The following is a 45,046-nucleotide window of genomic DNA, read 5'->3' on the forward strand; positions in this document are numbered from 1 at the left end:
GTGCGGTACTGGTGCAGGAAGTAGTCGAGGTGGCCCTCCACGGCCAGCCCGGTCGTCAGCGGCCGCGCATAGCGGGCGCCAAGGTACTGGCTGCTGCCGTCCAGTCCCTGCTCCCGGTCCTTGCTGCTGCCCGGCGACACGCGGGCAAAACCGTAGCGCACCGCCAGTTGCGCCGTGCCGGGTGCAAAGCGCTGCTGCAGCGCGACCATGTCGTAGGCTGACGCACCCAGCCGGCTGCCGCGTTCGCCACGCCCGAGCAGCCTGAAGCCGAAGCCGGTGGCATCCTCGGCCACGCTGTCGGCCATCCGGTCGAAACGGTGTTCCAGCGTGGGCACGGCCCGCAGTGACCGGTCAAAGCCGGCGCCGGACAGCTGGCGCAGCGCGCGGGCAAAATCTTCACGCCCCGGCAGTTCCAGGCTGGAGAACAGTCTGCCGCGCCCGTAGCTGCGCTCCAGGGCGCTGGCGACCGGTGCCAGCGACGCGTCGGCAATCAGGTCGCGGTAGTCGTTCTTGACCAGGGTGACGCCGATATCGCCGTCGTTGTCATGGTAGCCCCGCGCCTCCCAGACCACGGTGGTCGAACGGATATTGCCGGCGCCGCTCAGCCCCTTGCCGGTGACGAGCTTGGGATAGACCTGCTGTCTGGCCGATGTGCCGGCAGTAAAACCGGTATCGATGCGGACGTCGTGACCAAGCGCCAGATAATCGCCGGACAGCGTGCCGGCGCTGCTGGCGCTGGTACCGATCTGGTAGTGGTCCAGCGGGTTTGTCCCGGCCTGCGGCGAGGCGCCAGAATCCCTGGCAGAATCCATGATGGCCTTGGCAATGCGCGGCTGGAAAACCAGCCCGGCAGCCTCTGGTGTGTCGCTCTTGTCGCTCTGCCTGGTATGCGGATCCTTGAACGTGTCGCAGCCCCCGTCATCGCCGCACTCCAGAATGACACGGCCGCGGTTGATCAGCTTGCCCCTTCCCTGCAGGTGGAAGGCATGCGACTGCCGGGCACGTATCCTGATGGTGCCTTCATTGATGATGGCGGCCCGGCTGCTGGCCCTGGGGCCCAGCATCATCGCCACCATGCCGCTGCCCTGACCTGCCAGGGTGATGGTGCCACGGTTCACCAGCTGTGAATCGGCATCGCTGTACATGCCCACGGCCTTGTCGCCGAACAGCACGATGTAGCCGTCGTTAAACAGGTCATGGCCGTCGTGCTGCGTTTTCACGTGCAGGGCATTGACCGTGCCATTGCTCGCGGTGAACAGGATTTCACCGCTGTTGACGAACAGGTTCCGTGCCGGCCCGCCGGACGTGTTCATGGCGCTCGATGTCGCCAGCACGCCGTAGCCGCTGTCCGCCACCAGTTTGCCGGTATTCAGGGTCACGCCCTTGCCGAACGACCAGCCGTCCTTGTAGATCGCCGGCGCCTTGTCGCCGCCGGCTGCGGGCCTCGTGGCCATGACAAAACCATGGTTGACGAACGAGCCATTCCGGTACACCCCGATGCTGGCACTGCCTGTCAGGTTGAGGGTTGCGTGCTTCTCGTTGGTCAGCGTGCCATCCACGGGAGAGTAAGCGCTCAGACTGAGCTGGCGGTGGTTATTGAAAAAGCCGGCCGGCACCGGGTTTCCGTCACTGTCGATCGTCAGCGATGTCAGCTGCATGCGGCCGGTGTTGTTCAACGTCCCGGCCACGATCTCCACGCGGCCGGATTCGACGGCGCCGTCGTGAGTCTGCACACTCCCCCGGCTGTCGATCTTCCACAGGCCGCCCGGCAGTTCGGTACGCGGCAGATTGCTGTAGTCCCGGGTTGGCGCTGGCACCTGGCCTGCACCATTTGTGTCCGGCGACAGGTCGCCATCTTCAATTCCGCCCCGTATGCCGTCCACCTCCGCGGCCAGATCGGCATGATAGGCCCGCTGCGAATAAAACTCGGACCGGTCGTGGGCACGCGTCGTGTCGTCCGTGTATGTTCTGCAGCGCGTGCTTGGGCAGAGCAGATTGACTGCCCCCATGTTCATCAGGAAGGCAAATCGCCCGGCCGCGACCAGGAATGCATGCGAGTCGTCGCTGTGGACGTTGATCACCCCCTTCGGCGCATTGACGATGAGGGCATTCTGTGTTGCCTGATTTCCCAGCACCATCGCGTACTGTCCGCGGGCCTTGCTGCCTTTTTCCCCCAGGTTGATGGTGCCGGCATTGATCATCTGGGAATCGCTGTCGCTGTACATCGCCACGGCCCCGTCTCCATGCACGGTAATCACGCCGGCGTTGAACAGGTCATGTCCCTGATGGCCAGTCATGACATTCAGCGCGCGCCGGGCATTGCCGGCAGCCGTGAACTCGATGTTGCGGCGATTGACGAACACATGGCGCCGCTCGGGCTTGCCGGTCGGGGTCGTCATGCTGCCGTGGCTTTCCATCACGCCATAGCCGCCTTGCGCCGTCAGTGTCCCCAGATTGACGCCACGCCCGGTCGAGTCCGACGCGGCGTGGCGGCGATAGATCACCGGCGCGCGTCCCTCGGCATCGACCGCCGCAGCACTGGCCGTGACAAGGCCGTAGTTGAAGAACGAGCCGTTGTACCGGTAGCCGATGCTGCCCGTCCCGCTCAGGTGCAGCGTGCCCCGCTCGCGGTTGAGGAGCAGACCGGACACCGAGGATGACCGGTCCACGCCCAGCGCGCCGGCATTGCGCAGCTCGCCCCCGATCGTCACCCCCATCCTGCTGGCCGAGCCGGCGTTGAGGAACTTGAGCGGCGTCGCCACATTCAGCACGCCGTTGGACAACTGGCCGGACTGCGTTCGCGCCTGGCCGCCCTGAATGTCCAGCACGTGCCCTTGCAGATCCAGCGTGCCGGTGGGGGCCGGGCTTGCCTGCAGGGGAGGCAGGTCGGTACCTGCCGGCAACGTGTCCCGGGATGGCTCCGTTTTTTTCAGCTCGGCACGCAGCCGCTCCGGCAGCACGAGGGACGGGTATCTGTCGCTCTTGTCCTGTTTTTCCGTTCCCGGGCGGAAGGTGCCGCAGCTCTTGTCATTGCAGAGCAGGTTGACCTTGCCGCGGTTTATCAGCACCCGGTTATGATAAAAATCATCACCCAGAATGGCGAATGCGTAAGAGTTGCTGCTGTAGACGTTGATCTCGCCCTTTTCGTCGTTGAGGATGACGGCAGACGACATGGCATCCTTGCCCATCATCATGGCCACCTGCCCGCTGTCGGTGCTGCCTTCCTCTCCCAGGTTGATGATGCCGCGATTGACCAGCCTGGACTCGCTGTCGGTACGCATTGCCACCGCACCATTCCCCAGCACGGTGAGGATGCCGTCGTTGAGCACGTCATGGCCGGCATGGCCCGCCTTCACGAAGAGCGCATGCCGTGTGCCCTTGTCGGCGGTGAAGCGGATATTGCCGCGATTGATGAACAGGTTGCGCCGGTTTTCGTGATAGCTCGACGAGGTACGCATCAGCATGGTGGTGGTCATCACGCCATAGCCGCCACTGGCCACCAGGCGCCCGGTATTGATCTGCTGGCCGTCGCCGTCGCCGCGCCCGTCCATGAAGATGGCCTGCAAGTCATCCGGCCTGCTGGTCTGGTCCGCCACGATCATCCCGTGGTTGATGAAGGAACCGTTCTCCTCATACGCGACATGGCCCAGCCCGGACAGACGGATCAGGCCAGGCGTGTCATTGAGCAACGTGCCGGTCAGGCGGGCGCCCTGCTCCAGCCGCATCTCCCCCCTGTTGGTCGTGCTGCCCCCCCTGGCTGTGGCCAGCGTGATCCCGTCGACGATCCCGGTGTTGACGAATGCGTTACCGTCCCCGATCTCAAGCTTGCCATTGTGCAGATAACCCGGGTTCTCCAGTTCCCCGCCGGCGACAAGGCGCAATTGATGCCCCATCAGGTCCATGACCGGAGCCTGTGTACCGGACCGCAGCGAAGTCACAGGCGGAGGCAACGCGTCGCTGGGGGGCGGCTGCACGTCGTTGGGAGGAGGCTGCACGTCATTGGGGGGCGGCTGCACGTCGTTGGGGGGCGGCTGCACGTCGTTGGGGGGAGACGATATATCCGGAGATGGGGACGACATGTCCCCGGAAGGAACCACCCGGGCAACCGGCTCGGGAGGCTTGCCTGCAGCGGGGCCGGTGGTGGCTGCCCGCCCCCGGTCGGGAGAACCCGATGCGCCACTGCTGGCCAGCGCCAGCGCGGTCAGGGCAATGGAGCCGCCCACTCCGGCCAGCACCAGCCCCTTCCCGGCGAACCAGCCCGACTTCTCCCCGGCCACGCCCCCTTCCTGTCCCCATGCGCTGTGCGCCGGCCACGCGGCCAGCGACATGTACCGGCACGGGATAGCGGCCGGGCTTGCCGCAAGGCATCGCGCCTCCTCATCGACGTCCTCCGACCGTGCCATCCCCCTCCAGGTCGTGGAGGTAGTGGCCGGTTCCCGCCCTTCGGCCGCCGGAACCACACCGGCCATCATCACGGCAGCCATCACGCTACCGGCTCCCAGGAAAGTGTTCAGTCCTCGCAGAAACGAGAGCGGTCTGGTGGCCCCCTGCCAGCGGGAGAGAAGGCCGGTATCGTTCGGATAAGCATAGGTTGAATTCATGCGGGAGCCCCATCAGTCCGGAATAAACACAAGCCCCCATTTCAATCCAGTCCCCCAGCCGGTTCCATAAGAAAGCGCCGAAACTAACAGGCAGTTATTCCATGAATGACCCTATAAATATCCCCGCCAAAAGCAGGAATAATCCATTGGGCGCCATGGAAATGGCCGGCTGTTTCTCCCTTTTCCGAATCTGCCTCGCCGGTCAGAACGCATACTGGTAATCGATACTCACCCCCCTGTCGCGAGCGGCCCCCTCACGGCCGATGTAGGCATTGAGGCTGAAGCGCCCCGCCTGCCCCTGGTAACGAAGGCCCAGCTGCCCGTCATGGGCTGCGCTGCCGTCATCGTTCGTGGACGGCAAGGCAAAGCGGGCATCGGGGGCGCCGTTCAGCCGTGCCATCCGCTCCCCGCGCTGCCGATACAGGAGCGGGCGGACATTCAGGGCGGCATCGACGCGCCACCCGCGGCCGGTGCCGGGATGAACGCCGTCGTAGCCAATCCGCAGTCCCAGTACGCCATCCAGCGCCGTCTGGCGTTGCGACGACAGGCTCAAGCCGTAGTCGCCCGCACCGCGTTCTTCCAGTGCCGCGTCGCGCTGGTGACGCCAGCGCATGCCGAACGAGGGCTCCAGCGTCAGCCCGTCCGCCACCGGCAGCGACTGCACCAGAATTGCCTGCCCGCTGAACTGGTCGCGCCGATGGCTGGCACTGGCCTGCTCGTCGACGCTGCCGTAGCGCAGCGTTCGCTGGGTATTCAGTTGGTGCTGAAGGTAGCGGACACGGCTTTCCATTCTGACTCCGCGTCCCAGCACGCGGGCATGGTCCAGCGCAAATACCTGGCTGATGCCGTCGGGGCCGTTGCGGCCGGCTCCCGCCTGCGGTTTGAGACTGGCGATGCCATAGCGCACATCGATCCGGTCATCCGGTCCCAGCCCGATGCGCTGGCCGACCACGGCCATGTCATGTGATACCTCTCCCAGGCGCGAGCCGGGCTCGCCGTGCCCGAGCAGGGAGAAGCTGAAGCCGGCGGCATCCGGCCGGGCGGCATCGGCCATCCGGTCGAAGCGCGGTTCCAGCCTCTGCAGCGGACGCAGCGCCCGGTCGAGACCGGCGCCGGACAGCTGGCGCACGGCATCCGTGATTTCCGCCGCGCTGCCCAGTTCCAGGCTGCGATACAGGGCGCGTCCGTCGTAGCCGCGTTCCAGCGCGGCGGCCACCGGCCGCAATGCGCTGTCGCTGACCAGCTCGCGGTAGTCGTTCTTGCTCAGGGTGACGCCGACATCACCGTCGCCATCGCGATGCGCCTGTGCCTGCCATACGGCAGTCCGCGAAGCAATGCCGTCAATGCCGTCGATCCGCTCCCCCCGCAGCACCTTGTCGAACGTGGCTTCGCGCGCCGCCGTGCCGGCGGTGAAGCCGGTATCGATCATCACGCCCCGCGCATCGAGGTGTGAGCCGGACAGGGTACCGGCGCTGCCGTCCGGCAAGGTGCCGACCACATAGCCGTTCAGCGGGGCCGCCGCGCGACGCGGCCGGTCCTCGTCCAGCGCCTGCTGGAGGCGGGCCGGATTGACCCGCTCACGATCGACCGCCGTGCCGCCGGCATCCCGGGCGGCGGTGCCGGCGTCGCGAAACACGCCGCAACTGCCATCGCCACAGTCCAGGCGCACGGTACCGCGATTGACCAGGTGACCGTCATCCCCTTCGATACGGAAGGCATACGATTCCCTGGCCCGGATGTCGATCACGCCACCGACATCGTTGACGATCGTGCCGGTCGCATTCCGGCCCAGTGCCATGGCAACCATGCCGGTATCGCGCGTCCCCCGCTCCCCGAGGCGCAATGTGCCGCGGTTCACCATGAACGAGTCGCTGTCGCTGTACATTGCCACGGCATTGTCGCCGCTCACGGCAATCACGCCATCACGGTCGTTGAGCAGATCGTGACCGGTATGCGACGTGCCGACCTGCAGCGCCCGGGCCGCACCGTTCCCGGCCGCGAAACCGATGCCGCCGCGGTTGACGAATACATTGCGCCCGGCCGCCATGGCCGACCGGGTCTTCATCACGCCATACCCACCATCCGCACTCAGGGTGCCGGTATTGATCCGCAGTCCGTCAGGCGTGCCGCCCTCGTCGAGGATTGCCCGCCCGGACGGGTCCGGCGCGGCCTGCGTCGCCACGATCGTGCCGTGATTGGCAAACGAGCCGCCCTGCCGGTAGTGGAATGTACCCTCCCTGTGCAGTCGCACGTCGCCACCGCTCTGGTTGCTGAACTGGCCGCGGATCCGGGCGGGGGCGTCAAGCACGATGTGACCGCCGGACTGGTTGTCCGCCGTGCCGGTCACATCCAGTGCAACGCGCTCAAGCGCACCGCGGTTGCTGAATGTCGCCTTGCTGGCGACCAGCAAGCTACCGTTCTGCAGGGTATCGGCATGAGTGAGCTGGCGCTGGTAATCGACCAGCAGTTGCTGGCCGCGCAGGTCGCACGGGGGAGAGGACAGCGGCATCCGGCCGCCTGCGGGCTGTCGACCGGCGGCCTCTGCCGCGATCTGCTCACGCCATTGCGCATCGCCGGGCGGCGACGTCAGGGCAGCCAGCGTCGCCGACATCGCTTCGCCGATCCGGTGCTGGAACGCGAAACCGGCATCGGCGGCGCTACCGCTGGCGTCACGCGCACGGCTGTAATTGTCAGCAAAAATGCCACAACTGCCGTCGCCACAGTCCAGCCTGACCTCGCCCCGGTTGATCAGCATGCCGGCACTGCCATCGACCCGGAATGCGTACGATGCCTTCGCCCGGATCGAGATCACCCCGCCCGTATCGTTGACAATGGCACCGCTGGCGGCATTGCCCAGCACCATGGCCACCATGCCGCGTCCGCTGTCGCCCTTGTCGCCCAGATTGATGGTGCCGCGATTCACTATCTGCGAATCACTGTCGCTCTGCATGGCAACGGCATTATCACCCCGTACGGTGATGACGCCTCCCGTATCGTTAAGCAGGTCGTGACCGCGATGATGCGCTTTCACGTGCAGGGCCCGGGTCGCGCCTGCTTCTGCGCTGAAATCGATGTCGCCGCGATTGACGAACACATTGCGCCCTTCCTGCTGCATGCGGCTGCCGGTCGCCATCACGCCATACCCGCCACTCGCCCGCATCGATCCGGTGTTGAGCGTCAATCCGGCGCCGTGGGACCAGCCGTCAACGAAAATCGCCCGGCTCCGGCCATCCGCGGTCGCCCCGCTCGCCTGAATGTCGCCCTGGTTGATGAACGAACCGGCGCGGCTGGAATGCACTTCGCCGGCGCCGCTCAGACGCATGAGGGCGTCTGGCCGGTTCAGCAGCACGCCACTGCCGGAAAGCGCACGGGACAGGGTCAGCGTGCCTTCGTTGACAATGCGGGAGCCGCCACGAAACTGGCTGCTGCCCGACGACGCCAGTGTCATGTCCGCTCCGGCGGCGTTGTACAGCTTGCCGCCATCGACCGCCAGCACCACATCGTCGATGATGCCGGTGTTGGTGAAAACGGTGTTCTCCGCCAGCGACAGCGCCCCCGCTCTCAAGACGGAGGTGTTGTTCTGAATGCCACTGCCGAGCAGAAGCCGCTGGCCGTGCAGGTCCAGTCCGGACTGGGGGCCGGTGCGCGCAGCGACGTCTGCCGGTGGAATGGAAGACCGAAGCGGCGACGCGACCGGCTGCGGCAGCAAGTCACGGGACGGCGGGGACGATGCATCGGACTGCGGCACCGCGCGCAGTGATGATGCAACCAGCGGCCGTGGCGAATCCACGGTCGGCTGTGACGACGCAGGAAGGGACACGTTTGCCCCTCCAGCCGGAGACGGGGATGACACTGGCGATGGCGAGGCCGGCGGCGGCGTGGAAGATGGGGGCACGGCAGTCGCGGCAGGCGCCGCCGGAGAGCTGCCGCCCTCACCGTTTCGCGTCATCACCAGCGCGGACAGTGCCGCCACGCCGGCAATGGCAGGCGGCGCCAGGTCCGTCAGCGGCAACGGTCCGGCCCCGGTCTCATCCACGGTTTCCGGTCCGCGGCCACAGCGGCCCGACAGATCATCCTCGTCCGGACACGGGTCTTCCGGCAAGGTCCAGACTTCATCCAGCAGCCCTTCGCTCTGATGGCTGCGGCCGCGCCGGCCGGAAGAGGAGACTTCCTCGGCGTTCTCCCTGGCTTCCGCCATCGAAGGGCCGAAGGAGAAGGCTGCCACGACCACCAGTCCGCTCGCGCGGTAAAAAGTCGTCAGCAGTTGCCGCAGCCAGCGGCTCAGACTCAGCCGGCAAGCGCGCATGCGCATGAAAGATTGCTGCCGCCCGAGAGCTTGCAGGCGATAGTACACAGGACGCATCGTGTCGTTTCCAGAATGAAGAACCTCTCAACTGGATCGGCCCTCCCCCCGCAAACTTTACGCACTCAACCCATTGAAATTACTGCAAATAACCAAGAAAAAACTTAAACAACAATAAGAAATTACTTACACCAGAAATAGCCGTGTGCGGGGCAGGCTGTGCCGACTTGTTGCCGGGCCCGGGAATCGCCGGACCGGATGGGGCCGGCATGAAAAACCCCGGAGCGGCGATGCCGGTCCGGGGTTTCCTGCTTTCGTGCAGCCCGATCAGCTGATGCGCTCGATCTTCGCGCCAACGGCACCCAGCTTCTTTTCGATATTCTCGTAGCCGCGGTCGAGGTGGTAGATGCGGTCGACCAGGGTTTCACCATCGGCTACCAGGCCGGCGATCACCAGGCTGGCCGAAGCACGCAGGTCGGTCGCCATCACCGTGGTGCCGGACAGCCGTTCGACGCCGGTCACGGTGGCGGTATTGCCGTCCACTTCGATGCGTGCGCCCATGCGCGCCAGTTCGGACACGTGCATGAAACGGTTCTCGAAGATGGTCTCGGTAATGGTCGACACGCCGTCGGCGATGCTGTTCAGCGCCATGAACTGCGCCTGCATGTCGGTCGGGAAGGCCGGATGCGGCAATGTGCACAGGCTGACTGCCTTCGGCCGCTGCTTCATGTCCAGCGAGATCCAGTCGTCGCCGGCCTCGATCACGGCGCCGCACTCGACCAGCTTGTCCAGTACGGCTTCCAGATCCACGGCGCGGGCGTTGCGCAGCAGGATCTTGCCCCGGGTCATGGCGCCGGCGACGAGGAAGGTGCCGGCTTCGATCCGGTCCGGCATCACGGCGTGATGCGCACCGTGCAGGCGTTCGACGCCGTCGATGGTCAGGGTGTCGGTGCCGAGACCGCGGATGCGCGCGCCCATCTTGTTCAGGCAGACCGCGAGGTCGGTGATTTCCGGTTCGCGGGCGGCGTTTTCGAGGATGGTGGTGCCTTCGGCCAGCGTCGCCGCCATCAGCAGGTTCTCGGTGCCGGTCACGGTGACCATGTCCATGGTGATGCGGGCCCCCTTGAGCCGGCCGCGTGCCTTCACGTAGCCGTGCTCGATCACGATCTCGGCGCCCATCGCTTCCAGGCCCTTGATGTGCTGGTCGACCGGGCGCGAGCCGATCGCGCAGCCGCCGGGCAGGCTGACGCTGGCTTCGCCAAAGCGGGCCAGGGTCGGGCCGAGCACCAGGATCGAGGCGCGCATGGTCTTGACCAGTTCGTACGGCGCGACCAGGTTGTCGATGTGGCTGGCCGTGATCTCGAGCTCGCAGACGTTGTCGGTCATGACCCGCGCGCCCATGCCCTGCAGCAGTTTCTGCGTGGTCAGCACGTCGCGCAGTTGCGGCACGTTGCTCAGGTACAGGGTGTCAGCGGTCAGCAGCGATGCGCACAGGATCGGCAGCGCCGCATTCTTGGCGCCGGAAACAGTGATTTCGCCGTTCAGCGGACCGTTGCCGGTCAGTTTCAGTTTGTCCATCAGCGGGCGGCCCACTCTTCAGGGGAAAAGGTTTTCATCGACAGGGCGTGGATTTCTTCGCGCATGCGGTCGCCAAGCACCTTGTAGACCAGCTGGTGCTGGGCCACGCGGGATTTGCCGGAGAAACCCGGGCTGACGATCACGGCGTCGAAGTGGTGGCCATCGCCCTGCACTTCCAGCACGGTACAGTCGAGGCCGGCCTCAATGTATTGCTTGATCTGATCAGGTGTCACCATGGTTGTTAGCGCCTCAATTTGTAACCGGATTGCAATAGTCTGAGCGTAATGGCCGACACCAGCACGAAGGCGGTCGCCACCACGGCGAAACTCAACGACGGATCGACGTCGCCATGGCCGAAGAAGCCGAAGCGGAAGCCGTCGATCATGTAAAAAACCGGATTCAGGTGCGACACCGCGTACCAGAACGGCGGCAGGCTGTGCACGGAGTAGAACACGCCGGACAGGAAGGTCAGCGGCATGATGATGAAGTTCTGGAACGAGGCCAGCTGGTCGAATTTGTCGGCCCAGACCCCGGCGATGATGCCCAGTGCACCGAGGATGCCGCAGCCGAGCACGGCAAAGGCCAGCAGCCACAGCGGATGCGCAATCGGCGGGAAGCCGGCCCACAGTGTCACCAGCCACACGCCGGCGCCGACCAGCAGGCCGCGCACGACCGAGGCCAGCAGGTAGGCGGAGAAGATTTCCATATGCGACAGCGGCGGCAGCAGGATGAAGACCAGATTGCCGGTGATTTTGCTCTGGATCAGGCTGGACGAGCTATTGGAAAAAGCGTTTTGCAGCATCGACATCATCATCAGCCCGGGAATAAGGAACATCACGTAGCTGACGCCCGGATAGACGTCGACCCGCCCGGACAGCGCGTGCGAGAACACCAGCAGATACAGCAGCGCGGTCAGTACCGGCGCGGCGACGGTCTGGAAGGCCACCTTCCAGAAACGAAGGATTTCCTTCTTGAACAGGGTGACGAAGCCGTACATGTGTCACACCCCCTGAGCGTGCATCATCTTGACGAAAATATCCTCGAGATCGGTTTCCCGCGAGAACAGCCCCTGTACCTTTATGCCTTCGATGCGCAGCGCGGCCAGCACCTGCTCCAGCGACGCGTAGTCGGGCAGCCGCAGCGTGACGTCTTCGTTTTCGCGCGTCACCACCAGCGGGCGCAGCATGTCGGGCAGGCGTTCCGGCGCCGGCAGCAGCCGCAGTGTGACCCGCCGTTCGTCCTCGCGCGCCAGCAGCCGGTCCTTGTCCTCAAGTGCGATGATCCGGCCGGCTTTCAGCATGGCGATGCGACCGCACAGCTCCTGGGCTTCTTCCAGGTAATGGGTGGTCAGCACGATGGTGTGGCCGGCACTGTTCAGCGACTGGACGAAGGCCCACAGGCTCTGGCGCAATTCAACGTCGACACCTGCAGTCGGCTCGTCCAGCACGATGACCGGCGGCCGGTGCACCAGCGCCTGCGCGACCATGACCCGCCGCTTCATCCCGCCGGACAGTGCGCGCATGTTGGCGTCGGCCTTGTCGGTCAGGCCAAGCTTGTCGAGAATTTCGTCGATCCATGCGTCGTTGTGCTTCAGACCGAAATAACCGGACTGGAACACCAGGGTTTCACGCACGTTGAAGAACGGGTCGAACACCAGTTCCTGCGGCACCACGCCCAGCGCGCGCCGCGCCTTGCGGTAGTCGCGGACCACATCGTGGCCCATGACGCTGATCGTGCCGCGCGTCGGGCGGGCAATGCCCGACAGACAGGAGATCAGCGTGGTCTTGCCGGCCCCGTTGGGACCGAGCAGGGCGAAGAATTCCCCTTCGCCGATCGTCAGGCTGACGTCGTCGAGTGCGGTGAATTTGCCGTAGGTCTTGCTGACGGACTGGATTTCGATGGCCGGCATGGCGGATTGCAAGGGCGGAAAAAGGCGTGAGTATATCGCAAGTTATCCCCGGCGCCCGTGCATCCACCACCGGCCGCCCCTGCCGTCGGTCAGCCGCGCTTGCCGCGCGTTTTCCCGCCGACCCGCGCCAGGTAGACCGTGACTTCCTCGCGATCGTGGTACAGCTGCTTGACCGCGACGGTATGGCGGATTTCCGCCGCGTCGAGCGCGTCGCCAATCCGGTCGAGCGCGTCGCGCAGCGCCAGTGCCCGCTTCTTCATCGGCAGCTTCAGGTTGAAGATTGCCTGCCGGGTCAGGCCGCCGACGAACCAGGCAGCAATCAGGTCCGACACCCGGGCCGGCTGTTCGACCATGTCGCAGACCAGCCAGTCGACCGGATGCTGCGGCCGGTAGCGGAAGCCGTCCGCACGCAGGTGCTTGACCAGCGGGTGTCCATCGCAGGCGCCCTTCATCGGCCCATTGTCGATCGCATAGGTCTTGATCCCGCGCCGGATCAATTGCCAGGTCCAGCCGCCGGGCGCCGCGCCGAGATCGACGGCGGTCATGCCCTCCTTCAGCCGGTCGCGCTGACCATCGCGGCCAAGGAATACCTCGAACGCTTCCGCCAGCTTCAGTGTCGAGCGGCTCGGCGCCTCGGCCGGCATCCGCAGCCGCAGGATGCCCATCGGCCACGGCGCCGCCTCGTCCCCCTGGCTGACGCCGAGAATCGCCCGCCCCTTGTGCGGGAAGTACACATGCAGGCGCCGGCGCGAACCGGTATCGAGCAGGCCGGCGGCGGTCAGGCCTTCTTCCAGCAGCGGCTGGAATTTGCGGGTAAAGCCGGACAGCGACTTGCCGTCATTGGTATCCGGTACCTCGAGCCATACCGAGCCGAACGGCGTGCCGCGGCTGCGCAGCGCAGCCAGCAGCGGCGTCAGCCGGTCACGCTCGCCCAGTTCGACATCGGCCACCACCCGGCACAGCTGACGGGTAAAGGCCAGCGTGCTCCAGTTCAGCGCCGGCTGGCTGTCGGCCGCGTCGACCAGCAGGAAACCGCCCTGTTCGACCAGTTCGGCCAGCCGGGTCTCGACGCCGCGCTCGAGCAGCCACGGCTCGACTTCCTGCCAGGCGTCGCGCTCGAAGCCGGCGCGGGTTTGCAACAGATAACGGACTGCGGGTGCGGACATGACGGCGACCTCGGAAAGAAGGCCGGTGTTTTAACGGTCCGGCGCGCGGATGTCAAAGCCCTTTGCTGTCGCCGGCACGATCACGGCATGACGCGGGCGGTCACCGTGCCCTGTCTGGCCAGTGCCCAGCAGTCATCTGCCACCCTCCAGCCGGTGGCGCCGTCACCCCGATGCTGCACCAGCCCGGTCGTCGACCCGCCATCATCCATCAGCCGGTCCAGCTGGCAGGCGAAGCGCCGGTCGACCGCCAGATCCAGCCACAGCTCGCCATCGGCCGGGCGCAGCACCCACTGCCCGCCCGGTGCCGCATTGCGCTCGGACAGGTTGAGGATGCCGCTGCTGGCCAGGGCAGTCCACGCCCGTCTGGCCTCATCCGCATCGAGCAGCCCGTTGCCGCCCTGGCACTTCATGCTCTCATCGCAGCCATCGCCGGGCAGGCGGTCGTACTTCTCCCGATAGACCTGCAGCGCCGTGCCGATGCGCAGCACCTGCGCCTGCATGCTGCGCACGCGGGTGCTGTCGATCAGGTCGCGGCCCTTGAAGCCCATGCCGATAATCAGCCCGACCACGGCCAGCGCAATGGCCAGTTCGATCAGGGTGAACCCCTGCTGCTTCATCGCCGTTCTCCCTCCCATTGACCACCGGGTCACGCTACACGCCAACGGGACGAAAACAAAAAACGCCACGCGGAAGCGTGGCGTTTTTACCAACGGGAATCAGGAGCTGCTTACAGCATGCCCTTTTCCTTCAGCAGCGCGACCATGGTCGAGCCAAGTTCTGCCGGGCTGCGGGTGTAGCGGATGCCGGCCTTCTCGAACGCGGCGAACTTTTCTTCCGCCGTGCCCTTGCCACCGGAGATGATCGCACCGGCGTGGCCCATGCGCTTGCCCTTCGGCGCCGTCACGCCGGCGATGTAACCGACGATCGGCTTGGTCACGTTGGACTTCGCGTATTCGGCAGCTTCTTCTTCGGCGGTGCCGCCGATTTCGCCGATCATGATGATCGCTTCGGTCTGCGGGTCGTTCTGGAACAGTTCCAGCGCGTCGATGTGGCTGGTACCCGGGATCGGGTCGCCACCGATGCCGATGCAGGTCGACTGGCCGAGGCCGGTGACGGTGGTCTGCGCCACGGCTTCATAGGTCAGCGTGCCCGAACGCGACACGATGCCGATCTTGCCCGGCAGGTGAATGTGTCCCGGCATGATGCCGATCTTGCATTCGCCCGGGGTGATGATGCCGGGGCAGTTCGGGCCGATCAGTCGTGCGCCGCTGGCTTCGACGTAGCGCTTGACCTTCAGCATGTCCAGTGTCGGCACGCCTTCGGTGATGGTGACGATCAGCTTCACGCCGGCATCGACGGCTTCGATGATCGAATCCAGTACGAACGGCGCCGGCACGTAGATGACCGAGGCGTCAGCCTGGGTCTCGCGCACGGCGTCCTTCATGGTATTGAACACCGGCAGGCCGAGGTGCTGGCTGCCGCCCTTGCCCGGGGTCACGCCGCCGACGACCTTGGTGCCGTAGGCCAGCGCCTGCTCGGAGTGGAAAGTGCCGTTCTTGCCGGTAAAGCCCTGCACCAGCACTTTGGTGTCTTTGTTGACCAATACACTCATGGTTGACTCCTGATTTTCTGTGCTGGGTTACGCGGCCTGGACGGCGGCGACGATCTTCTGCGCGGCGTCGGCGAGGCCCTGGGCCGAGGTCAGCTTCAGGCCGGACTCGTTCAGCAGCCTGGCACCCAGTTCGGCGTTGTTGCCTTCGAGGCGAACCACGACCGGCACCGTCACGTTGACTTCCTTGACCGCGGCGATGATGGCTTCGGCGATCATGTCGCAACGCACGATGCCGCCGAAGATGTTGATCAGCACGCCCTGCACCGACGGGTCGGCCAGGATCAGCTTGAACGCTTCGATCACGCGGTCCTTGGTGGCGCCGCCGCCGACGTCGAGGAAGTTGGCCGGCTGGCCGCCGTACAGCTTGATGATGTCCATGGTGGCCATCGCCAGGCCGGCGCCGTTCACCATGCAGCCGATGTTGCCTTCCAGCGCGACGTAGTTCAGGTCGAACTCGGACGCCTTCAGTTCACGCTCGTTTTCCTGCGACTTGTCGCGCAGTGCGGCGACTTCCGGCAGGCGGTACAGCGCGTTGGAGTCGATGCCGACCTTGGCGTCGACGCAGCACAGGCTGCCGTCGCCGCGGATCGCCAGCGGGTTGATCTCGAACAGCGCGAAGTCGTTTTCGACGAAGGCGTTGTACGCGCCGGTCATCAGTCTGGCGAATTCGTTGATCTGCTTGCCTTCGAGGCCAAGGGCGAACGCCACTTCACGTGCCTGGAACGGCAGCAGGCCAACCAGCGGGTCGACCGTGACCTTGAGGATTTTTTCCGGGGTGTTGTGGGCGACTTCTTCGATTTCGACGCCACCTTCGGTCGAGGCCATGAAGGTCACGCGACGGCTCGAACGGTCGACCACGGCGCCCAGGTACAGCTCGCGCTGGACCGGGTACATGTCTTCGCACACCAGCACCGAGTTGACCGGCTGGCCATTGGCGTCGGTCTGGTAGGTGACCAGGTTGGTGCCGATCAGGCCGCGGGCGATATCGGCCGCTTCCTCGCGGCTCTTCACCACCTTGACGCCACCGGCCTTGCCGCGACCGCCGGCATGCACTTGCGCCTTGATGACGGCGAATTTGCCTCCGAGCTGATCAAAGGCGACAGCGGCTTCTTCCGGCGTTGCGGCGAGCACGCCCTGTTGCACCGGCAGGCCGTACTTGGCCAGCAGCGCTTTTGCTTGGTATTCGTGCAGGTTCATTCGTGTTTCCCTTGCAGGTAGGAAATTCGTCTATCGGTCGCCCGGGCATCCGGGCGACCGTGTCAATCAGCCATGCAGCGCGCGCTTGTCGGCGGCGAGGCATGCCTCGTGCAGCACTTCACTCAGGCTCGGATGCGCGTGGACGATGCGGGCGATATCCTCGCTCGACGCCGCGAACTCCATGGCCACGACGGCTTCGGCAATCAGCTCGCTGGCGAACGGGCCGATGATGTGCACGCCGAGAATACGGTCGGTCTTCGCATCGGCCAGCACCTTGACGGTGCCGGCAGCCATGCCCAGACCCAGTGCACGGCCATTGGCGGCGAAGCCGGACGTGCCCTTCTTGTATTCGATGCCGTCTTTTTTCAACTGCTCTTCGGTCTTGCCGACCCAGGCGATTTCCGGCGAAGTGTAGATCACCCACGGAATCGCGTTGAAATCAATATGCGGTTTCTGGCCGGCGATGCGCTCGGCGACCGCCACACCTTCTTCGCTGGCCTTGTGCGCCAGCATCGGACCGCGCACCACGTCACCGACCGCCCACATGTTCGGCAGGTTGGTATGGCAGTTGTCGTCGACCACGACAAAGCCGCGCTCGTCGATCTGCAGGCCGACCGCTTCGGCACCGAGGCCGGCGGTGTTCGGCAGGCGGCCGATCGACACGATCAGCTTGTCGAACTCGGCACTCTTCTTCTCGCCGTTGATCTCGTAGGCGACCGTGACCGACTTCTTGCCGGTCTTGATCTCGCCGATCTTCACGCCGAGCTGGATGTCGAGGCCGGTGTCGCGGGTCAGCGTCTTGAACGCTTCCTTGGCGATCTGCTGGTCGGCTGCGGCGAGGAAGGTCGGCATCGCTTCGAGGATGGTCACTTCGGCGCCGAGGCGCTTCCACACGCTGCCCATTTCCAGACCGATCACACCGGAGCCGATCACGCCCAGACGCTTCGGCGTCGCGGTCAGCGCCAGCGCGCCGGCATTGTCGAGCACCAGGTTGTTGTCGATGGCGACGCCCGGCAGCGGACGCGGGGTGGAACCGGTCGCCAGGATCACGTGGGTGGCTTCCAGCGTGTCGACCACGGCGCCGTTGTCGGTCACCTCGATCACCCAGCGCTCGCCCGTGCGGCCCTTCAGCGCGCCCAGGCCGTGCACGTTGGCGACCTTGTTCTTCTTGAACAGGAAGGCAATGCCGCCGGCGTTCTTGCCGATGATGCCTTCCTTGCGCTTCAGCATGGTGCCGACGTCCATCTTCGCGCCGGAGACGCTGATGCCGTGGGCGGCAAAGTCATGCTGGACCGCGTGGTAGTTTTCCGACGACTGCAGCAGCGCCTTGGACGGGATGCAGCCGACGTTCAGGCAGGTGCCGCCGAGGCTCGGCTTGCCTTCCGGGTTCTTGAAAGCATCAACGCAGGCGGTGTTGAAGCCGAGCTGCGCGGCACGGATGGCGGCGACATACCCGCCGGGGCCGCCACCGATGACGACGACGTCGAATTGTTGGCTCATGGAATCTCCGTTATGAGCTGCGGTCAGGCATGCGCAGGAACCATCAGCATCAGCACGCCAAACCCGATCACCATCAGCCCGACGACAATGGCGCCGAGCGAGGTGAACAGGTCGCGTTCCTTGCGGCCGCGTTTCCACGCCGCGTAGCGCAGTGCGAGGATGCCGATGCCGCCGGCGATGAAAGCGATACCGTAAAACTGGTTGTTCATTGCAATGCCCTTCCGTGACAGCGGGGCCGAAGCCCCGCGAAAGCACCGAAGTTTACAGATCCAGCAGCAGGCGTGCCGGATCCTCGATCGCATCCTTGACCGCAACCAGACTCAGGACGGCTTCGCGGCCGTCGATGATGCGGTGGTCATAGGACTGGGCCAGATACATCATCGGGCGGACCACGACCTGGCCGTTCTCGACCATCGCGCGTTCACGCGTCGCGTGCATGCCGAGGATGGCGGCTTGCGGCGGGTTGATGATCGGGGTCGACATCATCGAACCGAAGGTGCCGCCGTTCGAGATGGTGTAGGTGCCGCCGGTCAGTTCTTCCATCGTCAGCTTGCCTTCCTGGGCACGCTTGCCGAAGTCGGCGATCTGGCGTTCGATATCGGCCAGGCTCAGTTGGTCGGCATTGCGGATGATCGGCACGACCAGACCGCGCGGGCTGCCGACAGCAACGCCGATGTCGAAGTAGCCGTGATAGACGATATCGGTACCGTCCACCGACGCGTTCACGATCGGGTACTTCTTCAGCGCATGCACCACGGCCTTGACGAAGAAGCCCATGAAACCGAGCTTGACGCCGTGCGCCTTCTCGAAGCGGTCCTTGTACTGCGCGCGCAGATCCATCACCGGCTTCATGTTCACTTCGTTGAAGGTGGTGAGGATGGCGTTGGTCTGTTGCGACTCCAGCAGGCGTTCGGCGACGCGCTGGCGCAGGCGGCTCATCGCCACGCGCTGTTCCGGACGCTCGCCAAGCAGGGCGGCGACATTGACCGGGCTCGGAGCAGCCGGGCGGGCGGCAGCGGCGGCCGGCGCGGCCTTCGCGTTCTGCACGTCTTCCTTCAGCACGCGGCCATCACGGCCCGAGCCCTTGACGGCGGTCAGGTCGACGCCGGTTTCGGCGGCCAGTTTCCTGGCGGCCGGCATGGCCATGACCTGGTTGTGGCCGGCTTGCGCCGACGCGATCACGGCGGCGGCTTCCGGCGTCGCGGCGGTAGCAACCGGCGACACGGCAGCCGCCACGGCCGAGGCGGCAGGCGCGGCTGCGCCGGCCTGGGCGGTCGGGTCGATCCGGGCGATCAGTTGCCCGCTGGTCACGGTCGCGCCATCCTGCTCGACGATCTCGACAATCACCCCGGCTTGCGGCGCCGGCAGTTCCAGTACGACCTTGTCGGTTTCCAGGTCGATCAGGTTTTCGTCACGGTTGACGTATTCGCCGGGCTTTTTGTGCCAGGTTACCAGGGTCGCTTCCGACACCGATTCCGGCAGTTGCGGGACTTTGACTTCGATCAGCATGTTTTGGGCTCCAGTGCGCGGCGGCTCGCGCCACCTCGTGTTCCTGCATGTTTGCCCATGCTGCGCGCACAGCATGGGCGTCTCCTCGTTGAACGGCTTGTTACTTGCCGAGCGTCATGGCTTCGTCGATGAAGGCCTTGAGCTGGGCAATGTGCTTGCTCATGTAGCCGACGGCCGGCGAGGCCGACGACGGACGGCCGGCGAACGACAGCGTCTGCTTCGGACCGATCTGCGCTTCCAGGCGGTGGCGGATCTGGTACCACGCGCCCTGGTTCTTCGGCTCTTCCTGCACCCACATCACTTCGCGGGCGGACGGGAAACGGGCCAGTTCGGCCGCCAGTTGCTCGGTCGGGAACGGATACAGCTGTTCGACGCGGACGATGGCGATGTCCTTGATGTCGCGTTCGCGGCGGGCGTTCAGCAGGTCGTAGTACACCTGGCCGGCGCACAGCAGCACGCGCTTGACCTTCTTCGGCTCCTGCAGCTCGGCTTCGCCGATCACCGGCTTGAATGCGCCGTCGGTGAAGTCGGTGAGCGGGCTCATCGATTCCTTGTAGCGCAGCAGGCGCTTGGACAGGCAGATCACCAGCGGCTTGCGGTACGGACGCAGCATCTGGCGACGCAGCAGGTGGAACATCTGCGCGGCGGTCGACGGCATCACCACCTGGATGTTGTGCTCGGCGCACAGCTGCAGGTAGCGCTCGACGCGGGCCGAGCTGTGTTCCGGGCCCTGACCATCATAGCCGTGTGGCAGGATCATGGTCAGGCCGCACAGACGGCCCCACTTGGTTTCGCCCGACACGATGAACTGGTCGATGGCCACCTGGGCGCCGTTGGCGAAGTCGCCGAACTGGGCTTCCCAGATAATCAGCTCGTTCGGCGACGAGCAGGCATAGCCATACTCGTAGGCCAGCACGGCTTCTTCGTTCAGGATCGAGTCGATGACCAGGAAGTCGGCCTGGTTGTCCGACAGGTTGCGCAGCGGCACATAGGCGCCGGCATCCCAGCGTTCGCGGTTCTGGTCGTGCAGCACTGCATGGCGGTGGCTGAACGTGCCGCGGCCTGAGTCTTCGCCCGACAGGCGCACGCCGTAGCCGAGTTCGACCAGACCGGCATAGGCCAGCGTCTCGGCCATGCCCCAGTCGAACGGCTGTTCGCCGGCCGCCATCGCCTTGCGGGCGGTCAGCAGCTTGGCCACGGTCGGGTGCGGCTTGAAGCCTTCCGGCAGCGTGGTCAGCTTCTCGCTGAGGCGCTGCAGGTCCGACAACGGCAGTGCCGTTTCGGTCGGATGCGCCCAGTGGGTGCCCATGAACGGCGTCCAGTCGAGCTTGTGGTCGCGGGTGTAATTCGACAGCACGGTCTGTTCGACGTGCTCGCCCTTGTCCAGCGCGGCGCGGTAGTTGGCGATCAGCTGGTCCGCATCGGCGGCGGTGACCACGCCGTCGGCAATCAGCCGCTCGACATAGCGTGCACGCACGCCCGGGTGCTTGGCGATCTTCTTGTACATCATCGGCTGCGTCAGCATCGGGTCGTCACCTTCGTTGTGACCCAGCTTGCGGAAGCAGACCATGTCGATGACGACATCGCGCTTGAACGTCATGCGGAATTCGAGCGCGGCCTGCATCACGAAGCAGACGGCTTCCGGATCGTCGCCGTTCACGTGCAGGATCGGCGCATCGACCATCTTGGCGATGTCGGTCGCGTACAGCGTCGAGCGCATGTCGCGGGTGTCCGACGTGGTGAAGCCGACCTGGTTGTTGACCACCAGGTGGACGGTACCGCCCGTGCCATAGCCACGGGTGCCGGACAGGTTGAACGTGCCCTGGTTCACGCCGAGACCGCCGAAGGCGGCATCGCCGTGGATCAGCACCGGCACGACTTCCTTGCGGTCGTTGTCCTTGCGGCGTTGCTGGCGCGCGCGCACCGAGCCTTCGACCACCGGGTTGACGATTTCCAGGTGCGACGGGTTGAACGCCAGCGACACGTGCATCGGACCTGTCTGGGTCGGGATGTCGGCCGAGAAGCCCATGTGGTACTTGACGTCGCCGGACGGCAGTTCGACCGACGGCTTGCCTTCGAATTCGGCGAACAGGTCGCGCGGCAGCTTGCCCAGGGTATTGACCAGCACGTTCAGACGGCCGCGGTGGGCCATGCCGACGATCAGTTCCTTGACGCCGAAGCGGGTCGCGTTCTGGATCAGGTGATCCAGTGCGGCGATCATGCTTTCGCCGCCTTCGAGCGAGAAGCGCTTCTGGCCGACGTACTTGGTATGCAGGTAGCGTTCCAGCGTTTCGGCTGCGGTAACCTGCTTGAGGATGCGGCGGCGGGCGTCGGCGTCATAGCGCGGCGTCGAGCGGCTGCCCTCGAAGTAGTTCTGCACCCAGCGCTTCTGCTCGCTGTCCATGATGTGCATGTACTCGAGGCCGATATTGCCGCAGTAGGTCTGTTTCAGCGTGCCGAGGATCTCGGACAGCGAACCCTGCGACAGACCGACAAAGGAACCGGTGTTGAACACGGCGGCCATGTCGGCATCGGTCAGGCCGTGATAGGCCGGGTCGAGTTCGGGCACCGGCGAGGTGTCCATGCGCTTGAGCGGATCCAGCGTCGCCCAGCGCGCGCCAAGCACGCGGTAGGCGGTGATCAGCTTCAGCACCGACACCTGCTTCTGCATCGCTTCCCAGGTGGCTTCGGCCGGCTTGCTGGCGAAGACGCGCGGCGAGCGGGCGAGCTGGATGAACGACTCCTGGATCGGCAGGTGCGGCACGTCGCGCGCACCGCTGTCCGCGGCCTGGAGCTTGTCGAAATAATCGCGCCACTCGGCGGTGACCGAGGACGGATCGTTCAGATACTGTTCGTACAGTTCCTCGACGAACGGCGCGTTACCGCCGAACAGGTAGGACTGACCGATGGCAGCTTGCATCATGATGTAGCGACCTTATGAATGTTCTGCTTGCAGCAAAAAAAGCAATGTGAGCTTGACGCATGGGGCCCCGTCAACGTCACAGCGCTCTTGTCTGGCGGCGCTTCGGGCAGGGCGGCGGAGGACGGGCCTCCGCCGCCTGACGTCAGGGTTGACGGAACGTTACTTGCGTTCGGTGACAGGCACGTAGTCGCGACGCGGCGCGCCGGTGTACAGCTGACGCGGACGACCGATCTTCATGCCCGGATCGGAAATCATTTCCGCCCAGTGGCTGATCCAGCCGACGGTGCGGGCCAGGGCGAAGATCGGGGTGAACATCGACACCGGGATGCCGATGGCCGACAGCACGATGCCCGAGTAGAAGTCGACGTTCGGGTACAGCTTGCGTTCGACGAAGTACGGGTCTTCCAGGGCGATCTTTTCCAGCGCCATGGCCAGCTTGAACTGCGGGTCGTTGTGCAGGCCGAGTTCGTTCAGCACTTCGTAGCAGGTGCTGCGCATGATGTCGGCGCGCGGGTCCATGTTCTTGTACACGCGGTGACCGAAGCCCATCAGCTTGTGGGTCTTGTTCTTCACGCCTTCCATGAACGCCGGGACGTTTTCGACATCGCCGATTTCGTCCAGCATCTTCAGCACGGCTTCATTGGCGCCACCGTGCGACGGGCCCCACAGGCAGGCGATGCCGGCGGCGATGCAGGCGAACGGATTGGCGCCCGACGAACCGGCCAGGCGGACGGTCGAGGTCGAGGCGTTCTGCTCGTGGTCGGCATGCAGCGTGAAGATGCGGTCCATCGCGCGGGCCAGCACCGGGTTGACCTTGTATTCCTCGACCGGGGTCGAGAACATCATGTGCAGGAAGTTTTCCGCATACGACAGGCCGGCCTTCGGGTACGAGAACGGCAGACCCTTGTTGTAGCGGTAGGCCTGGGCGGCGATGGTCGGGATCTTGGCGATCAGGCGGTGCGACGCGATCTCGCGGTGACGCGGGTTATTGATGTCCAGCGAGTCGTGATAGAAGGCCGACAGGGCGCCGACCACGCCAACCATGACTGCCATCGGGTGCGCGTCGCGGCGGAAACCCTTGAAGATCGAGAAGATCTGGTCGTGCAGCATGTCGTGGCGCAGGATCAGGCCGTCGAAGGTCTTCTTCTGTTCCGCGGTCGGCAGCTCGCCGTTCATCAGCAGGTAGCAGACTTCGAGGTAGTCGGAGTTTTCCGCCAGTTGTTCGATCGGGTAGCCGCGATAGTAGAGCTTGCCTTCGTCACCATCGATGAAGGTGATCTTGGACTCGCAGCTGGCGGTGGCCAGGAAGCCCGGGTCGAAGGTGAACATGCCGGTCTTGCCGAAGGTGCGGATGTCGACGACGTCCGGGCCCAGGCTGCCTTCCAGAACCGGCAGGTCGATGCTCTGACCGTCGTTGTAGTTCAGCGTGACTTTGCGATTAGTTTCCACAGCTTTACTCCCTCTCAGTATTTTGTTGTGCGCTTGCCGGCCATCCCTTTGCGACGGCCGGCAAGGCCGGTCACCCGTGGCGCAAGCGCTCGACGATGGCCTGGCAGTCAGGATCTTCAAGATCGAACTTGCCGTTGACGAGATCGAGGAAATCGTTCTCGCCATGCTCCAGCACGCGCACGTAGGCGTCGATCTGCTCGTCGCTGAGCTGGTCGAATTCCCGCTCGAGAAACCGGGTGAGAATCAGGTCCAGCTCGAGGAGCCCGCGGCGGGAATGCCAGCGGATCTTCGAACGCGCTTCGCGGTCATAGCGTGACATCGGTCAGATCGCCCGGATCGCCATCATGCCCTTGATGCTGTCAATGGCCTTGGCGGGGTTCAGACCCTTCGGGCACACCTCGGTGCAGTTCATGATGGTGTGGCAACGGAACAGCCGGTACGGGTCGTTCAGGTTGTCCAGACGCGCGTTGGTGGCTTCATCGCGGCTGTCGATGATGAAGCGGTAGGCAGCCAGCAGGCCGGCCGGGCCGACGTACTTGTCCGGGTTCCACCAGAACGACGGGCACGAGGTCGAGCAACAGGCGCACAGGATGCACTCGTACAGGCCATCGAGCTTCTCGCGGTCTTCCGGCGACTGCAGGCGTTCGCGTTCCGGCGCCGGCGTGTCGTTGACCAGGTAAGGCTTGATCGAGTGGTACTGCTTGAAGAACTGGGTCATGTCGACGATCAGGTCGCGAATGACCGGCAGACCCGGCAGCGGACGCAGCGTGATCGGCTGCTTCAGGCTGCGCAGGTCGGTGATGCAGGCCAGACCGTTGCGGCCGTTGATGTTCATCGCGTCCGAGCCGCAGATGCCTTCGCGGCACGAACGGCGGAACGACAGCGAGTCATCCTGGGCCTTCAGCTTGACCAGCGCATCCAGCAGCTTCACGTCGTGGGAATCGACTTCAAGCACGTAATCCTGCATGTACGGCTTGTCGTCCTTCTCCGGGTTGTAGCGATAGAGCGAAAAACGCATCGTTTCCATTTGATTGGTTCCCTTAGTAGACGCGCTTTTGCGGCTGGATGTAGTCGACCGTCAGCGGCTTGGTGTGCACGGCCTTGTAGGTCAGCTTCTGGCCTTCGCGGTGGTAGAGCGTGTGCTTCATCCACTCGGCATCGTCGCGTTCCGGATAATCGTCGCGGGCATGGGCGCCGCGCGATTCCTTGCGGGCTTCGGCCGAGATCATGGTGGCCATCGCCACTTCGATCAGGTTTTCCAGCTCCAGCGCTTCCATGCGCGCGGTGTTCCAGGTCTTGGACGTGTCCTTGATCTTGATCCGCTTCACGCGTTCGGCGACTTCGCGAACCTGGGCCACGCCCTCTGCCAGCACGTCCTGGGTGCGGAACACCCCGGCGTGACGCTGGACGGTCTGCTGCAGTGCGCGGCGCACGGCATCGACGTCTTCGCCATCGGTCTGCGTTTCCAGACGGTTGACGCGGGCCAGCGAGAAGTCGGCTGCGTTTTCCGGCAGCGGCTTGTGCGCCGGACGTTCGTTCTTGATGAACTCGATCATGCTTTCGCCAGCCGACTTGCCGAACACGACCAGGTCGAGCAGCGAATTGGTGCCAAGGCGGTTCGCCCCGTGGACCGACGCGCACGCGCATTCGCCAGCGGCGTAGAAACCGTGGACGCGGGCCTCGTCGTCACCTTCGCGCGGCGAAATGACTTCGCCCTTATAGTTGGTCGGAATGCCGCCCATCATGTAGTGGGTGGTCGGCACGACCGGAATCGGTTCCTTGATCGGGTCGACGCCGGCGAACTTGATCGCGATTTCGCGAATGCCCGGCAGGCGGTGATTGATGATCTCGGGGCCGAGGTGATCGAGCTTCAGCAGCACGTGGTCCTTGTTCTTGCCGCAGCCGCGGCCTTCGAAGATTTCCACGGCCATCGCGCGCGACACCACGTCGCGGCTCGCCAGATCCTTGGCGTTCGGTGCGTAGCGTTCCATGAAACGCTCGCCATTGCTGTTCAGCAGGATGCCGCCTTCGCCGCGCACGCCTTCGGTGATCAGCACGCCCGCGCCGGCCACGCCGGTCGGGTGGAACTGCCAGAATTCCATGTCTTCCAGCGGGATGCCGGCGCGCGCCGTCATGCCCAGCCCGTCACCGGTATTGATGAACGCATTGGTCGACGCGGCGTAGATGCGACCGCCACCGCCGGTGGCGAACAGCACGGCCTTGGCGTGAATGATGAAGATGTCGCCGGTTTCCAGTTCCAGCGCGGTGACGCCGACCACGTCGCCATCGGCGTCGCGGATCAGGTCAAGGGCCATCCACTCGACGAAGAACTGGGTGTTGGCGCGCACATTGCGCTGGTACAGCGTGTGCAGCATGGCGTGGCCGGTACGGTCGGCGACGGCACAGGCACGCTGCACCGGCGTCTTGCCGAAATCGGCCATGTGGCCGCCGAACGGACGCTGGTAGATCTTGCCGTCTTCGAGGCGGTCGAACGGCATGCCGAAGTGTTCGAGCTCGATCACGGCTTCCGGCGCCTTGCGGCACATGAATTCGATCGCGTCCTGGTCGCCCAGCCAGTCAGACCCCTTGACGGTGTCGTACATGTGCCAGTCCCAGCGGTCTTCCTGCACATTGCCCAGCGAGGCGGAGATACCACCCTGTGCGGCAACGGTATGGGAACGGGTCGGGAACACCTTGGACAGCACGGCAGTCTTCAGCCCGGCCTCGGACAGTTGCAGTGCGGCCCGCAGACCCGCACCACCGGCGCCGACGATAACGGCATCAAAACGACGGACAGGTACGGACATTATTGGATTCCCCACACGACAACGAACGAATACACCAGACAGCCGATCAGCCAGACGGCAGTCAGCACGTGCAATGCCAGACGGGTGCCGGCCGGCTTCACATAGTCCATCCACAGGTCACGGACGCCGACCCAGGCGTGCCAGAACAGCGCGATGAACGTGATCTGGGTCGGAATGCGCACCCAGGTGTGCGAGAACAGCGCCTTCCAGCCGTCATATGACGACGGCGCGGCCAGCAGCACCAGCACGAACAGCACCACATAGACCAGCATGACCGCAGCGGTCAGACGCTGGACCAGCCAATCCTTCACGCCGTAACCGGCGCCTACTACCAGACGAGTGTTGCTCACCACAGAATCCCCCCGAGGATGATGGTCAGCGCAATGCTGACGACGAACACGGCCTTGGCGGACGCACGCGCGGTCGCAAGCTGCTGGCCTTTGTGGATGTCATACAGGAGGAAGCGGATGCCGGCACAGAAGTGGTGCAGGAATGCCCACAGCAGGCCGATCAGGATCAGCTTCATCAGCGGAAAGGCAATGATCGCGCGATACGTATCGAAGGATGCTTCGGCACTCAGGGAACCCTGAAGGAGGAACACCAGAAGCGGGAGGGCGAGGAACAGGGCAACACCACTGACCCGGTGCAGGATCGACACTTTCGCCCCGATGGGCAGTGTGATCTTCGACAGGTCAAGGTGCTTGGGTCGTTTCTTCTGCATGAAAGCTTCCTTGTGAAACAAGACACCTAACACTTACATATTTGACGGACGGCCGTCCGCCGACAGGCTGCACCGTTGCCCGCCCCTCGTGAGGACGTCGGCGCGGGCGACTGATGCCAGGCTGGCGGACGTGCCACCAGTTCGGCAATCGACAAGTTTATCAAAAGCGACAACGTCATACGACGCCCGAATGCCGCAGCGCAAAAACTATCATATACGCGTCTGCCACGACCACCGGGCAGAGCGCAACAGACGCTGTCGCCACTCGACCGGCTCGCCTTCCACCGTCCCGCCGAGCCGCACCATCGACAACAGCGGTTCGTCGGGTTCGGCGGCCAGCAGCGTCCGGACTTCCCGGTCGGCCAGCACGCCGCGGTACTGCACATGCAGCGGGCGGATCCTGACGGCGTACTGGCGTTCCAGTAACGCATACAGGCCACCACCGGCCAGGCGCAAGCGCCTGGAATCCAGGTCGGCAAAACGCTCGACCGGCAACAGAATCTCGTCTACCGCCAGCGTGACACCACGCTGGCGCCACACCTGGCGTACATGATGCAGCATCGCGCCGCGCCGCAGCTGCAGCGCCCGCGCGACGTCTTCCCCGGAAGGGACGCGCGCGACCGACAGCAGTTCCGGCTGCATCGGATCGGCCAGCTCGGCAAAATGCCCGGGACTGACCAGCTTGCCCTCACCCCACTCGGACTCGCCGGGTGCAACGAAGGTGCCACGGCCCTGGCGGCGGTACAGCCAGCCGTCGCGGGTCAGATCGTTCAGCGCCTTGCGGGCGGTGCCCTGGCTGACGGCGAACTCGGCGGCCAGTTCCCACTCGGACGGCAGCATCGCATCGGCCTGCCATTCGCCGGACGCGATCCGCTCGACGATCCGCTGGCGGATCTGCTCGTAGAGCGGCTGGAATCTGGGCTGGTCGGCAGGCATTGGAGACGTTATACCTTGGGGTCAGTCCACCGTCTACCCAAGTCTTATATAAGACACAAAACCACATGATAACCGATTGCTTATACACGGGATTGGCGGTTCTAAAGCGCCCGAGTCGCGTGCTAAACTCCGCGGCGCATCAGAGCGCGTCGAACCTCGCCCGGTACAACATTCGCTGTATTGCATGCCCGGCCCGACCATGAGGCCGCACCGGGTCGCGACGGGCCACGACCGCAACCATCCAACGCAAAGGAGAATGCCCAGATGAAAGCCCCCGTTCGTGTCGCCGTTACCGGCGCTGCCGGCCAGATTGGTTACAGCCTGTTGTTCCGCATCGCCTCGGGCGAAATGCTCGGCAAGGACCAGCCGGTCATCCTGCAACTGCTCGACCTCCCGCAAGCCCAGAACGCCGTCAAGGGCGTGATGATGGAACTGGAAGACTGCGCATTCCCGCTGCTCGCCGGCATGGTTGCCACCGACGACCCGAAAGTGGCGTTCAAGGACGCACAGGTCGCCCTGCTGGTTGGCGCCCGTCCGCGCAGCAAGGGCATGGAACGCAAGGACCTGCTGACCGCCAACGCCGAAATCTTCACCGTGCAGGGCAAGGCGCTGAATGAAGTCGCCGCGCGCGACGTGCGCGTGCTGGTGGTCGGCAACCCGGCCAACACCAACGCCTACATTGCCATGAAGTCGGCCCCGGACCTGCCGGCCAGGAACTTCACCGCCATGCTGCGTCTGGACCACAACCGCGCGCTGTCGCAGATCGCTGCCAAGACCGGCAAGGACGTCGCCTCGATCGAGAAGCTGACCGTCTGGGGCAACCACAGCCCGACGATGTACGCCGACTACCGCTTCGCCACCATCGACGGCCAGTCGGTCAAGGCGCTGATCAACGATGAAGCCTGGAACCGCGACGTGTTCCTGCCGACCGTCGGCAAGCGCGGCGGTGCCATCATCGAAGCACGTGGCCTGTCGTCGGCCGCATCGGCCGCCAACGCCGCCATCGACCACATCCGCGACTGGGTGCTGGGCACCAACGGCAAGTGGGTCACCATGGGTATCCCGTCGGACGGCAGCTACGGCATTCCGGAAGGCGTGATCTACGGCGTCCCGGTCACCTGCGCCAACGGTGAATACACCCGCGTGCAAGGTCTGGAAATCGACGAGTTCAGCCGCGAACGCCTGAACTTCACCCTGGCCGAGCTGGAAGAAGAGCGCGCGGGCATCGCCCACCTGCTGTAATTCCACCGCAAGCCCCGAAAAGCGCATCTCAAGATGCGCTTTTTTGTTTTTCTCCGACGCTTGCCGACAAGCGCGCTGTTCATTCGCAGCCGCGACTCCGATATACTGGTAAGTTATTCCCTGTCGTACCCTGTCCACTACTGACTGCACCATGATCGAAGCCGAAGTTCTCAACCTGATCGACAACCAGCTCGCCGACCTCGCGAGCCGCACCGCCGATATCCGCCAGTACCTCGACTACGACGGCAAGAAGGATCGCCTGGAAGAAGTCAGCCGGCTGGTGGAGGATCCGACCATCTGGGACGATCCCAAGCGCGCGCAGGATCTCGGCCGCGAGAAAAAGGCACTCGAAGACGTGGTGCTGGTGGTCGACGGCATCCTGTCGACACTGTCCGACAGCCGCGAGCTGTTCGAGATGGGCCGCGCCGAAGGCGACGACGACACCATTCTCGCCGTCCGCGATGACCTGGACGACGCCGAGAAGAAGATCGAGCTGCTGGAATTCCGCCGCATGTTCTCGAACCAGATGGACCCGAACAACTGCTTTATCGACATCCAGTCGGGCGCCGGCGGCACCGAGGCACAGGACTGGGCATCGATGCTGGAGCGCATGTACCTGCGCTACTGCGAACGCAAGGACTTCAAGGTCGAGGTGATCGAAGAGTCCGAAGGCGAAGTCGCCGGCCTGAAGAGCGCCACGCTGAAGGTCGAGGGCGAATACGCATATGGCTTCCTGCGTACCGAAAGCGGCGTCCACCGCCTGGTCCGCAACAGCCCGTTCGACTCGAACAACCGCCGCCAGACCTCGTTTGCCAGCGTGTTCGTCTACCCGGAAGTCGATGACTCGATCGAAGTCGACATCAACCCGGCCGACCTGCGCATCGACACCTATCGCGCATCCGGTGCCGGCGGTCAGCACATCAACAAGACCGACTCCGCCGTCCGCATCACCCACTTGCCGACCAATATCGTCGTCCAGTGCCAGAACGACCGCTCGCAGCACAAGAACCGTGCCGAGGCGATGTCGATGCTGAAGGCGCGCCTGTACGAATTCGAGCTGCGCAAGCGCAACGAGGAAAAGCAGGCGCTTGAAGATTCGAAAACCGACGTGGGCTGGGGCCACCAGATCCGCTCGTACGTGTTCGACCAGTCACGGGTCAAGGACCTGCGCACGCTGGTGGAAGTCGGCAACGTCAAGGGCGTCATGGATGGCGACCTCGACGGCTTTATCGAAGCCAGTCTTAAACAGGGCGTGTAAGCGCGCCCGAACCACATAGCCAACACCGGGCCGCGCTGACTGAATGTCACTGCGGCCCTGTTTTTTTCCAGACAAGTCAGACATTCACCGCTTTCCTACAGGAGTCACACCCATCATGTCCGAACAAGACATCAGCAGCGGGCAAGTCGCCCAGGACGAAAACCAGATCATGGCCGAACGACGCCAGAAGCTGGCGGAAATCCGCAAGCACGGCATCGCCTTCCCGAACGACTTCCGTCGCAGCCACATGGCCGCCGACCTGCACGCCCGCTACGGCGAGACCGACAAGGAAGCGCTCGAAGCCGAGAAGGTGGAAGTCGTCGTCGCCGGCCGGATGATGCTGAAGCGCGTGATGGGCAAGGCCAGCTTCGCCACCGTCCGCGACGGTTCGGCCCGCATCCAGTTCTACATCAGCCGCGACAATATCGGCGATGAGGTGTACGCCGCATTCAAGACCTGGGACCTCGGCGACATCCTCGGCGCACGCGGCATCCTGATGAAGACCCGCACCGGCGAGCTGTCGATCGAAGTGACCGAGCTGCGCCTGCTGTCGAAGTCGATCCGCCCGCTGCCGGACAAGTTCCACGGCCTGGCCGACCAGGAACAGAAGTACCGTCAGCGCTACGCCGACCTGATCATGAGTGATGCTTCGCGCGACACCTTCATCAAGCGCTCGAAGATCGTGCAGAGCGTGCGCGACACCATGGTGGCCGAAGGCTATCTCGAAGTCGAAACGCCGATGATGCACCCGATTCCGGGTGGTGCTGCCGCCAAGCCGTTCGTCACCCACCACAATGCACTCGACATGCCGCTGTACCTGCGCATCGCGCCGGAGCTGTATCTGAAGCGGCTGGTGGTCGGCGGGCTGGAACGCGTGTTCGAGATCAACCGCAACTTCCGCAACGAGGGGATGAGCACGCGCCACAACCCCGAGTTCACCATGATCGAGTTTTACGAAGCCTATTGCGGCTACGAACGCATGATGGAGATGACCGAGAAGATCATCCGTGCCTGCGCCGAAGTCGCCTGCGGCAGCACGCTGGTCACCTACAACGGCAAGGAAGTCGACCTCGGCAAGCCGTTCGACCGCTTCACCATCGTCGGCGCGATCAAGCACTACAACCCGGAATACACCGATGCCCAGCTTGGCGACGCGACCTGGGTCGCCGGCGAGATCAAGCGCCTCGGCGGCAAGCTGCCGCCGGCACCGGGGCTGGGCAGCCTGCAACTGGCGCTGTTCGAGGAATGCGCTGAAGGCAAGCTGTGGAACCCGACCTTCATCATCGACTACCCGGTTGAAGTGTCGCCGCTGGCACGCGGCTCCGATGCCGATCCGGCCATCACCGAACGCTTCGAGCTGTTTATCGTCGGCCGCGAACACGCGAACGGCTACTCGGAGCTGAACGATCCGGAAGATCAGGCCGCCCGCTTCATGTCGCAGGTTGCACAGAAGGACGCCGGCGACGACGAAGCCATGCACTACGACGCTGACTACATCCGCGCCATGGAATACGGCCTGCCGCCGACCGGTGGCTGCGGCATCGGCATCGACCGCCTGGTCATGCTGCTGACCGACGCCCCGTCGATCCGCGACGTGATCCTGTTCCCGCACATGCGGCCGGAGTAAGGGCTGGTCACGGAAGCCCCGCCAGGTTCCTGAACCCGGCGGGGCTTTTTATTGTCTTGCGTCCTGCTGACGAGAAGCAGCCGGAAGCGGTCAGGCCGGGTACTGCGCCTCGCTGACCGGTTCCAGCCAGTCGGCGGTCTTGCCGTCGAGCTGCTCCTGAATTGCGATATGGGTCATGGCCGTGGTCGGCGCCGCGCCATGCCAGTGCTTTTCACCGGCCGGAATCCAGACCACATCTCCCGGCCGGATCTCTTCGACCGGACCGCCGTCGCGCTGTACCCGGCCACAGCCGGCGGTCACGATCAGCGTCTGGCCCAGCGGGTGGGTATGCCATGCAGTGCGGGCGCCGGGCCCGAAGCTCACGCTGGCACTTACCGTCCGCGCCGGACCGGTCGGCTCGAACAGCAAATCAATGCGCACACTGCCGGTGAAACAGCCTGCCGGCCCCCTGCTCGCAGCCTGCGATCCGTTTCGTTGAATGTCCATTTGCCATGACTCCTCTGCCGGGATGGCCGTCACCCATAGCGACGGTCGATGCCGGGAATGTATCAGCCCTGGCATTACCTGATTAGACGGCATAATCTGCAAGCGCCCATGAAAAGGAATCATCAATAGTGCGCAACGACATCAACGACCTCCAGGCCTTCCTGGCGGTGGCGCGCGAGCGCAGCTTTACCCGGGCGGCGGCGAAGCTCGGCGTATCGCAATCAGCCCTGAGCCATACCGTGCGCGGGCTGGAAGAAAGCCTCGGCCTGCGCCTGCTGACCCGCACCACGCGCAGCGTATCCCCGACCGAAGCCGGTCAGCGGCTGCTGTCCACCGTCGGGCCGCATTTCGACGAAATCGGGGCCGAACTGGCGGCACTGAGCGAGTTGCGCGAGAAGCCGGCCGGCACCCTGCGCATCACCGCGGCCGAACATGCGGCCAGCACCGTGCTCTGGCCGAGGCTGGCCGCGTTTCTGCCGGACTACCCGGACATCAGGGTGGAGGTGAACATCGACTACGGCCTGACCGATATCGCGGCCGAACGCTTCGACGCCGGCATCCGCCTCGGCGAGCAGGTGGCCAGGGACATGATTGCGGTACGCATCAGCCCGGATGTGCGCATGACCGTGGTCGGCACCCCGGCCTACTTCTCGACCCATCCGCAGCCGGTCAGCCCGCAGGCGCTGGCGATGCATGCCTGCATCGGCCTGCGGCTGCCGACCTATGGCGGCCTCTATGCCTGGGAGTTCGAAAAGGACGGGCGCGAACTGAAAGTCCGGGTCGACGGCCAGCTGGTTTTCAACAGCAGCCCACCCATTCTCAACGCGGCGCTGGCCGGTTTCGGCCTCGCCTATCTGCCGGAGGACATGGTGCTCGGGCACTGCGCCGCTGGCCGGCTGCAGCGCGTGCTCGATGACTGGTGCCCCACCTTTCCGGGCTACCATCTGTATTACCCGAGCCGCCGCCAGCCCTCACCGGCGTTCTCGGTGCTGGTCGATGCCCTGCGTTACCGCGATTGAGCGGGGCAGGCGGGCGGGGCCGGAGAAACACGGGCAGGCCCCGCCCGGCTCACACCTTGAAGTAATTCACCGCTTCACGCAGGGTGCCGGACAGCGCCTGCAGCTGCTCGGCGGCTTCGGCATTGCCGCGTGCGGCCGCATTGGTCTGCTCGGTCAGCGACGCCATGCCGGCCATGCGTTCGGCAATGCCGCTGGCAGTGGTCGCCTGTGCCTGGTTGGCGCTGGCCACGTCGCGCGCCTTGACCAGCGAATCCTCGGCCTGGACCTGGATGTCCTCCAGCACGTCGGTGGCCTGGCGTACCAGTTCCTGCCCCTGCCGCACGCGCGGCATGGTGCTTTCCATCGACTGTACCGCCGACAGCGTATCGGCCTGGATCGCGTCGATCATGGCGGAGATCTCCGCCGTTGCAGTCGTGGTGCGTTCGGCCAGCCGCCGCACTTCGTCGGCGACCACGGCAAAGCCGCGGCCCTGCTCGCCGGCCCGGGCAGCTTCGATCGCCGCGTTCAGTGCCAGCAGGTTGGTCTGGTCGGCGATCTCCTTGATCACCAGCGTGATCTGGCCGACTTCCTGCGAGCGTCCCACCAGCGAGTTGATGCGCTCGGTGGAGTCGGTCACCGATGCCGCGATGTTCTCGATCTGCTGGGTCACCTGGCGCACCACGCTGTCGCCCTTCCCGGCCAGCTCGACGGTCTTGCGCGAATTGTCCTCGGTGGCGTGGGCGATGGCGGTCACCTCGTTGATGCTGACCGTCAGTTCCTCGATCGACGCCGCGGTCGCCGCACTGGACTCTGCCTGACTGCGTGCGGCCTGGCTGATGCCGCTGGATGATGCCGACAGCTCGCCCGACTGCTGGGCAAGCTGCTCGGTGCAGCTGCGGATATTGCGCACGATCTCGCCAAGCTTGGTCTGCATGCTGCCGAGGGTCTTCAGCAGGTTGCCGGGCAGATCGCTGCTGGACACGATGCTGCGGGTCAGGTTGCCACTGGCGAAGTCTTCCACCAGGTCGGCCGCCGCCGCCGGCTCGCCGCCAATCTGCCGCTGGACACTGCGGTTCACGCTCCAGCCGATAATGCCCAGCAGCAGGCCGATCACCAGCAGGAAGCCCAGCGACTCCAGTGCGGCCTGGCGGAAGCTGCTGTCCACGTCCTCGATATACACGCCGGTTCCCAGCCACCAGCCCCACGGTTCAAAGGCCCTGGCGTAGGAGACTTTCTCGACCGGGGTCTGCGAGCCCTTCTTCGGGAACAGGTAGCCGATATAGGCTTCCTTGTCGCGCTGCAGCAGCCGGATCCATTCCTTGATGTACTGCTTGCCGGTCGGGTCGGCCGAGTCCATGAAATTCTTGCCCTCGCGTTCGGGCTTGGACGCGTGCATCACGTTGACGCCGTTGAAATCGTAGATGAAGAAATAATCACTGCCGCCGTTGTAACGGCTCTTGCGCAGATTATCCTTGGCCAGCTGCTGTGCCTGCGCTTCGGTCAGTTTGCCGGCCTTGAACAGGTCGTATTGCTGCTGGATCACACCGAACGACGAGTCGACCAGGGCATGCAATGTGCGTTTTTTCTCTTCCAGAATGTGTTGTCGCAGCTGGTAAACCGAATAGGCGCCATAGGCGGCCAGACCCAGCAACATGCAGACGAGCATCGCATACAGGCGCTTTTTCAGCGTCAGCCCCCGGTTCACTTGCATCGTATTTCCCCAGCGCCCAAATCACAGGGTTATAACGCATTCCATGGGAATAAGCCCATAAAAATAGGTCATTACACCTTACCTTTGTTTTTGACAGGGTCCGGAACGGGCTGCCGGCAAGCTGCTACAGTATTGGCAGCGCAAGACGAATACAGAGGAAACTCGCAGAAACGCAGCAGGCCCTCCACTCCCCGGCATCCCGCCGGAGGAGGCCTTCGCCTGTCCCGGCAAACCCGTCGGACAACAAGACAATATGTCCGCAGCAAAGACCTCTTGCAGCTCATTGATGACCACCACCTTCTCTGCCAGATACACCCGCCTCAGTCGTTTCCTCGCCGGTCTGACCGCCGCTGTCATGACCGTTGTCGCCCTCGCCCTCCTGCCCTATGCCGACCTGCCCGCCGAGCGGGTGGCCCTGCTGGTGCCGGTCTTTTCCAGTGTGCAGGCCACGCTGAATGCCGTCATTGCCTACCTGGTGGTGCTGCAGTTCTATGCCGATCGCAAGTATCCGACCGCCCTGATCTCGATCGGGTTCGTATTTTCGGCCCTGCTGTCGGCGATACAGATCGTCAGCCTGCCCGGCGTATTCACCGAAGGCGGCAATTTCGAGCGCTTCGCGCCGATCGCAATCTGGCTGTGGGTGGCCAGACTCAGCGGTCACGCATTGCTGATCCTGCTGGCGATGCTGGTGCTGAAAGGCCGGCCGGCTCTGCTGGCCAGTGAACGCAGCGTCGGCTATCAGACCGCCGTTTTCGCCATCATGCCGGTGGTGCTGGCCGTCATGGTCTATGCCTTCCTCGGCTACAACCGGGATCTGCTGCCCGGCCTGATGGACGCCAGCGGCAGCTATTCAGGCCTGGCACACGGCAGGGCCGGCTATTTCATGCTCGCCTGCTGGACCCTGGCACTGCTGGGCATCCTGCTGGTCACCCGCCTGCAGCGCGGTTTCGACTGCTGGCTGGCATTCAGCGCCTATTCCTACATCCTTTACCTGATAGTCAATTTCACCAGTGCCTCCCGCTTTACCATTGGCTGGTACACCTCGCGCTTCTTTGAACTGGCCGCTGCCGCCACGCTGCTCGGCGCCCTGCTGTTCGAAGTGCTGCGCATGCAGCAACGGCTGAAAAAACTGTACAGCAATGCCTATCAGGCATCGATTCGCGACGGGCTGACCGGCTTGTACTCGCGCCGTTACTTCGACACCGCGCTGGCACGCGAGCTGGCCGCCGCCGAACGCTCCCGCCGCCCGCTGTCACTGCTGATGGTCGATATTGATTATTTCAAGCAGTACAATGACACCCACGGTCATCTGGCCGGCGACGACTGCATCCGTCGGGTTGCCGCCAGCCTGCTCGACGGTTTCCGGGGCAGTGACATCGTCGCGCGCTATGGCGGCGAAGAGTTCGTCGTCATCCTGCCGGACACCGGCAGGGAGCTTGCATGCCAGACCGCCGAGCGACTGCGCAGCCAGATCATGGCGCTGGGCATTCCGTCAGTCCGGCCGGCCGACGCGAACGAGCCGGTCGTCACCGTCAGCATCGGCCTGAGCCACCAGCCGCCCGGGGCAGAACCCAGAAAGACCATGCAAACCCTGATCGGCGAGGCGGACGACGCGCTGTACGAAGCCAAGCGGCAGGGGCGCAACCGGGTCGTCTGCGCGGCAGAAAGGACTGACGGGTAGCGGTACGCGCCGGAGACATCTGATGTCTCCCCCCGGCTGCCGGCATGGGAGGCAGGACAATGGCGTCATTCGCTATTGCATCAAGACGCCGCGGCCCCAGATGATTGAACTTCATTCCGTTGGAAATATCCGACCTCACCGGCTCTTTGCCTCACTCTGCGCGGCAATGCTGATCCTGGCGGCCGTTCTGGTTCTGCCCCACGCCAGCCAGCCGGCGCCGCGCGTCCCGCTGCTGGTGCCGGTTTTTTCCAGCGCGCAGGCCACGCTGAACGCCATCATTGCCTATCTGGTGCTGCTGCAGTTTCATATGGAACGCAATGACCCGGATGCCCTGATATCCATTGCCTTCGCCTATTCGTCCCTGCTGACGCTGGTTCTGCTGGTCAGTCTGCCCGGCGTACTCACCAGCGATGACCACTTCGCCCGGCTGGCCCCGGCACTGGGCTGGCTGTGGGTGGCCAAGCTCGCCGGCCACGCCCTGCTGATCCTGCTGGCCATGCTGCTGTGGCGGAAATGGCCGGCGCGGACGGCAGCCAGGGGCGAGATCCACTGCCGGGTCGCCCTTGTCGCCTTCGTGCCGGTCCTGCTTGTCGGTTGTGCCTGCGCGCTCGTCAACGGCCTGGCGTCAAATCTGCCCCTGCTGCAGGACGGGCAGGGCAGCTATGCATCGCTGGCCCGGGGCTGGCCCGGCCAGTTCATTCTGGCCTGCTGGGCATGCGCCCTGCTCAGCGTGCTGCTGGTCACCCGGCTGCGACGCAGCTTCGATTGCTGGCTGGCTTTCAGCTGCCTGGCCTACCTGCTGTACCTGACGGTCAATTTCTCCAGTGCATTGCGCTTCACGGCCGGCTGGTATCTGTCGCGCCTGTTTGAACTGACCGCTTCCGCCACCCTGCTCGGTGCGCTGCTGTTTGAAGTGCTGCGCATGCAGAGGCAACTGAAGACGCTGTACCAGAGCGCCTATCAGATCTCGATCCGTGACGGGCTGACCGGCCTGTACTCACGGCGCTATTTCGACACGGCGCTGGCCCACGAACAGCAGCAGATGGCACACACGCGCCGGCCCCTGTCGCTGCTGATGATCGATATCGATTTCTTCAAACGGTACAACGATACCTATGGGCACCCGGCCGGAGACGACTGTCTTCGTCAGGTCGCAGCCTGTCTGCAGGACAGTGCCCGCAGCAGTGATATCGTCGCACGCTATGGCGGCGAGGAGTTCGCCGTCATCCTGCCGGACACCGACGCGAACGAGGCGCGCCAGGCAGCCGAACGGCTGCGAAACGCCATCATGGCCCGGGGCATTCCGGCCGCGTCCCCGGCAGGACGGGAAAGGCTGGTCGTCACCGTCAGCATCGGGCTGGGTTGCCGGCGGAGTGATCCCCAGGCGGCAGGGGAGACGACACTGATCGACGAGGCCGACCATGCCCTGTACGACGCCAAGCGGCAGGGGCGAAACCGGGTGGCATGCCGCATTCTCTGACCGCGCCGCGGGTCGGAAAAAACATGGGCCGGGCTTTCCCGGCCCGGCCCATGCGGTCATGCGGGGAGTCGTCAGAAGGCGTCGATGCGCGTTTCTTCGGCTTCCAGCATCGAGGTGGCATTGCCGACCAGCAACGGATCGGCGCCATGGCCGACCACGCTGTGGTCCTTGTCCGGATAGTCGAGCACCGACAGGAAATGGCGGATGCAGTTGAGGCGTGCACGCTTCTTGTCATCCGACTTGATCACGGTCCACGGGGCGGCGGCGGTGTCGGTATGGAAGAACATCGCCTTCTTCGCCATGGTGTACTCATCCCACTTGTCGAGCGACTGGATGTCGATCGGCGACAGCTTCCAGTGCTTGAGCGGGTCGTCACGGCGCGAAATGAAGCGGCGCAGCTGCTCTTCGCGGCTGACCGAGAACCAGTACTTGAACAGGTGCAGGCCACTGTTGACCAGCATGCGTTCCAGTTCCGGCGTCTGGCGCAGGAATTCGAGATATTCGGTCGGCGAGCAGAAGCCCATCACCCGTTCGACGCCGGCGCGGTTGTACCACGAGCGGTCGAAGAACACGATTTCGCCCGAGGTCGGCAGATTCTGGATATAACGCTGGAAATACCACTGGCCGCGTTCGACCTCGGTCGGTTTTTCCAGTGCCACCACGCGGGCGCCGCGCGGGTTCAGATGTTCCATGTAACGCTTGATGGTGCCGCCCTTGCCGGCCGCGTCACGCCCTTCGAACAGGATCACGATGCGCTGGCCGGTCGACTTGACCCAGCTCTGCACTTTCAGCAGCTCGATCTGCAGTTCGATCTTGCGCTGCTCGTACTCCGGACGACGCAGGCGGGTACGGTACGGGTAACCGGCCGGCAGCGGTGCATAGGTGCTGTCTTCGCTGGTGCCGTGCGGCGCCAGGGCGACCTGCATCGCCGTCGCCCCCTCGCTGATGGCCTGAATCTCGGCCACGGCCTGCTCATGGGCACGGCTGGCAGCGCTGCTGCGCGAGGAGGTCTTGCTGCTCTTTTCTGCCGCGGGTGCCTTGCTGTCGTCGGTCGCGGCTGCCGGCTCGGCGCCCGGGGTCGGTTTCGTGTTGTCGGTCATCTGTAGCATTCCTCTCTCTCAGGCAATTGTCTTCTTGTCTCTTGATTACAATGCGCCATGCATTAGCCGGATAACTTGACCCAGATCAATTTCCCTTCCCTTGCCGGGACTATGATGCCGGTCTGACCGGCAGGCGGCCCGCAGCACAAATGGGCAGCGGCGGCAAGCCCCGCCCACCCCTGCCATTCCCTGCGACCTCCGCACCCCATCCGTTATCATGTCGGCCATGCCGATTCTGCCCGCCACCCTGTCCCTTGCCGCCGATGGCACCCCGTGTTCGCCCCGGTTCGACGATGTCTATCACACCGCAGATGGCGGCCCCGAGCAGGCGCGTCATGTCTATCTGACCGGCAATGGCCTCCCCGCCGCCTGGCGCGGGCACGATACCTATTCCATCCTCGAGACCGGCTTCGGACTGGGCCTCAATTTCCTGGTGACCTGGGCCGCCTGGCGCGCCGATCCACAGCGCTGCCCGCGCCTGCATTTTGTCTCGGTGGAGAAATTCCCGTTCCGCCGCGAAGACCTGCAGCGACTGCATGCGCGCTGGCCGGACTTCGCCGGCCTGTCGGCCGGGCTGCTTGCCCAGTGGCCACCGCTGACGGCCGGCATGCACCGGCTGCACTTCGACGACGGCGCCGTCACCCTGACCCTGGTATTCGGCGATGCCGCCGAGCAACTGCCGCGCCTGTCCGGGCGTTTCAACGCCTTCTATCTGGATGGGTTCGCCCCGGCCAAGAATCCGGACATGTGGACCCCGGAACTGTTCCGCAGCCTGTCGCGGCTGGCACGGCCGGACGCAACGCTGGCAACCTATGCCGCAGCGGGCTTTGTGCGCCGCGGGCTGAACGCCTGCGGCTTTGCCGTGGTGCGCCACGATGGCTATGGCGGCAAGCTGCACATGCTCGCCGGCCCCTACCTGCATCGTGAGCCACTGCGTGCACCGGTCTGGCCTGCCCGGCAGGCGCTGGTCATCGGCGCCGGCATGGCCGGGGCCGCGGCGGCCGAGCGACTGGCATCGCGCGGCTGGCAGGTCACCGTGCTGGAACGGGAAGCCGCCATTGCCACCCGCTCATCCGGCAACCACGCCGGCGTGCTGCTGCCGGTCCTCAGCGCCGATGACAATCTGCAGTCGAGACTGGCCCGCGCCGGCTATCTGTATACCCTGCGCCATCTGGCAGCGCTGCCCGGACTGCGCGACTGGCATCAGGACGGCGTGCTGCAACTGGCACGCGACGAAGCCCAGGCCGCGCTGCAGCGGCGCATCGTCGACAGCGGCTACCCGGACGACTACGTGCAGTGGCTGGACCGCGACGCCGCCAGCGCACGCGCCGGAGCCCCCGTCGCCAGCAGCGGCTGGTGGTTTCCGGCCGCCGCCTGGATCCACCCGCCGGCCTGGTGCGCTGCCGCCCTGGCCCGCCATCCGGAGCTGATCCGGGTGCACACCGGCGTCGACGTCGCCGCACTGGCGCGGGACGACGAGGGCCAGTGGATCGCCCGTGACAGTCAGGGCAGCGAACTGGCCCGTGCACCGGTGGTCGTGATCGCCACCGCGACCTCGACCCTGGCCCAGACCGCCCACCTGCCGCTGACCCGCGGCCGGCGCGTGGTCACCCTGCTGCCGGCCGCAGCCGTGGCGCTGGCCGATACCGTCCTGTGCCGCAATGCCTACCTGACCCCGGCCTTTCGCGGCCTGCGCGCGCTGGGTGCGACCGCGGCCCCGCCCGACAGCGAGGCCGCGCCGCAATGGCATGCACTGAACCTGGCCAAGCTGGAGGCGATGCTGCCCGGCGCCTCGGCCGGCATCGATCCGGCGCAACTGGACGGCCGCGGCTGTGACCGCCCGACCTCGCCCGACCGCCTGCCGCTGGTCGGCGCCGTCGACATTGCCGGCACCCGCACCAGCGTCCGGCTGGACCGCATCGCCCGCCAGCCCGGGCTGTACTGCGCGCTCGGTTATGGCGCACGCGGACTGGCCTGGAGCGCACTGGCCGGCGAACTGCTCGCCAGCCAGATCTGCGGAGAACCGCTGCCGGTGGAAAAAGACCTGGTCGATGCCTGCGATCCGGCGCGTTTCGCCTGGCGCGCGGGGCGGACAGCAACCGGCACGGACTGAGCGCGGTCAGTCGCGGCGCTTGCCGTCCAGTTCGGGCGCATAACAGACCGGCGACGCCAGCGCATCACCGGGCATTGCCAGGCGCGCGCGCAGAAACTGCTCCAGCACCGGAACATGGCTGTGCGCGACATCGCGCACGGCCGTCAGCAACACCAGCGTCTCGCCGCGCGCCAGTCCGGCCAGCAGCGGCCGCCAGCCGTCCGGCGCCGCAGCCAGCTCATTGCAGTAGGCCAGCGCAAAGCCGCGCGGATCAAGCTCGCCGGCATGCCATGCCTGACGCAGCCCGGTCGACGGTGCCACCGCCCTGTTCCACTCCACACCTTCCAGCGCCGCCTTGCGGACACCGCGCGGCCACAGCCGGTCGACCAGCACCCGATGGCCAGCCGGCCAGTCCGCCGGCGCGTAGACCCGCGCACTGACGATATGACAGTCACTCATTGTCACTCTCCCGTTTCCCGGCTCGCGGTCCGGCACGGGTTGCCTGCCCCGCCGACCCCGCCTACACTCGCCGCAACTTTCATCCAAGGCCAGTCCATGTCCCACGCTGATACGCTCATCGATGCCCGCTGGATCATTCCGGTCGAGCCGCACGCCACCGTACTCGAACGCCACAGCATCGCCGTCCGCGACGGCGCCATCGTCGCCATCGTTCCGCCGGCCGAACGCGCCGCCTGGACCGCCGACGATACCGTGTCGCTGCCGAATCATGTGCTGATGCCCGGTCTGGTGAACCTGCACGGCCACTCGGCGATGACGCTGTTGCGCGGTTATGCTGACGACCTGGCACTGATGGACTGGCTGCAAAACCATATCTGGCCGGCAGAAGGCAAGCACGTCAAGGACGACTTCGTCTACGACGGCACGCTGCTGGCCATGGCGGAAATGATCCGCTCCGGCACCACCACCATCAATGACATGTATTTCTTCCATGGTGCGGTGGCCCGCGCCGGCCTCGCCGCCGGCCTGCGCACCTTTGTCGGCTGCTCGATCCTCGAATTCCCGACCCCGTATGCAGGCAGCGCCGACGAATACCTGCAGAAGGCGCTGGCCGAGCGGCGCGAATTCATCGGCGAGGAACTGGTGACGTTTACCCTGGCACCGCATGCCCCGTATACCGTCAGCGACGACACCTTCCGCAAGGTAGTCACGCTGGCGGAGCAGGAAGACATGCTGATCCACTGCCACATCCACGAAACCCGCGGCGAGATCGACGACAGCCTGAAGGCGCACCAGTTGCGCCCGCTGGCGCGCCTCGACCGGCTGGGGCTGCTCAGCCCGCGCCTGATCGCCGCGCACATGGTGCACATGAGCGACGACGAGATCGAACTGGTTGCCCGCCGCGGCGTCCATATCGCCCACAACCCGACATCGAACATGAAGCTCGCCAGCGGCATCGCCCCGGTGCAGCGCCTGCTGGATGCCGGCGTCAATGTCGGCATCGGCACTGACGGCGCCGCGTCGAACAACAAGCTCGACATGCTGTCCGACACCCGCCAGGCCGCGCTGCTGGCCAAGGTCGGCAGCCTCGACCCGACCGCCGTGCCGGCTGCCACCGCACTGCGCATGGCGACACTGAATGGCGCCCGGGCGCTGGGACTGGGCGCAAAGACCGGCTCGATCGAAGTCGGCAAGCGTTTCGACGCCATCGCCCTCGACCTGGCCCAGGTGGAAACCGCCCCGACCTTCGATCCGATCTCGCATGTAGTGTACGCCGCCGGCCGCGAACAGGTCTGCGACGTCTGGGTCGACGGACGCCACCTGCTCGCCGCACGCACGCTGACCACGCTCGACCATACTGCCCTGCTGGCAGTGGCCGAGTCCTGGCGCAACAAGATTGCCGCCCGCTGAGGCGGCGGAGACTGACAGGACAGGAATCATGAGCCAGAACGTCGACCAGACCGAAATCGACAAATTCAGCCAGATGGCCCACAAATGGTGGGATCTGGACGGTGAATTCAAGCCGCTGCACCAGATCAACCCGCTGCGGACCGACTATATCGACCGCCACGCGCCGCTGGATGCGGCGCGCGTGGTCGACGTCGGCTGCGGCGGCGGCATCCTGACCGAAGCGCTGGCGCGTCGCGGCGCGACCGTGACCGGCGTCGATCTGGCGAAGAAATCGCTGAAAGTGGCGCAGTTGCACGCGCTCGACCAGGGGCTGACCATCGACTACCGCTGCGTGGCGGTCGAAGCGCTGGCGGCAGAACAGCCGGCCAGCTTCGATCGTGTGGTATGCATGGAAATGCTTGAACACGTGCCTGACCCGCAAAGCGTGGTCAGCAGCTGCGCCGCGCTGGCCCGACCGGGTGGCTGGGTGTTCTTCTCCACCCTGAACCGCAATCTGAAAAGCTACCTGATGGCGGTGGTCGGTGCCGAATACGTGCTGAACTGGCTGCCGCGCGGCACCCACGACTATGCGCGTTTCATCAAGCCGTCCGAACTGACGCGCATGGCACGCAACGCGGGACTGGAACTGGCCGATATCAGCGGCATGCGCTACAACCCGCTGACCCGCACCTACCATCTCGATAACGAGACCTCGGTCAACTACCTGATGGCCTGCCGCAAGCCGGGTTGAATCTGACGGGCCAGAAAAAACACGACGCCAGGGACTGGTCGTCGTGTTTTTTTATTTCAGCGACCGGAACTACATCGCCTCGCGCAACTGCGCGATCACCTCGCCGTTCACCAGCGTCGACGTGTCCTGGGTGATTTCCTCCCCCCTGGCGATCGAGCGCAGCAGGCGGCGCATGATCTTGCTGGAACGGGTCTTCGGCAGGTCGTCGCCAAAGCGGATCTCGTCCGGTCGGGCGATCTTGCCGATTTCGTGCGACACCCAGTTCTTCAGTTCCACGGCAAGCAGGCGTGCGGCGTCGCCGGTCGGACGCGGGCCCTTCAGCACCACGAACGCCACCACGGCCTCACCCTTGACCTCGTGCGGCTTGCCGACCACGGCGGCTTCGGCCACCAGCGGGTTGGCCACCAGCGCCGACTCGATTTCCATCGTGCCCAGACGGTGACCGGACACGTTCAGCACGTCGTCGATACGGCCCATGATCCAGAAGTAGCCGTCCTCGTCGCGGTGCGCCGAGTCGCCGGCCAGGTAGTACTGGCCGTTGAACTCGTCCGGGAAGTAGGT

The 45,046-nt window shown here is 64.9% G+C and carries 35 protein-coding genes; 9 read left to right on the forward strand and 26 right to left on the reverse strand.

Features of this window, described 5'->3' with window-relative positions; genetic code table 11:
• From ACYVG8_RS10855 to ACYVG8_RS10955, 21 genes are all read right to left on the reverse strand, one after another.
• On the reverse strand, positions 1-4,328 hold a 4,328-nt coding region (locus tag ACYVG8_RS10855), incomplete at its 3' end, for a hypothetical protein (RefSeq protein ID WP_460745792.1).
• A gap of 475 nt (positions 4,329-4,803) precedes the next feature.
• Complete coding sequence (locus ACYVG8_RS10860; RefSeq protein WP_460745793.1) at positions 4,804-8,913, reverse strand: autotransporter domain-containing protein; 4,110 nt, start codon at positions 8,911-8,913, stop codon at positions 4,804-4,806.
• A gap of 318 nt (positions 8,914-9,231) precedes the next feature.
• Positions 9,232-10,482: a UDP-N-acetylglucosamine 1-carboxyvinyltransferase gene (gene murA / locus ACYVG8_RS10865; RefSeq protein WP_028500663.1), complete on the reverse strand. Its 1,251-nt coding sequence runs from the start codon at positions 10,480-10,482 to the stop codon at positions 9,232-9,234.
• A complete protein-coding gene (locus ACYVG8_RS10870) occupies positions 10,482-10,718 on the reverse strand; it encodes a BolA family protein (RefSeq protein ID WP_028500664.1) in 237 nt (78 codons plus the stop codon). Before ACYVG8_RS10870 ends, murA begins: the two co-directional genes overlap by 1 nt.
• Positions 10,719-10,723: 5 nt before the next feature.
• Positions 10,724-11,479: an ABC transporter permease gene (locus ACYVG8_RS10875; RefSeq protein WP_028500665.1), complete on the reverse strand. Its 756-nt coding sequence runs from the start codon at positions 11,477-11,479 to the stop codon at positions 10,724-10,726.
• Positions 11,480-11,482: 3 nt separating this feature from the next.
• Positions 11,483-12,391 carry an ABC transporter ATP-binding protein gene (locus ACYVG8_RS10880; RefSeq protein ID WP_460745795.1) on the reverse strand — a complete coding sequence of 303 codons (909 nt, stop codon included), beginning with the start codon at positions 12,389-12,391 and terminating at the stop codon, positions 11,483-11,485.
• Positions 12,392-12,480: 89 nt separating this feature from the next.
• On the reverse strand, positions 12,481-13,557 hold the full coding sequence (rlmM, locus tag ACYVG8_RS10885) for a 23S rRNA (cytidine(2498)-2'-O)-methyltransferase RlmM (RefSeq protein ID WP_028500667.1): 1,077 nt from the start codon (positions 13,555-13,557) through the stop codon (positions 12,481-12,483).
• A gap of 80 nt (positions 13,558-13,637) precedes the next feature.
• Positions 13,638-14,174 (reverse strand): type II secretion system protein, encoded by a 537-nt coding sequence (locus ACYVG8_RS10890; protein WP_028500668.1) that lies wholly within the window; start codon positions 14,172-14,174, stop codon positions 13,638-13,640.
• A gap of 110 nt (positions 14,175-14,284) precedes the next feature.
• Positions 14,285-15,169: a succinate--CoA ligase subunit alpha gene (gene sucD / locus ACYVG8_RS10895; RefSeq protein ID WP_028500669.1), complete on the reverse strand. Its 885-nt coding sequence runs from the start codon at positions 15,167-15,169 to the stop codon at positions 14,285-14,287.
• A gap of 27 nt (positions 15,170-15,196) precedes the next feature.
• The gene (gene sucC / locus ACYVG8_RS10900) at positions 15,197-16,366 is read right to left on the reverse strand and encodes an ADP-forming succinate--CoA ligase subunit beta (protein ID WP_028500670.1); all 1,170 of its coding nucleotides are present in this window, start codon (positions 16,364-16,366) and stop codon (positions 15,197-15,199) included.
• A 66-nt stretch (positions 16,367-16,432) separates the two neighbouring features.
• Positions 16,433-17,866 carry a dihydrolipoyl dehydrogenase gene (gene lpdA, locus ACYVG8_RS10905; RefSeq protein WP_107888683.1) on the reverse strand — a complete coding sequence of 478 codons (1,434 nt, stop codon included), beginning with the start codon at positions 17,864-17,866 and terminating at the stop codon, positions 16,433-16,435.
• A gap of 23 nt (positions 17,867-17,889) precedes the next feature.
• On the reverse strand, positions 17,890-18,075 hold the full coding sequence (locus ACYVG8_RS10910) for a hypothetical protein (RefSeq protein ID WP_028500672.1): 186 nt from the start codon (positions 18,073-18,075) through the stop codon (positions 17,890-17,892).
• A gap of 52 nt (positions 18,076-18,127) precedes the next feature.
• A complete protein-coding gene (gene odhB / locus ACYVG8_RS10915; protein WP_028500673.1) occupies positions 18,128-19,375 on the reverse strand; it encodes a 2-oxoglutarate dehydrogenase complex dihydrolipoyllysine-residue succinyltransferase in 1,248 nt (415 codons plus the stop codon).
• Between the two features lie 100 nt (positions 19,376-19,475).
• Positions 19,476-22,298, reverse strand: a complete 2,823-nt coding sequence (locus ACYVG8_RS10920) for a 2-oxoglutarate dehydrogenase E1 component (protein ID WP_028500674.1) — start codon at positions 22,296-22,298, stop codon at positions 19,476-19,478.
• A 159-nt stretch (positions 22,299-22,457) separates the two neighbouring features.
• Positions 22,458-23,747 carry a citrate synthase gene (gltA, locus tag ACYVG8_RS10925; protein ID WP_028500675.1) on the reverse strand — a complete coding sequence of 430 codons (1,290 nt, stop codon included), beginning with the start codon at positions 23,745-23,747 and terminating at the stop codon, positions 22,458-22,460.
• Positions 23,748-23,817: 70 nt separating this feature from the next.
• The gene (locus ACYVG8_RS10930) at positions 23,818-24,066 is read right to left on the reverse strand and encodes an FAD assembly factor SdhE (RefSeq protein ID WP_028500676.1); all 249 of its coding nucleotides are present in this window, start codon (positions 24,064-24,066) and stop codon (positions 23,818-23,820) included.
• Positions 24,067-24,069: 3 nt separating this feature from the next.
• Complete coding sequence (locus tag ACYVG8_RS10935; protein ID WP_028500677.1) at positions 24,070-24,774, reverse strand: succinate dehydrogenase iron-sulfur subunit; 705 nt, start codon at positions 24,772-24,774, stop codon at positions 24,070-24,072.
• 13 nt (positions 24,775-24,787) lie between these two features.
• Positions 24,788-26,554, reverse strand: a complete 1,767-nt coding sequence (gene sdhA / locus ACYVG8_RS10940; RefSeq protein WP_028500678.1) for a succinate dehydrogenase flavoprotein subunit — start codon at positions 26,552-26,554, stop codon at positions 24,788-24,790.
• Complete coding sequence (gene sdhD / locus ACYVG8_RS10945; RefSeq protein WP_028500679.1) at positions 26,554-26,904, reverse strand: succinate dehydrogenase, hydrophobic membrane anchor protein; 351 nt, start codon at positions 26,902-26,904, stop codon at positions 26,554-26,556. The genes sdhA and sdhD overlap by 1 nt, the downstream gene beginning before the upstream one ends.
• Entirely contained in the window at positions 26,901-27,275 is a 375-nt protein-coding gene (sdhC, locus tag ACYVG8_RS10950; protein ID WP_028500680.1) for a succinate dehydrogenase, cytochrome b556 subunit, read from the reverse strand. The genes sdhD and sdhC overlap by 4 nt, the downstream gene beginning before the upstream one ends.
• Positions 27,276-27,485: 210 nt before the next feature.
• Entirely contained in the window at positions 27,486-28,211 is a 726-nt protein-coding gene (locus ACYVG8_RS10955) for a GntR family transcriptional regulator (RefSeq protein ID WP_028500681.1), read from the reverse strand.
• A 264-nt stretch (positions 28,212-28,475) separates the two neighbouring features.
• Here ACYVG8_RS10955 and ACYVG8_RS10960 point away from each other — a divergent pair, with 264 nt between their 5' ends.
• The 3 genes from ACYVG8_RS10960 (at position 28,476) to lysS (ending at position 32,338) form a co-directional block, all read left to right on the forward strand.
• Entirely contained in the window at positions 28,476-29,453 is a 978-nt protein-coding gene (locus tag ACYVG8_RS10960) for a malate dehydrogenase (RefSeq protein ID WP_028500682.1), read from the forward strand.
• A 154-nt stretch (positions 29,454-29,607) separates the two neighbouring features.
• Positions 29,608-30,711, forward strand: coding sequence for a peptide chain release factor 2 (gene prfB / locus ACYVG8_RS10965; RefSeq protein WP_107890268.1), 1,104 nt, complete (start codon positions 29,608-29,610; stop codon positions 30,709-30,711).
• A 115-nt stretch (positions 30,712-30,826) separates the two neighbouring features.
• The gene (lysS, locus tag ACYVG8_RS10970; protein WP_028500684.1) at positions 30,827-32,338 is read left to right on the forward strand and encodes a lysine--tRNA ligase; all 1,512 of its coding nucleotides are present in this window, start codon (positions 30,827-30,829) and stop codon (positions 32,336-32,338) included.
• A gap of 90 nt (positions 32,339-32,428) precedes the next feature.
• Here the strand turns inward: lysS and ACYVG8_RS10975 are convergent, their stop codons facing one another.
• On the reverse strand, positions 32,429-32,824 hold the full coding sequence (locus ACYVG8_RS10975; protein ID WP_460745799.1) for a (R)-mandelonitrile lyase: 396 nt from the start codon (positions 32,822-32,824) through the stop codon (positions 32,429-32,431).
• Positions 32,825-32,952: 128 nt separating this feature from the next.
• On the opposite strand from ACYVG8_RS10975, the gene ACYVG8_RS10980 reads away from it, so the two are divergent.
• Positions 32,953-33,843, forward strand: a complete 891-nt coding sequence (locus ACYVG8_RS10980; RefSeq protein ID WP_460745801.1) for a LysR family transcriptional regulator — start codon at positions 32,953-32,955, stop codon at positions 33,841-33,843.
• 49 nt (positions 33,844-33,892) lie between these two features.
• Here ACYVG8_RS10980 and ACYVG8_RS10985 read toward each other — a convergent pair whose 3' ends face one another.
• Positions 33,893-35,533, reverse strand: coding sequence for a methyl-accepting chemotaxis protein (locus ACYVG8_RS10985; protein WP_028500687.1), 1,641 nt, complete (start codon positions 35,531-35,533; stop codon positions 33,893-33,895).
• Positions 35,534-35,819: 286 nt separating this feature from the next.
• Between ACYVG8_RS10985 and ACYVG8_RS10990 the strand changes: the two genes are divergently transcribed.
• Complete coding sequence (locus ACYVG8_RS10990; RefSeq protein WP_460745803.1) at positions 35,820-37,214, forward strand: sensor domain-containing diguanylate cyclase; 1,395 nt, start codon at positions 35,820-35,822, stop codon at positions 37,212-37,214.
• Positions 37,215-37,380: 166 nt separating this feature from the next.
• Complete coding sequence (locus ACYVG8_RS10995; protein WP_460745804.1) at positions 37,381-38,694, forward strand: sensor domain-containing diguanylate cyclase; 1,314 nt, start codon at positions 37,381-37,383, stop codon at positions 38,692-38,694.
• Between the two features lie 71 nt (positions 38,695-38,765).
• On the opposite strand, the gene ppk2 is transcribed toward ACYVG8_RS10995, so the two are convergent.
• Positions 38,766-39,620, reverse strand: a complete 855-nt coding sequence (ppk2, locus tag ACYVG8_RS11000; protein ID WP_199489879.1) for a polyphosphate kinase 2 — start codon at positions 39,618-39,620, stop codon at positions 38,766-38,768.
• A gap of 400 nt (positions 39,621-40,020) precedes the next feature.
• Between ppk2 and mnmC the strand changes: the two genes are divergently transcribed.
• Positions 40,021-41,907, forward strand: a complete 1,887-nt coding sequence (gene mnmC / locus ACYVG8_RS11005) for a bifunctional tRNA (5-methylaminomethyl-2-thiouridine)(34)-methyltransferase MnmC2/FAD-dependent 5-carboxymethylaminomethyl-2-thiouridine(34) oxidoreductase MnmC1 (protein WP_112692892.1) — start codon at positions 40,021-40,023, stop codon at positions 41,905-41,907.
• A 6-nt stretch (positions 41,908-41,913) separates the two neighbouring features.
• Here mnmC and ACYVG8_RS11010 read toward each other — a convergent pair whose 3' ends face one another.
• Positions 41,914-42,345 (reverse strand): DUF488 domain-containing protein, encoded by a 432-nt coding sequence (locus ACYVG8_RS11010; RefSeq protein ID WP_028500692.1) that lies wholly within the window; start codon positions 42,343-42,345, stop codon positions 41,914-41,916.
• A gap of 96 nt (positions 42,346-42,441) precedes the next feature.
• Here ACYVG8_RS11010 and ACYVG8_RS11015 point away from each other — a divergent pair, with 96 nt between their 5' ends.
• Positions 42,442-43,755, forward strand: coding sequence for a TRZ/ATZ family hydrolase (locus ACYVG8_RS11015; RefSeq protein ID WP_107888689.1), 1,314 nt, complete (start codon positions 42,442-42,444; stop codon positions 43,753-43,755).
• Between the two features lie 28 nt (positions 43,756-43,783).
• Positions 43,784-44,485: a bifunctional 2-polyprenyl-6-hydroxyphenol methylase/3-demethylubiquinol 3-O-methyltransferase UbiG gene (ubiG, locus tag ACYVG8_RS11020; protein ID WP_028500694.1), complete on the forward strand. Its 702-nt coding sequence runs from the start codon at positions 43,784-43,786 to the stop codon at positions 44,483-44,485.
• 69 nt (positions 44,486-44,554) lie between these two features.
• Here ubiG and ACYVG8_RS11025 read toward each other — a convergent pair.
• Positions 44,555-45,046: AMP-binding enzyme (locus tag ACYVG8_RS11025; protein WP_460745806.1), on the reverse strand; the 492-nt coding region annotated here is incomplete at its 5' end.

Source organism: Microvirgula curvata (genome assembly GCF_054781615.1).

Bases quoted from the DNA above. Each gene is read 5' to 3' on its own strand.
- ACYVG8_RS10860 (WP_460745793.1), bottom strand. From the start codon at position 8,913: ATGCGCATGCGCGCTTGCCGGCTGAGTCTGAGCCGCTGGCTGCGGCAA.
- murA (WP_028500663.1), bottom strand. From the start codon at position 10,482: ATGGACAAACTGAAACTGACCGGCAACGGTCCGCTGAACGGCGAAATC.
- ACYVG8_RS10870 (WP_028500664.1), bottom strand. From the start codon at position 10,718: ATGGTGACACCTGATCAGATCAAGCAATACATTGAGGCCGGCCTCGAC.
- ACYVG8_RS10875 (WP_028500665.1), bottom strand. From the start codon at position 11,479: ATGTACGGCTTCGTCACCCTGTTCAAGAAGGAAATCCTTCGTTTCTGG.
- ACYVG8_RS10880 (WP_460745795.1), bottom strand. From the start codon at position 12,391: ATGCCGGCCATCGAAATCCAGTCCGTCAGCAAGACCTACGGCAAATTC.
- rlmM (WP_028500667.1), bottom strand. From the start codon at position 13,557: ATGTCCGCACCCGCAGTCCGTTATCTGTTGCAAACCCGCGCCGGCTTC.
- ACYVG8_RS10890 (WP_028500668.1), bottom strand. From the start codon at position 14,174: ATGAAGCAGCAGGGGTTCACCCTGATCGAACTGGCCATTGCGCTGGCC.
- sucD (WP_028500669.1), bottom strand. From the start codon at position 15,169: ATGAGTGTATTGGTCAACAAAGACACCAAAGTGCTGGTGCAGGGCTTT.
- sucC (WP_028500670.1), bottom strand. From the start codon at position 16,366: ATGAACCTGCACGAATACCAAGCAAAAGCGCTGCTGGCCAAGTACGGC.
- lpdA (WP_107888683.1), bottom strand. From the start codon at position 17,866: ATGAGCCAACAATTCGACGTCGTCGTCATCGGTGGCGGCCCCGGCGGG.
- ACYVG8_RS10910 (WP_028500672.1), bottom strand. From the start codon at position 18,075: ATGAACAACCAGTTTTACGGTATCGCTTTCATCGCCGGCGGCATCGGC.
- odhB (WP_028500673.1), bottom strand. From the start codon at position 19,375: ATGCTGATCGAAGTCAAAGTCCCGCAACTGCCGGAATCGGTGTCGGAA.
- ACYVG8_RS10920 (WP_028500674.1), bottom strand. From the start codon at position 22,298: ATGATGCAAGCTGCCATCGGTCAGTCCTACCTGTTCGGCGGTAACGCG.
- ACYVG8_RS10930 (WP_028500676.1), bottom strand. From the start codon at position 24,066: ATGTCACGCTATGACCGCGAAGCGCGTTCGAAGATCCGCTGGCATTCC.
- ACYVG8_RS10935 (WP_028500677.1), bottom strand. From the start codon at position 24,774: ATGGAAACGATGCGTTTTTCGCTCTATCGCTACAACCCGGAGAAGGAC.
- sdhA (WP_028500678.1), bottom strand. From the start codon at position 26,554: ATGTCCGTACCTGTCCGTCGTTTTGATGCCGTTATCGTCGGCGCCGGT.
- sdhC (WP_028500680.1), bottom strand. From the start codon at position 27,275: ATGCAGAAGAAACGACCCAAGCACCTTGACCTGTCGAAGATCACACTG.
- ACYVG8_RS10955 (WP_028500681.1), bottom strand. From the start codon at position 28,211: ATGCCTGCCGACCAGCCCAGATTCCAGCCGCTCTACGAGCAGATCCGC.
- ACYVG8_RS10960 (WP_028500682.1), top strand. From the start codon at position 28,476: ATGAAAGCCCCCGTTCGTGTCGCCGTTACCGGCGCTGCCGGCCAGATT.
- lysS (WP_028500684.1), top strand. From the start codon at position 30,827: ATGTCCGAACAAGACATCAGCAGCGGGCAAGTCGCCCAGGACGAAAAC.
- ACYVG8_RS10975 (WP_460745799.1), bottom strand. From the start codon at position 32,824: ATGGACATTCAACGAAACGGATCGCAGGCTGCGAGCAGGGGGCCGGCA.
- ACYVG8_RS10985 (WP_028500687.1), bottom strand. From the start codon at position 35,533: ATGCAAGTGAACCGGGGGCTGACGCTGAAAAAGCGCCTGTATGCGATG.
- ACYVG8_RS10990 (WP_460745803.1), top strand. From the start codon at position 35,820: ATGACCACCACCTTCTCTGCCAGATACACCCGCCTCAGTCGTTTCCTC.
- ACYVG8_RS10995 (WP_460745804.1), top strand. From the start codon at position 37,381: ATGCTGATCCTGGCGGCCGTTCTGGTTCTGCCCCACGCCAGCCAGCCG.
- ppk2 (WP_199489879.1), bottom strand. From the start codon at position 39,620: ATGCAGGTCGCCCTGGCGCCGCACGGCACCAGCGAAGACAGCACCTAT.
- mnmC (WP_112692892.1), top strand. From the start codon at position 40,021: ATGCCGATTCTGCCCGCCACCCTGTCCCTTGCCGCCGATGGCACCCCG.
- ACYVG8_RS11010 (WP_028500692.1), bottom strand. From the start codon at position 42,345: ATGAGTGACTGTCATATCGTCAGTGCGCGGGTCTACGCGCCGGCGGAC.
- ACYVG8_RS11015 (WP_107888689.1), top strand. From the start codon at position 42,442: ATGTCCCACGCTGATACGCTCATCGATGCCCGCTGGATCATTCCGGTC.
- ubiG (WP_028500694.1), top strand. From the start codon at position 43,784: ATGAGCCAGAACGTCGACCAGACCGAAATCGACAAATTCAGCCAGATG.